This is a genomic window from Sphaerospermopsis torques-reginae ITEP-024 (assembly GCF_019598945.1).
Taxonomy (GTDB): Bacteria; Cyanobacteriota; Cyanobacteriia; order Cyanobacteriales; family Nostocaceae; genus Sphaerospermopsis.
Genome location: NZ_CP080598.1, coordinates 1441787 through 1499457, shown reverse-complemented (window position 1 = coordinate 1499457; position 57671 = coordinate 1441787). Strand labels below are relative to the sequence as shown.

The 57671-nt window shown below is 38.8% G+C and carries 54 protein-coding genes, 1 tRNA gene and 2 pseudogenes (2 of these 57 running past the window's edge); 30 read left to right on the top strand and 27 right to left on the bottom strand.

Annotated features, from left to right (window positions below):
• Positions 1–138, bottom strand: the beginning of a protein-coding gene (locus K2F26_RS06890; protein WP_220610878.1) for a dihydroorotase. Its footprint begins 1185 nt before the window's first position; 138 of the gene's 1323 nt are visible here — the first part of the coding sequence; it begins with the start codon at positions 136–138; the stop codon falls past the left edge of the window.
• A 223-nt stretch (positions 139–361) separates the two neighbouring features.
• Here K2F26_RS06890 and lepB point away from each other — a divergent pair, with 223 nt between their 5' ends.
• The 6 genes and pseudogenes from lepB (at position 362) to K2F26_RS06860 (ending at position 5585) form a co-directional block, all read left to right on the top strand.
• Positions 362–1015 (top strand): signal peptidase I, encoded by a 654-nt coding sequence (gene lepB, locus K2F26_RS06885; protein WP_220610877.1) that lies wholly within the window; start codon positions 362–364, stop codon positions 1013–1015.
• A 99-nt stretch (positions 1016–1114) separates the two neighbouring features.
• Positions 1115–1954 (top strand): MOSC domain-containing protein, encoded by an 840-nt coding sequence (locus K2F26_RS06880; RefSeq protein WP_194059667.1) that lies wholly within the window; start codon positions 1115–1117, stop codon positions 1952–1954.
• Positions 1955–2120: 166 nt separating this feature from the next.
• The gene (gene ldpA / locus K2F26_RS06875; RefSeq protein ID WP_220610876.1) at positions 2121–3269 is read left to right on the top strand and encodes a circadian clock protein LdpA; all 1149 of its coding nucleotides are present in this window, start codon (positions 2121–2123) and stop codon (positions 3267–3269) included.
• Between the two features lie 53 nt (positions 3270–3322).
• A complete protein-coding gene (locus K2F26_RS06870) occupies positions 3323–5059 on the top strand; it encodes a R3H domain-containing nucleic acid-binding protein (RefSeq protein WP_220610875.1) in 1737 nt (578 codons plus the stop codon).
• A gap of 215 nt (positions 5060–5274) precedes the next feature.
• Positions 5275–5373, top strand: a pseudogene (locus K2F26_RS24640) (type II toxin-antitoxin system RelE family toxin); the annotation flags it as partial.
• A gap of 14 nt (positions 5374–5387) precedes the next feature.
• On the top strand, positions 5388–5585 hold the full coding sequence (locus K2F26_RS06860) for a type II toxin-antitoxin system Phd/YefM family antitoxin (RefSeq protein ID WP_220610874.1): 198 nt from the start codon (positions 5388–5390) through the stop codon (positions 5583–5585).
• Positions 5586–5878: 293 nt separating this feature from the next.
• Here K2F26_RS06860 and K2F26_RS06855 read toward each other — a convergent pair whose 3' ends face one another.
• The 3 genes from K2F26_RS06855 to K2F26_RS06845 all read right to left on the bottom strand — a co-directional run bounded on the left by K2F26_RS06855 (position 5879) and on the right by K2F26_RS06845 (position 8831).
• The gene (locus K2F26_RS06855; protein ID WP_220610873.1) at positions 5879–6670 is read right to left on the bottom strand and encodes a cobalt-precorrin-6A reductase; all 792 of its coding nucleotides are present in this window, start codon (positions 6668–6670) and stop codon (positions 5879–5881) included.
• A 160-nt stretch (positions 6671–6830) separates the two neighbouring features.
• Positions 6831–7214, bottom strand: a complete 384-nt coding sequence (locus K2F26_RS06850; protein WP_220610872.1) for a DUF1636 domain-containing protein — start codon at positions 7212–7214, stop codon at positions 6831–6833.
• 177 nt (positions 7215–7391) lie between these two features.
• On the bottom strand, positions 7392–8831 hold the full coding sequence (locus K2F26_RS06845; protein ID WP_220610871.1) for a site-2 protease family protein: 1440 nt from the start codon (positions 8829–8831) through the stop codon (positions 7392–7394).
• 247 nt (positions 8832–9078) lie between these two features.
• Between K2F26_RS06845 and K2F26_RS06840 the strand changes: the two genes are divergently transcribed.
• Complete coding sequence (locus K2F26_RS06840; RefSeq protein WP_220610870.1) at positions 9079–9843, top strand: MBL fold metallo-hydrolase; 765 nt, start codon at positions 9079–9081, stop codon at positions 9841–9843.
• Positions 9844–9991: 148 nt separating this feature from the next.
• On the opposite strand, the gene ctpA is transcribed toward K2F26_RS06840, so the two are convergent.
• Positions 9992–11242, bottom strand: coding sequence for a carboxyl-terminal processing protease CtpA (gene ctpA / locus K2F26_RS06835; RefSeq protein WP_220611812.1), 1251 nt, complete (start codon positions 11240–11242; stop codon positions 9992–9994).
• Positions 11243–11593: 351 nt separating this feature from the next.
• Here ctpA and petB point away from each other — a divergent pair, with 351 nt between their 5' ends.
• From petB to K2F26_RS06820, 3 genes are all read left to right on the top strand, one after another.
• Complete coding sequence (petB, locus tag K2F26_RS06830) at positions 11594–12241, top strand: cytochrome b6 (protein WP_096568852.1); 648 nt, start codon at positions 11594–11596, stop codon at positions 12239–12241.
• Between the two features lie 258 nt (positions 12242–12499).
• The gene (petD, locus tag K2F26_RS06825) at positions 12500–12982 is read left to right on the top strand and encodes a cytochrome b6-f complex subunit IV (protein ID WP_096568849.1); all 483 of its coding nucleotides are present in this window, start codon (positions 12500–12502) and stop codon (positions 12980–12982) included.
• Positions 12983–13374: 392 nt separating this feature from the next.
• Complete coding sequence (locus tag K2F26_RS06820) at positions 13375–13818, top strand: ATP-binding protein (RefSeq protein ID WP_220610869.1); 444 nt, start codon at positions 13375–13377, stop codon at positions 13816–13818.
• 88 nt (positions 13819–13906) lie between these two features.
• Here K2F26_RS06820 and pyrE read toward each other — a convergent pair whose 3' ends face one another.
• Both pyrE and K2F26_RS06810 read right to left on the bottom strand, forming a co-directional pair.
• Positions 13907–14521 carry an orotate phosphoribosyltransferase gene (gene pyrE / locus K2F26_RS06815; protein ID WP_220610868.1) on the bottom strand — a complete coding sequence of 205 codons (615 nt, stop codon included), beginning with the start codon at positions 14519–14521 and terminating at the stop codon, positions 13907–13909.
• A gap of 553 nt (positions 14522–15074) precedes the next feature.
• Positions 15075–15566, bottom strand: a complete 492-nt coding sequence (locus tag K2F26_RS06810) for a GNAT family N-acetyltransferase (RefSeq protein WP_220611811.1) — start codon at positions 15564–15566, stop codon at positions 15075–15077.
• Between the two features lie 351 nt (positions 15567–15917).
• Here K2F26_RS06810 and blaOXA point away from each other — a divergent pair, with 351 nt between their 5' ends.
• The gene (gene blaOXA / locus K2F26_RS06805; RefSeq protein ID WP_220610867.1) at positions 15918–16715 is read left to right on the top strand and encodes a class D beta-lactamase; all 798 of its coding nucleotides are present in this window, start codon (positions 15918–15920) and stop codon (positions 16713–16715) included.
• Positions 16716–16762: 47 nt separating this feature from the next.
• Here blaOXA and K2F26_RS06800 read toward each other — a convergent pair whose 3' ends face one another.
• The 4 genes from K2F26_RS06800 to patD all read right to left on the bottom strand — a co-directional run bounded on the left by K2F26_RS06800 (position 16763) and on the right by patD (position 21026).
• On the bottom strand, positions 16763–17482 hold the full coding sequence (locus K2F26_RS06800; protein ID WP_220610866.1) for a class I SAM-dependent methyltransferase: 720 nt from the start codon (positions 17480–17482) through the stop codon (positions 16763–16765).
• Positions 17483–17533: 51 nt separating this feature from the next.
• On the bottom strand, positions 17534–19183 hold the full coding sequence (locus K2F26_RS06795; RefSeq protein WP_220610865.1) for a dipeptide ABC transporter ATP-binding protein: 1650 nt from the start codon (positions 19181–19183) through the stop codon (positions 17534–17536).
• A 169-nt stretch (positions 19184–19352) separates the two neighbouring features.
• Positions 19353–20579, bottom strand: coding sequence for a hypothetical protein (locus K2F26_RS06790; protein ID WP_220610864.1), 1227 nt, complete (start codon positions 20577–20579; stop codon positions 19353–19355).
• Between the two features lie 93 nt (positions 20580–20672).
• Positions 20673–21026, bottom strand: coding sequence for a heterocyst frequency control protein PatD (gene patD, locus K2F26_RS06785; RefSeq protein WP_194053180.1), 354 nt, complete (start codon positions 21024–21026; stop codon positions 20673–20675).
• 276 nt (positions 21027–21302) lie between these two features.
• Between patD and K2F26_RS06780 the strand changes: the two genes are divergently transcribed.
• On the top strand, positions 21303–23573 hold the full coding sequence (locus K2F26_RS06780) for a RelA/SpoT family protein (RefSeq protein WP_220610863.1): 2271 nt from the start codon (positions 21303–21305) through the stop codon (positions 23571–23573).
• A gap of 138 nt (positions 23574–23711) precedes the next feature.
• Here K2F26_RS06780 and glmU read toward each other — a convergent pair whose 3' ends face one another.
• Together glmU and K2F26_RS06770 are read right to left on the bottom strand one after the other, a co-directional pair.
• A complete protein-coding gene (gene glmU / locus K2F26_RS06775) occupies positions 23712–25067 on the bottom strand; it encodes a bifunctional UDP-N-acetylglucosamine diphosphorylase/glucosamine-1-phosphate N-acetyltransferase GlmU (protein ID WP_220610862.1) in 1356 nt (451 codons plus the stop codon).
• A 135-nt stretch (positions 25068–25202) separates the two neighbouring features.
• Positions 25203–26090: a tRNA (5-methylaminomethyl-2-thiouridine)(34)-methyltransferase MnmD gene (locus K2F26_RS06770; protein WP_220610861.1), complete on the bottom strand. Its 888-nt coding sequence runs from the start codon at positions 26088–26090 to the stop codon at positions 25203–25205.
• Between the two features lie 96 nt (positions 26091–26186).
• Here K2F26_RS06770 and K2F26_RS06765 point away from each other — a divergent pair, with 96 nt between their 5' ends.
• The 3 genes from K2F26_RS06765 to K2F26_RS06755 all read left to right on the top strand — a co-directional run bounded on the left by K2F26_RS06765 (position 26187) and on the right by K2F26_RS06755 (position 29253).
• On the top strand, positions 26187–27005 hold the full coding sequence (locus K2F26_RS06765) for a sulfurtransferase (protein WP_220610860.1): 819 nt from the start codon (positions 26187–26189) through the stop codon (positions 27003–27005).
• Between the two features lie 331 nt (positions 27006–27336).
• Positions 27337–27987 (top strand): YqiA/YcfP family alpha/beta fold hydrolase, encoded by a 651-nt coding sequence (locus K2F26_RS06760; RefSeq protein WP_220610859.1) that lies wholly within the window; start codon positions 27337–27339, stop codon positions 27985–27987.
• Positions 27988–28104: 117 nt separating this feature from the next.
• Positions 28105–29253 (top strand): histidinol-phosphate transaminase, encoded by a 1149-nt coding sequence (locus K2F26_RS06755; RefSeq protein ID WP_220611810.1) that lies wholly within the window; start codon positions 28105–28107, stop codon positions 29251–29253.
• A 119-nt stretch (positions 29254–29372) separates the two neighbouring features.
• On the opposite strand, the gene K2F26_RS06750 is transcribed toward K2F26_RS06755, so the two are convergent.
• Positions 29373–29567, bottom strand: coding sequence for a hypothetical protein (locus tag K2F26_RS06750; RefSeq protein ID WP_220610858.1), 195 nt, complete (start codon positions 29565–29567; stop codon positions 29373–29375).
• A 528-nt stretch (positions 29568–30095) separates the two neighbouring features.
• On the bottom strand, positions 30096–31445 hold the full coding sequence (locus K2F26_RS06745) for a helix-turn-helix domain-containing protein (RefSeq protein WP_220610857.1): 1350 nt from the start codon (positions 31443–31445) through the stop codon (positions 30096–30098).
• A 241-nt stretch (positions 31446–31686) separates the two neighbouring features.
• Between K2F26_RS06745 and K2F26_RS06740 the strand changes: the two genes are divergently transcribed.
• The 3 genes from K2F26_RS06740 (at position 31687) to K2F26_RS06730 (ending at position 33912) form a co-directional block, all read left to right on the top strand.
• Positions 31687–32736, top strand: coding sequence for a hypothetical protein (locus K2F26_RS06740; RefSeq protein WP_220610856.1), 1050 nt, complete (start codon positions 31687–31689; stop codon positions 32734–32736).
• A gap of 38 nt (positions 32737–32774) precedes the next feature.
• Positions 32775–33464, top strand: a complete 690-nt coding sequence (locus tag K2F26_RS06735) for a hypothetical protein (protein WP_220610855.1) — start codon at positions 32775–32777, stop codon at positions 33462–33464.
• Positions 33465–33630: 166 nt separating this feature from the next.
• Positions 33631–33912 carry an IS4/Tn5 family transposase DNA-binding protein gene (locus K2F26_RS06730; RefSeq protein WP_246605541.1) on the top strand — a complete coding sequence of 94 codons (282 nt, stop codon included), beginning with the start codon at positions 33631–33633 and terminating at the stop codon, positions 33910–33912.
• Between the two features lie 39 nt (positions 33913–33951).
• On the opposite strand, the gene K2F26_RS25410 is transcribed toward K2F26_RS06730, so the two are convergent.
• Positions 33952–35006, bottom strand: a protein-coding gene (locus tag K2F26_RS25410; protein WP_437441054.1) for an IS630 family transposase whose coding sequence is annotated in 2 segments (ribosomal slippage) — positions 33952–34611 and positions 34614–35006 — 1053 coding nt in all. Because the reading frame shifts where the segments join, the coding sequence is not laid out codon by codon here.
• A 289-nt stretch (positions 35007–35295) separates the two neighbouring features.
• On the bottom strand, positions 35296–35925 hold the full coding sequence (locus K2F26_RS06720; RefSeq protein WP_220610854.1) for a GNAT family N-acetyltransferase: 630 nt from the start codon (positions 35923–35925) through the stop codon (positions 35296–35298).
• 514 nt (positions 35926–36439) lie between these two features.
• Between K2F26_RS06720 and K2F26_RS06715 the strand changes: the two are divergent.
• From K2F26_RS06715 to K2F26_RS06705, 3 genes and pseudogenes are all read left to right on the top strand, one after another.
• Positions 36440–36900: pseudogene (locus tag K2F26_RS06715) on the top strand (adenylate/guanylate cyclase domain-containing protein); the annotation flags it as partial.
• Between the two features lie 26 nt (positions 36901–36926).
• Entirely contained in the window at positions 36927–38093 is a 1167-nt protein-coding gene (locus K2F26_RS06710) for a hypothetical protein (protein ID WP_220610853.1), read from the top strand.
• A gap of 50 nt (positions 38094–38143) precedes the next feature.
• Positions 38144–38214, top strand: a tRNA-Gly gene (locus tag K2F26_RS06705).
• Between the two features lie 225 nt (positions 38215–38439).
• Here the strand turns inward: K2F26_RS06705 and pstB are convergent.
• The 4 genes from pstB to pstS all read right to left on the bottom strand — a co-directional run bounded on the left by pstB (position 38440) and on the right by pstS (position 42693).
• Positions 38440–39246 carry a phosphate ABC transporter ATP-binding protein PstB gene (pstB, locus tag K2F26_RS06700; RefSeq protein ID WP_220611809.1) on the bottom strand — a complete coding sequence of 269 codons (807 nt, stop codon included), beginning with the start codon at positions 39244–39246 and terminating at the stop codon, positions 38440–38442.
• A 51-nt stretch (positions 39247–39297) separates the two neighbouring features.
• Positions 39298–40179, bottom strand: a complete 882-nt coding sequence (gene pstA / locus K2F26_RS06695) for a phosphate ABC transporter permease PstA (RefSeq protein ID WP_220610852.1) — start codon at positions 40177–40179, stop codon at positions 39298–39300.
• Positions 40180–40342: 163 nt separating this feature from the next.
• The gene (gene pstC, locus K2F26_RS06690) at positions 40343–41293 is read right to left on the bottom strand and encodes a phosphate ABC transporter permease subunit PstC (protein WP_220610851.1); all 951 of its coding nucleotides are present in this window, start codon (positions 41291–41293) and stop codon (positions 40343–40345) included.
• Between the two features lie 218 nt (positions 41294–41511).
• Entirely contained in the window at positions 41512–42693 is a 1182-nt protein-coding gene (gene pstS, locus K2F26_RS06685; RefSeq protein ID WP_220610850.1) for a phosphate ABC transporter substrate-binding protein PstS, read from the bottom strand.
• 381 nt (positions 42694–43074) lie between these two features.
• On the opposite strand from pstS, the gene K2F26_RS06680 reads away from it, so the two are divergent.
• Positions 43075–43662: a biotin transporter BioY gene (locus K2F26_RS06680; protein ID WP_220610849.1), complete on the top strand. Its 588-nt coding sequence runs from the start codon at positions 43075–43077 to the stop codon at positions 43660–43662.
• Positions 43663–43828: 166 nt separating this feature from the next.
• Complete coding sequence (lspA, locus tag K2F26_RS06675) at positions 43829–44305, top strand: signal peptidase II (protein ID WP_220610848.1); 477 nt, start codon at positions 43829–43831, stop codon at positions 44303–44305.
• A 219-nt stretch (positions 44306–44524) separates the two neighbouring features.
• Here the strand turns inward: lspA and K2F26_RS06670 are convergent, their stop codons facing one another.
• Positions 44525–44983 (bottom strand): hypothetical protein, encoded by a 459-nt coding sequence (locus tag K2F26_RS06670; protein WP_220610847.1) that lies wholly within the window; start codon positions 44981–44983, stop codon positions 44525–44527.
• A gap of 477 nt (positions 44984–45460) precedes the next feature.
• On the opposite strand from K2F26_RS06670, the gene K2F26_RS06665 reads away from it, so the two are divergent.
• A complete protein-coding gene (locus tag K2F26_RS06665; protein ID WP_220610846.1) occupies positions 45461–47731 on the top strand; it encodes a transglycosylase domain-containing protein in 2271 nt (756 codons plus the stop codon).
• 127 nt (positions 47732–47858) lie between these two features.
• On the opposite strand, the gene K2F26_RS06660 is transcribed toward K2F26_RS06665, so the two are convergent.
• Together K2F26_RS06660 and K2F26_RS06655 are read right to left on the bottom strand one after the other, a co-directional pair.
• Entirely contained in the window at positions 47859–49283 is a 1425-nt protein-coding gene (locus K2F26_RS06660; RefSeq protein ID WP_220610845.1) for a DUF4335 domain-containing protein, read from the bottom strand.
• Positions 49280–49906, bottom strand: a complete 627-nt coding sequence (locus K2F26_RS06655) for a DUF3038 domain-containing protein (protein ID WP_220610844.1) — start codon at positions 49904–49906, stop codon at positions 49280–49282. Before K2F26_RS06655 ends, K2F26_RS06660 begins: the two co-directional genes overlap by 4 nt.
• Before the next feature lie 430 nt (positions 49907–50336).
• On the opposite strand from K2F26_RS06655, the gene K2F26_RS06650 reads away from it, so the two are divergent.
• The 3 genes from K2F26_RS06650 (at position 50337) to K2F26_RS06640 (ending at position 52418) form a co-directional block, all read left to right on the top strand.
• On the top strand, positions 50337–50855 hold the full coding sequence (locus K2F26_RS06650; RefSeq protein WP_220610843.1) for an adenine phosphoribosyltransferase: 519 nt from the start codon (positions 50337–50339) through the stop codon (positions 50853–50855).
• A gap of 94 nt (positions 50856–50949) precedes the next feature.
• Positions 50950–51996 carry an ABC transporter permease gene (locus K2F26_RS06645; RefSeq protein WP_220610842.1) on the top strand — a complete coding sequence of 349 codons (1047 nt, stop codon included), beginning with the start codon at positions 50950–50952 and terminating at the stop codon, positions 51994–51996.
• A gap of 140 nt (positions 51997–52136) precedes the next feature.
• The gene (locus K2F26_RS06640) at positions 52137–52418 is read left to right on the top strand and encodes a tyrosyl-DNA phosphodiesterase 1 (RefSeq protein WP_220610841.1); all 282 of its coding nucleotides are present in this window, start codon (positions 52137–52139) and stop codon (positions 52416–52418) included.
• A 58-nt stretch (positions 52419–52476) separates the two neighbouring features.
• On the opposite strand, the gene K2F26_RS06635 is transcribed toward K2F26_RS06640, so the two are convergent.
• Positions 52477–53142, bottom strand: coding sequence for a nitroreductase family protein (locus K2F26_RS06635; protein WP_220610840.1), 666 nt, complete (start codon positions 53140–53142; stop codon positions 52477–52479).
• 399 nt (positions 53143–53541) lie between these two features.
• On the opposite strand from K2F26_RS06635, the gene K2F26_RS25295 reads away from it, so the two are divergent.
• The 3 genes from K2F26_RS25295 (at position 53542) to K2F26_RS06625 (ending at position 54770) form a co-directional block, all read left to right on the top strand.
• Positions 53542–53805 carry a 4-Cys prefix domain-containing protein gene (locus tag K2F26_RS25295; protein WP_367890326.1) on the top strand — a complete coding sequence of 88 codons (264 nt, stop codon included), beginning with the start codon at positions 53542–53544 and terminating at the stop codon, positions 53803–53805.
• Positions 53806–54045: 240 nt separating this feature from the next.
• Complete coding sequence (locus K2F26_RS06630) at positions 54046–54312, top strand: ribbon-helix-helix domain-containing protein (RefSeq protein WP_220610839.1); 267 nt, start codon at positions 54046–54048, stop codon at positions 54310–54312.
• Positions 54309–54770 carry a type II toxin-antitoxin system VapC family toxin gene (locus K2F26_RS06625; RefSeq protein ID WP_220610838.1) on the top strand — a complete coding sequence of 154 codons (462 nt, stop codon included), beginning with the start codon at positions 54309–54311 and terminating at the stop codon, positions 54768–54770. The genes K2F26_RS06630 and K2F26_RS06625 overlap by 4 nt, the downstream gene beginning before the upstream one ends.
• 421 nt (positions 54771–55191) lie before the next feature.
• On the opposite strand, the gene purF is transcribed toward K2F26_RS06625, so the two are convergent.
• Together purF and purL are read right to left on the bottom strand one after the other, a co-directional pair.
• On the bottom strand, positions 55192–56679 hold the full coding sequence (gene purF, locus K2F26_RS06620; protein WP_220610837.1) for an amidophosphoribosyltransferase: 1488 nt from the start codon (positions 56677–56679) through the stop codon (positions 55192–55194).
• A gap of 221 nt (positions 56680–56900) precedes the next feature.
• Positions 56901–57671: the 3' end of a phosphoribosylformylglycinamidine synthase subunit PurL gene (gene purL, locus K2F26_RS06615; RefSeq protein WP_220610836.1), read on the bottom strand. It continues 1635 nt past the right edge of the window; only the last 771 of its 2406 coding nucleotides appear in the window; the start codon falls outside the window, past its right edge — the gene reads right to left on this strand; the stop codon is at positions 56901–56903.

Here is a 57671-nt window from a genome sequence, read left to right as displayed (position 1 = left end):
AGTGGGTGTGGCATTAGAGATTTCTGACGCTACCTCGACTATTTTACCGCTTTGGGTCAGCACATCCCCGATCATAAACTCACCATTGGGTAAAATCACGCGTGCTTGGCGAATCAGTAAACTTTTAGCAGATGACATAAATTTAATCAGTTATCAGTTCATAGTTAACAGTTATCAGTTTTATCTTCTCCTATATGTTAAAAGAAAATTAATTTCCGCTCAGTCACAAACTTTTGCCTACCCATTTCAATATGTATTAGGAAAAATCACTTGTCTAGTTAAAATATTAAAATAACAATAACATCACAGTCTCTCTCATCAGTTCAGTGCTTGTCTATTACCCTCAAATTTAAGTAATTTCATGCAAAATCAAGTGTCTGATAAAAACTCTAGCCAACAACCTGATAATTCCTGGATCGTCGAGCTAGGCAAAACTGTTATATTGAGCGTCTTTCTGGCCTTGGGAATTCGTACCCTAGTCGCTGAAGCGCGTTGGATTCCTACAGGGTCAATGGAACCGACGCTACACGGTGTACAAGACCAATGGAAGGCTGACAAGATTATTGTCGATAAGGTGACTTATAAATTTGGCAACCCACAGCGGGGCGATATAGTTGTATTTTCACCCACGGACGAACTCAAGAGAGAACAATACCACGATGCCTTTATTAAACGCATTATAGGTTTACCAGGAGAAAAAATAGAACTTAAAGACGGCAAAGTATATATTAATAAAAAATATCTGCCAGAAGAACAATATTTATTTCCCTCATCCCGTACTGTTGTGGATGTTTGTGCATCAGGATCTCAACCTCCTTTCTTAGCGAAACCGCAAACCATACCAGCCGATTCATACCTAGTGTTAGGTGACAATCGTGGTAGTAGTTATGATGGACGCTGTTGGGGTTTAGTACCACGGAAAAATATTATTGGTCGTGCTGTTATTCGTTTTTGGCCTCTGAATAAAATTGGCGGTCTTGATAAGTCTCCTTTGTATCCACTGACAAACCCTTAAAAAATCCTACCGCTATAGTGGTTAGCCGTCAGCAGTCAGCAAATATGATTAAGGTAGAGGTAATTCATGAATTACCTCTTACATTTTTAATTTTTAAAGATGGCCTATTTATCAAAGATTTTGTTATATCCGATTAAGTCACTCGATGGTGTAGAAGTAGAAAAAGCTACAATTTTATCAAGTGGCGCATTTGAGTATGACCGAGAGTTTGCCATTGTTAACGCAGAGGGTAAATTTGTCAATGCTAAACGCCATGCCAAAATTCATTCCTTGCGTGCCAATTTTTCCCTTACAGAAAGAGTTGTTCATCTTCAATTTCCTAATAGCAATTCATACCAGGTTTTTCATCTTGAACAAGAACAGCAACAACTAGCAGCAAAGTTAAGCGAATTTTTTGGCTTTGCTGTTACATTAAGACAAAACACCAAGATGGGTTTTCCTGATGATACAGACTCACCAGGACCCACGGTGATTAGTACAGCAACTTTAGGGGAAGTGGCTGCTTGGTTTCCTGGGGTGAGTGTGGAGGAAATACGCCGACGACTGCGTGCAAATATTGAGATTGGTGATGTACCAGCGTTTTGGGAAGATAGGCTGTTTACGGACAGTGGAGAACCTGTATCATTTCAAGTGGGAGATGTGCAGTTTTTGGGAGTCAACCCCTGTCAACGTTGTATAGTCCCAACACGAGATTCTTACTTGGGTGAAACTTACCCCAACTTTCAAAAAATATTTGTACAAAAACGTCAGGCAACTCTGCCATCATGGGTAGCTGCGTCGAGGTTTAATCACTTCTATAAATTGAGTGTAAATACCAGATTAGCTGTTTCAGAAGCCGGGAAACTGATAAAAGTTGGCGATAATATCGAAACATTGCCAAAAAGTTTCTTAACGGCACAAAAGACGGCTGAGTTTTCCGCAGTTCGACAAGCTCACTGACCACCAAGCTCCAAAACTTAACCTCAAGGGTTTTCAGCCTATTTTCTTATAAATTACGCCAAACCTACAGCCTCTTGCCCACTGCCTAAAAACGACAGATAAAAAAATTGGATTTTTTCCTGATTAGGGGCTGCAATTTTGATGGCAAAAAAAGCATAATAGAAGAGTGACCAAACTCTTAGCCCCTTTACAATCCCTAAAACAAGGTAACTGGTTTAAGCTGATTTGTGGAGCCAGTTTCCAACATCTACCGGCGGTCAGAAGTTTAACTTTAGCCTACACCTTGGCGGGTGCTGACTGCATAGATGTTGCTGCTGATCCGGCTGTAATTAATGCGGCTCAGGAAGCTTTACTGGTTGCTAAAACTCTTGTTAAAGATGCTCAAGCGAGAGGCTTTAATTTTTCAGGCCATTTGCCCTTGTTAATGGTTAGCCTCAACGATGGAGAAGATCCCCATTTTAGAAAAGCCCAATTTAATCCTATTTATTGTTCACCAGATTGCCATAGACCCTGTGAAAAAATTTGTCCAGCACAAGCTATAGTTTTTAACAATCAAAAAGATAGCTGTTCAGGAATTATTGCCGAAAAATGTTATGGCTGTGGGCGTTGCATTCCTGCCTGTCCTTATGAGATAATTGATACAGCATCATATCTGTCAACGCCGGGAGCGATTGCACCATTGATCATGTCAACGGGAATAGATGCCATAGAGATTCATACAAAAGTAGGGCGTTTGGCGGAGTTCCAGCGTTTGTGGTCAAACATCGCTCCTTGGGCAGATCAATTAAAGTTATTAGCTATCAGTTGCAATGATGGTGATGGTTTAATTGATTACCTACAAGCAATTTATGATCTAATTTCACCCCGTCCCCAAACCTTGATTTGGCAAACAGACGGGCGCTCTATGAGTGGTGATATCGGTGATGGTACTACTATAGCAGCGATAAAATTAGGACAAAAAGTTTTGGCAGCAAATCTACCTGGATATGTGCAGTTAGCTGGGGGTACTAATAGCTACACAGTTCCTAAATTAAAGGCAATGGGACTACTTCAGGAGGCAGGAGGCAGAAGGCAGGAGGCAGGAGGTAATAAGTTGTCCTCTCCTTCTGAACTCAGCACCCAGAACTCCATTGCTGGTGTTGCCTATGGTAGCTATGCTCGTGTGTTGCTGTCATCAGTTATTGACAAGTTGGAAAATCAGGAGGTGAGTTCCACTGGTGTTAAGGCAAGTCTGCGCCTTGAGGATGAACCGGAATTACTTTGGCAAGCGGTAAAACTTGCTGATTCTCTCGTTTCTCAGATTAAGTCACAGTAAGAGCGTTAAATTGCTCATTCGTTATCTCTAAAAACGTCACCACCATAGAAAGCATGACGATTACAGAAGACCTGCAAAAGTTACTGGACATTTTACCCCAAGACCTACAACAGCAACTAGAGAACCATCCTAAAAGAGATCATTTAGTTGAAGTGGTTTTGGATCTAGGTCGTCGCCCAGAAGCTCGCTTTCCTCATGCTGCTGAGTATCTGAGCGAATCCCCTGTCACTCAAGCACAAATAGATGATTGTATTCAACGAGTCGGAACATTTGGTGGCGATAATCGGGCGGGTATTGAGCAAACTTTACATCGTATCAGTGCTATCCGCAATCGCAATGGTAAAATTATTGGCTTGACTTGTCGTGTGGGTCGGGCGGTATTTGGTACTATTGGCATGATCCGGGATTTGGTAGAAACTGGTAGATCCATTCTCATGCTAGGTCGGCCGGGTGTAGGTAAAACTACTGCTTTGCGGGAAATTGCCCGTGTGTTGGCAGATGAATTGAATAAACGAGTGGTGATTATTGACACCTCAAATGAAATTGCCGGAGATGGTGATGTTGCTCACCCAGCGATTGGTCGCGCTCGACGGATGCAGGTAGCAAAACCAGAATTACAGCATCAGGTGATGATTGAGGCGGTAGAAAACCATATGCCAGAAGTGATTGTCATTGATGAAATTGGTACAGAATTGGAAGCTTTAGCTGCACGTACAATTGCGGAGAGAGGTGTACAATTAGTGGGGACTGCCCACGGAAACCAAATTGAAAACTTGATCAAAAACCCCACTCTTTCTGATTTGGTGGGGGGTATTCAAGCGGTGACGCTAGGAGATGACGAAGCGAGAAGACGCGGTTCACAAAAAACGGTGTTGGAACGCAAAGCGCCTCCCACCTTTGAAATTGCTGTGGAAATGTTGGAGAGACAACGCTGGGTAGTACATGAAAGCGTGGCTGATACCGTTGATACTCTATTAAGAGGTCGTCAACCTAACCCACAAACGCGCACTGTGGACGAAAAGGGTAAGGTGTCTATTACTAGACAGTTATCTGTGGTTAATGGTCGCGGTGGTCATTTAGCTAGTGAGGATGAATCTTTTCCCGCGGTTAAGCAGGTTAATGGCTGGCGTGCTTCTGGTCAGATGGTAGCTTTACCGCCTTTGTCTGTGGAACGGGAACGGGTAACGGGACGCAGCGAGTTTGACCGCTTGTTAGATGAGTCTTTCAATTATGGGGAGAGTGTTGATTTTGCTAAGAGTAAATCAGCCGGTCCCAATGGGGAAGATTTGCCTTTGCACGTTTACCCCTATGGAGTGAGTCGTCACCAGTTGGAACAGGTGATTGGGGTGTTAAGTTTACCTGTGGTATTGACAAAAGACATAGATAGTGCTGATGCTATTTTGGCGTTGCGATCGCACGTCAAAAACCACGCAAAGTTAAGGCAAATGGCTAAGGCGCGTCATGTACCTATTCATGTGATTAAGTCTAGCACTATTCCTCAAATTACTCGCGGTTTGCGGCGGTTGTTGAACATTGACGAGCCGGAAATTACGGATGATCAGGAATTGCAATTGTTTTTGCACAGTGGTAGTGATGACGAAATGGACGCTTTGGAGGAAGCGAGACTTGCGGTTGAACAAATTGTTATTCCTAAAGGTCAACCAGTGGAGTTGTTACCTCGTTCTGCTCAGGTGCGGAAAATGCAGCATGAGTTGGTAGAGCATTATCGGCTTAAATCTCATAGTTTTGGTGAAGAACCAAATCGCAGGTTAAGGATTTATCCTGCTTAATTTCACCTTTAACCCCCTTTCCGATGTGGAGAGGGGTGTAATAATTATTGCAAAGGTTAAAATATGTGCAGTACCAAATAGAATTTAAACCCAAAGCTATTAAAGATTGAGAGCAGTTTCCTGTAAATATTAGAGAACGCATTATCAATAAAATTGAAGCAATGTAATATGATTTACAGGGGGATGTAAAACGCTTAACTAACTTTAATCCAGAATATCGTTTGAGAGTAGCTAATTATAGAGTTTTGTTTGAATTAGAAGAAGACACTATTATAATATATAGAGTGAAGCATCGTAGTAAAGCTTATGAATAAAAGGCGTGAAAAATATGATTGAATTACATCCTGAATTTTTAACAAAAAATGGTGAAAAACAATTTGCGGTTTTACCTTATGAAGAATTTTTAATAATTAAGGAATTCTTAGCAGATTTGGAAGATTTGCGTGATTTGCGAGATGCTAAGGAAGAAGAAAAAAATAGTGTTTCAGTATCTTTAGCTGATGTGAAAAAGATGTTACTAACTTAACGAAGTTTGTTATTGTCTAAATAATCATCAATCTTTACAGTAATTTATCACATATTCCCGAAAAACAGAAGATAATGAAAACATGATAAAATTTACCGTAATAGGGAGATTTTCAGCAAACCCTATTTACCGATCGCTCTTCTTTTAGTCTAAAGTCCAGTTACAAGAAACTTACTTGATTTTAAATTCCCGAAATCAAGTAAATTAAATAGTTTCAGTATCTACAACTCCTTGATTTTTTGGGGTCTATGAAGACTAGAATAAGTTTTGATTATCATAGCAACAGAAATTTCTCAACTTCCCACCTTCTCTAACAACCATTTTACCGCACTTTCCACATCTGCAACTAGTTCTCCTGGTGGTACAGGTGGACGTTTCACCATCACTACTTTTATTCCCATTTCTCGCGCTGCAATAATTTTCGGATAGGTGGCATTTCCACCACTATTTTTACTCACAATAGTATCTATATTATATTTAGTTAAAATTTCCCTTTCATCATCGAAAGTAAAGGGTCCCCTATCAAATAACATTAAACCAGGAGGTATCACCACATCAGCATTTGGTGGATCGATCATTCGCATTAAAAACCACATTTCTTGTAAATGAGAAAACGCAGATATTTCTTGTCTACCAATGGTTAAAAAAACCCGTTTTGTTTGATGTTTGAAAAGTTGATTTTCTAAAGCTTGATTTTCTAAAGCTTGATTTGCTAAAAGTTTTGCTGCTTCTGTATTATTTTCTACCTCAATCCAAATATCACCCGGTTGTTTTTCCCAAGGGGGACGATTTACTAATAATCTAGGAATACCCGCTTGTGTAGCTGCTGCGGTCGCATTCCAAGAGATATGATTAGCAAAGGGATGAGTAGCATCAATTAACACATCTATTTTTTGATGTTGTAAATATTCAGCTAAACCCGTCACCCCACCAAAACCGCCAATGCGAACATTACCAACAGGTGCAACAGGTTCACGGGTACGACCGGCTAAAGATGCGATCGCCTCTATCCCAGTAATATTATTTAGTCGTGCAGTTAATTCTGCTGCAACACCAGTACCACCCAGAATTAAAACGCGCAACATAGCAATTTTGGATTTTAGATTTTAGATTTTGGATTTTAGATTGATAACCGTAGACAAGGCCGCCAGAACATTAACCAAAACCACAACTTAGACAATGGAAAGCTTTTACCACTGTCACCAGTCACCAGTCACCAGTCACTAGTCACCAGTCACCAGTCACCTATAAACTGGGAATCCTTGCCAAAATCCCGTTTTTCAAAGGTTCAGGACGTTCTGACCAAGGTAAAACACCATTAGGGTGATTATAATATTTACTTGCACATTCCAACACTGCTTCCGCGCAACCATCAACTGGCAAATCACCGAATAAATAAGTTAACTTACCTTGACCGGCAAAAGCGACTACACAAGAACGACTACAAGCACTCATACATTCAACTTCTTTGATAGGGAACTCATCCCGTAAATGCCAATTTTGTGCGACTTGTTGAATTTCTTGTAACAGTTTTTGACCACCACTTTCACCGACACGCTTACCATCTTGCCAAACACTAGCGCAGGTTTTACACACAAATAAACTATGAGCAGTTACATCAGCAGTCATTCTTATCCTCGCAGATTCACACAATTTCTAATTATATTGCAATTAGTGGTAGCTTCAACAATTGACAATGAACAATGGAGAATAGAAAGTTACCTCTTCCTCAAAAGAGAGGTTTTAACCCAAATTAATTATCAATTGTCAATTATCAATTATCAATTGTCCATTGTTTACCTGTTTTTAAATTTGCAACACACGAGCCAAAGCTTCAGGAAGTGGCAGTATAATTAACAATAATAAAGCTATTGCCAGTAAACCTAAAACATCTCTTTTGTTGTCTAATTCTGTCACATCATTTAATGCGGGTTCGTCAACCAAGGGAATAAATAATAACAGAATTGCCCACAACAAAAATTCTTGACGGATAAAAGAAAGAATTAGTAAAAACAACCGAGAAATTTGACCAATTACCACAGCGGTACGTTGTCCAAACATAGCATGAACAATATGACCACCATCTAATTGTCCTACGGGCATTAAATTTAATGCTGTGACAATTAAACCTAAAAATCCAGCAACTGCTACAGGATGCAAATCTAAAGCAGATTTGGCTGTTAATTCACTACCCAAGGCCAATTTTGAAAGCAAAGCTAATAAAATTGAATATTTGGGATTTAAAGCATTGGGATTTAAAAGTCCTGTTTTGTCGCTGATGGGTACTACTTCTGAATTAGCTAAACCCCAAAGCAGTAAAGGTAAAGTAGCAACAAAACCGGCAATTGGTCCTGCGATACTCACATCAAATAAAGCTTTGCGGTTAGGAATTGGACTTCGCATTTGAATAAATGCACCAAAAGTTCCCAAGAAAAAAGGTACAGGAATAAAATAAGGCAAGGTTGAGCGAATTTTATGAAATCGCGCTGTAAAATAGTGACCAAGTTCGTGGATACCCAAAATAGTGATTAACCCTAAAGCATAGGGTAAACCATTGACAATGAGAGAAAAGTCAGTTTTGATTTTTGTTGGTTCAACTCCAGCAATTTGCGAACCTATGAAGGTGGTTGTAACTAAAGTCATTAACAACAATCCTAGTGCTGTTGCTGCTTGAGTAAAATTTTCTAAATTGCGGTTTTTGGTATTTTGTCTAGCAGCTTGAGTATTGGGAACTAGAACAAAGAAGGGTTTACCATCCATCCCTTCTTGAAATATCACCAGGAAGCGATCGCCAAATTGCCCTTCGATATTTGTTTTAATTTGCTGATAAGCTTGATGCGGTGCTGTTCGCAACTGACCACGACAAACCACCGCTTGGGGTCTATACTCAATATTTTGAATGTAGTATACAGACCAAGGGAAACAATTTCGCAGATTAGTTTCTTCTGTTGGTTCAATAGGACGCACTGGTAAAGGTTCGGCGGTAGGATTATTTTCTGGGACTCGATGCCCCGACACAAATAATATCCAGTATAACAGCAAACTGATAAGCAACGGCCAAATAATCAATTCTGGTGGGGGTGATTGTTGTGTACCATAGATTAGCGTCCAACCAGTGAGGATAATTGCTGGTGTCATTAATACTAGCCACAACAACCACACTGGGGTGCGGGTGATATGAGCAACGCTACGCTGCACTATCAGATAAGTAGCTAGTCCCAGTAAAAGTAAAAACCAAAATGCCATTTTATTTCAGGAGTTCAAGGAGTTCAAGAAGTTCAAGGAGTTCAAGGAGTTCAAGGAGTTCAAGGAGTCAGGAGTCAGGAGTGAGAATGTTTGATCAATCTGTAGATTATTGAATATAGAACAGTTCAAGGAGTTCAGGAGTCAGGACTGAGAATGTTTGATAAATCTGTAGATTATTAAATATAGAACTTAGGTAAAAACTCTATTTATTCGGTTATTTATCGGTTTTTTATCGGTTTTTTAATTTATGTTTCCCTCAACTCAACAACCAAGTCATAAAATTAAGCCCCCACAAATTATACTTTCTGGACAAATACCAGGAGGAGAAACTCTCTCCTCTTCGATGGAAACAGGATCAGTATCTCCCGACTTGGGTATAAACAAAATTCTTGCCTTGCCACCAAATCGGGACACATTGGGGGGAACTTCTTATCTTATTGTAAGAAATGAAGGTAATATTCTCATCGACTGCCCAGCCCTGGAGCAAATTAATCATGATTTTGGGGATGATTTTTGGGACAACCAGGGGGGTACTCCGTTTAAACAGGGTGGTGTGCGTTCGTTGTTTATTACTCATCGCGGTGCTATTGGTAAAGTCGCAGAAATTCAACAAGCCCTTGATTGTGAGATTATCATTCAAGAACAAGAAGCTTATTTGTTACCTGGTTTAACTGTTACTACCTTTTCTCAAGAATTGACTCTTGATGACACCACACAAATTATTTGGACACCCGGCCATTCTCCAGGCTCTTCATGTCTATATTATCGTGAATTTGGGGGAGTTTTATTTTCAGGACGGCATTTACTCCCTAACTTGCAAGGTGAACCTGTGCCATTTCGCATGGCAAAAACTTTTCACTGGCCTAGACAACTTAAAAGTGTTCAAGCATTGCGCGATCGCTTTTCACCAGAAACTCTACAATACATTTGCCCCGGCGCTAACATCGGCTTCCTCCGAGGTAAACACATCATTGACAAAGCTTATCAGAGATTAGGGAATAGGGACTGGTGACTGGGGACTGGTGACTGGGGACTGGTGACTGGGGACTGGTGACTGGGGAGGAAAATTTTAGATTTTAGATTTTAGATTTTAGATTGGAGATCACAAAAACAATCCAAAATCCAAAATCCAAAATCCAAAATTAATAACTCCTGACTCCTTACGAACCCGCTACTACCAAATTTTTGCTCAACAGTTCCATAGCAGCTTGATATTGTCCATCTGCTGCTGTGCCAATTTGCTCCCGTGAGATTGGTTCTTGGGGAATTACTATGTCCGGCTTAATACCTAATTTGTTAATATCCCGGTGGTTGGGTGTTTCATATTTAGCAATTGTCACTGCTAAACCAGAACCATCGGATAATTCAAATAACGACTGAATCAACCCTTTGCCAAAAGTAGTTTCACCTACTAACTGGGCGCGTCCATTGTCTTGTAAAGCACCAGCTAAAATTTCACTCGCGCTTGCAGTTCCTTGATTGACCAAAATAACTAAAGGAGCTTCTGTCAAAGCTTGACCATAAGCTTCAAAATCCCCTTGAATGCCTTGGCGATTGACAGTATAAACTATTGTGCCTTCATCTAACCACTGACGAGCAACTTCAATTCCCGCTTGTAATAATCCCCCTGGATTATTTCGCAAATCTAGAATATAGGCTGCTGCGCTTTTTTGTTTTAGAGTATGAATAGCGTGTGCTAATTCCATTGGTGCATTAGCATTAAATTGAGTGAGGCGGATATAGCCAATGGGTGTTCCTTGGGGGGATAAACGCAAATCGGCTACTACAGGATTCAGTTCAATGCGATCGCGCACCAGTATAATTTCTTTATCTGCTTCTCCCTCTCTACCAATTAAGAGAGTAACAACAGTACCAGCCTGTCCGCGCATCCGCGCCGCAGCTTCATCCAGAGTCAGATTTGCTGTGGATGTTCCTTCAATCTGCAAAATGCGATCGCGTGGTCTTAAACCTGCTTTTTCAGCCGGCGACCCCTCTATAGGTGTAATTACCTCTAAAATACCTGTCTGGGGATTGAGGGCAATTTGTAAACCCACACCTGTCAATTCTCCAGAAGTATTCACCTGTAAACTGCGGTACTGCTCTGGGTCTAGAAACCTGGTAAAAGGGTCATCCAAGCTTTTGAGCATATTTTGAATTACTTTGTATGCTTCTTGGTCATTTCCCAGCGGACTCTTAAAAGCTTTTTGTCGTACCTCTGTCCAATTTTGATGATTAAATGTTTCATCCAAATAAGATCGGTTAACAATTCGCCAAACTTCAGAAACTAACTTTTGCTGTTGAGTTAGAGCATTTGCTGGTGGAATTGAGCCAAAAGTCAAGCCAAAAGCCAATCCAAAAGCTAAAAGCAAGGAAAATCCGCACCGAAAAACCTGTTTATTCATGAAGCCCATCTTACCTTGTATCTTTACCCAAATCACTTATCAATCTCCATTTGGGACGTTGCTGATGAAATATATCTCTAAATTATGTTACTTTTTTTATAGAAGAGGTGCATTTTCTCATCAAGTTGTTAAGCAACTCTAGAGAAGCAAATTCACCTCAAAAACGATAAAATCTCTTTGTAACCAACATTTTTCACGTTGGCTTGCAAAGGGATCGCAATATATTCCATATTTACAGAATGTTAAGTTTCTGAAAAACTTAATAATTCTGTAACAAAGATTCTCTTTGTGAACATCCCAAACAAAATTAATCTTGGGATATTTATCAACCACAAGCAATTTGTAGGAACTTGAGATTGTATGGCCAGCGTTTATGATTGGTTTGAAGAACGTTTAGAACTTCAAGCTATTGCTGAAGATGTAACCAGCAAGTACGTACCTCCCCACGTTAATATCTTTTACTGCTTGGGTGGAATTACCCTAGTTTGCTTCCTGATTCAGTTTGCCACTGGGTTTGCGATGACATTCTACTACAAGCCCACAGTCGCAGAAGCATTTTCTTCAGTGCAGTACATCATGAATGAAGTCAACTTTGGTTGGCTAATTCGCTCCATTCACCGCTGGTCTGCCAGCATGATGGTATTAATGATGATTCTCCACGTTTTCCGAGTTTATTTGACTGGTGGTTTCAAAAAACCCCGCGAATTGACCTGGGTAAGTGGTGTCATCCTGGCAGTCATTACAGTCTCCTTTGGTGTAACTGGTTACTCCTTACCTTGGGACCAAGTTGGTTACTGGGCGGTGAAAATCGTTAGTGGTGTACCAGAAGCAATCCCCGTAGTTGGTGTTTTGATTTCTGACTTACTACGTGGTGGTTCTAGCGTTGGTCAAGCAACATTAACCCGCTACTATAGCGCCCACACATTCGTATTACCTTGGTTAATTGCGGTATTCATGCTTTTCCACTTCTTAATGATCCGCAAACAAGGTATTTCTGGACCATTGTAATCAAAATTTAGTCAGTAGTGATTCAGTGAATAGGTAAAACAGTTTCCAGATGCAAGTTGTTTGTTTTAAACTGAAGGCACATAGCCTCAGAATAAAAACAAGCACTATTCACTGAAACCGTAAGCTGTAAACACAATTAACACTTGCTTCAACTGGCAAAGCTGAATCCAGTGTCATAATAAATTTGTGGCTTGCCTAAATAGCTGATAGCTTACACGAATGCTTTAACTTCACTTAAGCAGGAGACCAGATCTAAAAATGTCCACACATAAACCACCAAATCTAAACGATCCAGCTTTAAGAGCTAAACTCGCCAAAGGTATGGGTCATAACTACTATGGCGAACCAGCTTGGCCTAACGACTTGCTGTATGTGTTTCCCATCGTGATCATGGGTTCATTCGCTTGTATTGTGGCTCTAGCTATCCTAGACCCTGCAATGGTGGGTGAACCAGCAAATCCTTTTGCTACACCTTTGGAAATTTTGCCAGAGTGGTATCTGTTCCCAGTGTTCCAGATTCTTCGCTCACTACCTAACAAACTGTTGGGAGTATTGGCAATGGCTTCCGTACCCTTGGGATTGATCCTCGTTCCCTTTATTGAGAGCGTTAACAAGTTCCAAAACCCCTTCCGTCGTCCAGTAGCGACAACAGTATTCTTGTTTGGTACTTTTGTCACCATCTGGTTAGGTATTGGTGCTGCATTACCCTTAGACAAATCTCTGACTTTGGGACTGTTCTAAATTAGTTGCCACTAATTTTTAGTTTCCATAAAGTGCTGTGACACCTGTGAGTTTCAAGAGCATATACCGAAGTTATGAGTCTAAAGACTGGCCGCAAGGAATATACAGCCCATTAGCTCTCATTCTTCTAGTGAATATGCTTTTGAAAACTCACAGGTGTCAATTTTCATAGGTCTATTTTGAAGACCGGATTTTTAGTTTTGGGTGTAAAATATAAAAATATAGCAGTTGCCAGAGTAACTAGGAATATTTTAAATTCTGGGATCTTGGTTCAAACAAGATTTTGAAACAGCTAACTGCTAACTGCCATAAAAGCTATTCCAAAATCTAAAACCACCAAAAAACAAACACAAGTTACGTTTTTTACTTACTTAATATTCTAGTCACGGTCAATGCTTACTACAGTGCAGCAAGACCATCTGACGGTGAAGAGCGATCTGAAGCTCCAAAACCAAGTGCAACAATGGTTTGAAAAATTTTCTCTGCAATATTTAGCTCAAAGAGGTTGGTCAGAAAGCCAACTCTATCGTCTCAATTTAGCATTAGCAGAAGGCTTTACTAATGCAGTTCGTCATGCTCATCGGACTTTACCGCCAGAAACAAATATAGAAATTGAATTGAGTCTGTGGGTAGACAGACTGGAAATAAGAATTTGGGATTACGGTAAACCTTTTAATCCTGATCAGATACCTGAACCAAAACCAGGTACTTTGCAAGATCATGGGTATGGATGGTTTCTGATTCGGCGTGTGGCAGATTATGTTGTTTATGAACGTAATTCTGATAACAGAAATTGTCTGTTAATTGTCAAATATCGTTTAGAAGAGCAACATTAATTTTTGAAATAACCCAGTCCGTTGATAAATATTCCGTACTGGGATAGATTTCTATTTAGACTAAGTTTGTCCTAATATCTACTATTTGCTACATTTGCTGATACCTTGCTTGTAAATCCTGAATAGAAAAGAGCGCATCAAACTGTAAACCAGCAGATTTATATAATTCTGCGCCTCCTTGAAGTCTGTCGATCAAAGAAATTACCCTATCAACGGTATAACCTGCTGCTTGTAAACGTTTAACTGCTTTCAGTGCAGATTGGCCAGTTGTCACTACATCTTCCAGGACTACAACTTTTGCACCTGTGGGTAAAGTAGGACCTTCAATGTAAGCCATTGTGCCATGACCCTTAGCTTCTTTGCGAATAATTAACGCTGGTATGGGGCGATTTTCATAGACAGAAACCACACTGACAGCGGAAACAATAGGGTCAGCACCCAGAGTTAAACCGGCGACAGCCTGTGTATCTACTGGTAGAATATGTAATATCAACCTACCTATAGCTAAAGCTCCTTGGGGGTGCAGTGTAACCTGTTTACCATTAATATAGTAAGAACTACGTTGTCCAGAGGAAAGAACAAAATCACCTTCTTGATAAGCAAGTTGGCAAAATAAATTTAGTAACTTCTGACGCAGGGTAGTTAAATCAGTAGTGGTTGCCCAAATATCCGATGGGTTGGATGTTTCAGTAGAATACGACATTACAAACCGTTAAAAGTTGTGCTACACCAAAGGTGGAACTAATGAAAGTTCTGAAATTAAGCATAAATTAAGAGTTGCCCAAGTTTACCTAAAAATTGAGGATTTGTAAACATGAGTATAAACTTGCCTAGACTGGGTATGTTTTTAATAAAAACCGCTTTAATAGTTTAACTTCTAGCTAAATATATAGAATTCAGGAGTGAGGAGTCAGAGGTTGTTTGAAAAGTCTAAATTCATACATCCCTTGGCGATTATAAATCGCGTCTACACAGATCAAACCCACCTTCGTGGGTTCAAAAGCCTTGATTTTTCATTAGTCCACTAGTGGACTTCGTTTGTATAGTAGCGTATCCCTAACGGGACCGGAAGCTCTATTATATTCGCCGATAGCGTAGCGTGGCGTTAGCCATAAACTTTTAAAACATCCTCTCAGGAGTCAGGAGTTATTAATTTTGGATTTTGGATTTTGGATTTTGGATTTTGGATTGTTTTTGTCAAATCCAATCTAAAATCTAAAATTTTCTTCCCCAATCACCTGTCACCTATTTCACTTTTACCCAACTCGTAAACCCAGAATAATTAAATCTCTTTCTACGCCGGCTAAATCGGCAATTTTGGGTAAATATCCCCAGTTTTGAAAACCAAATTTAGCAAATAGTTTTAAACTAGGTTGATTGTGAGCAAAAATAAAGCTGACTAAAGTTTTTAAACCTAAATTTGGACTTTCATTAATTGCTTTTTCTAACAGCAGCTTTCCTAAACCACGTTGTTGAAAGTTTGGGGAAATATAAATACTTATTTCAGCGGTGGAATGGTAAGCTGGTCTACCATAAAAGGATTGAAAACTCAGCCATCCGGCAATGATACCGTCTATTTCTACTACCCAGAGGGGACGTTGTGAAGGTACTCTTCCCTGAAACCAAGCCATGCGACTTTCTACGGTTACGGGTTCTAAATCGGCTGTGGCCATGCGTGTGGGAACAGCAGCGTTATAAATGGCTACAATTTCTGGTAAGTCTGTTTCTGTGGCATGGCGAATAATCATTGCGGCTTTTTGGGCAAAATTCAAATTATCGGTACAATCTTCACAAATCATACACTGTCACCGCAAAATTTATGAGCATTTTTAATCAAGATTTATTGTTTCATCATTAGATAGTTTATTTAACTACAAACTTACAGCACTTTCCATCTACATGAGGTACACTATGGGCGGGCAAGATGCCCACCCCACAAGAGTTTTATCATTAATATCTGTACCTCATAATAACGGAAACTGCTGTAATAATCAGGTATTTATTTTTAAGGAGAAACTATTTTGTTTGGTACTTGTTTGTCGCCTCTGGTGTTGCGCTCCGCGCAATCGCTCAGTTTTGTTTTCACATTCATAATTATCATGAGTTTGAGTCCAAGATATGTCCATGCTCAACCTACTGCCAATGCTTCTGAATCTTTAGTAAAAGGAAATACTAAAGTCCCAGATTTAGGGCGACATTTCCACAAGTTTGGTGTTGTAGGATCGATCATAATTTATGATGCGAAAAATAACCGAACTTATGAACATAATCCTCAACGCAATGTTACTGCTTTTACTCCAGCTTCAACTTTTAAAATTTTTAATGCTTTGACTGCTTTAGAAACTGGTGTGATTGCTGATGATGTAGCTGTTTTGACTTGGGATGGAATTAATCGAGATTTTGCAGGTTGGAATCAGGATACAAATTTGCGTCAAGGTTTTAAATATTCAGTTGTTTGGTTTTATCAAATTCTTGCCCGAAAAATTGGTTATGTGAGAATGCAGGGATGGATTAATAAAGTGGGTTATGGCAACCGTAACATAGGTACTGCTACAGATATTGATAGTTTTTGGTTGCAGGGTCCTTTGAAAATCACTCCTAAAGAACAAGTTAATTTTTTGCAAAGATTATATCAAGGTAATTTACCTTTTTCTCAAAGAACAATAGATATTGTCAAAGATATTATGATCCTGGAAAAAACTCCAGATTACACACTGCGAGCTAAAACGGGCTGGTTAACTAGGAGTAAACAACAAATAGGGTGGTTTGTTGGTTATTTGGAACAAAATGATAATGTCTATTTTTTTGCTACAAATATTGATGTTAATAAACGAGAAGATTTACCTGCACGAATTGAAATTACACGCAGTAGTTTGAAAGATTTAGGTTTATTGTAGTAATGTTAAAAAGCAAGAGGTTGAATCAGTGAAATTTTAATGAAATTTTAAAATCTGACTTTGTACAATTCAAATAATTCTCCTAATTGCTTTTTAACTATTTTCGCACCTGCATTTTTAATTGTTTTTTCCCAATCAGATACAGTCTCTAAAAACACTTCTGCACCTAAATAGGTTTCTAAAACTGCCCAATCTTCCGCTAATGGTTGTTCTGAGTTCAGAATATCAAATACAAAATATCCACCTGGTTTTAATACTCTTTTGACTTCTGATAAAACAGATTGCCAATATTCTAGGGGAAAATAACAACTAAATCCTGTAGCTATAACTAAATCAAATTGTGCTGCATCATAGTTTAATTGATGTGCTGCTCCTAATTCTACACCTTTAAAGAGTTTTGAGTTTAGTTGTGAACCACGAGAATTTAGTGTATCTCTGGCTATATTACTAATTTCTTGACCATAAAAATATGCTTGCCAATCTCTCCAAGGATAGATTAAAAAGCTGACTCCGCAACCAATGTCTAAACAACGTTGGTTTTTTTGCGGTTGGGCAATTTCCCAAAATGGGGAAGCAATTTTATAAGCTAAAATGCCATTTTTCCATTCTTTATAAATTGGCATTTCTTCTATTTCTGCGGGTACTTCAAAGGGTTCTTTTTGATATTCTTTATTGAAACGATAGGCGATTTGTGCTATTCTCTCTTGCCATTTATCTAAGGAATAGTTTTTATTTTTAAATGAATCTATCGGTTGATTTTTAGACATTATTTAATTCGGTAATGGGTAATTGGTAATGGGTAATGGATAATAATGATATTAAACTCTAGCTAATAATGGTGCAGCAGATAAAAGGGTTTTTGTGTAGGGATGTTGGGGATGAGCAAAGATTTCTTTTGTATTTCCTAATTCCACGATTTTACCACCATTCATAACGGCAATGCGATCGCACAAAAAGCGAGCTAACCATAAATCATGGGTAATAAATAAATAGGTTAACTCAAATTCGTCTTTTAATTGTAGCATTAAATCTAAAACTTGTGATTGCACACTGGCATCTAACATACTCACTGGTTCATCACATATTACCAGTTTAGGTTGGGTAATTAAAGCCCTAGCAATGGCTACTCTTTGTTGTTGTCCTCCCGATAAATCTGAAGGATAACGTTGATAATACATTTCTGCTGGTGTTAACCCCACTTTTTCTAACATCCATAAAACCTTTTCTTTGGCTTTTTTAGCATTAGCTAAGTTGTGAATTAATAGGGGATCTGCTATACTCTGTCCCACTGTCATGGCAGGATTTAAACAAGCATGAGGATCTTGAAATACCATTTGGATTTGTCTCCGGGAAGCGCGGATTTCTTTGCGAGATAATTTAGTTAAATCCTGTCCTAAAAATTCTACTTTTCCCGCAGTGGGAGGAATTAATTGTAAAATAGTCCGAGAAAGTGTACTTTTTCCACAACCAGATTCTCCCACTAATCCTAATATTTCCCCTGGATATAATTCTAAATTAATACCATCTACAGCTTTAATTTGTTGTCCTTCACCTTTAAATATTCTTTCAATAAAATTCGGTTCTATGCTATAATGTTTTTGCAGTTCTGTAAGTTTTAAAATTGGTGATTGGTGATTGGTGATTCGTGCTTGGGTAAAGTTTTCAACTTCATCAACGGTTTGAATATGTAATGCTGCTTTTAATAAAGATTGGGTGTATTCATGTTGAGGATTTTTAAAGACATTTTCTGTTTTCCCTGTTTCTACCATTTTACCTTGATACATGACCCCAATGCGATCGCAATATTCCCCTACCATTGCTAAATCATGGGAAATTAATAATAATCCCATATTTTCTTCTGCACACAATCGCGTTAGTTCTTGTAAAATCTGAGCAGAAACGGTAACATCTAAGCTAGTTGTAGGTTCATCAGCGACAATTAATTTAGGATTCAACAGTAAAGCTAACGCAATAGCAACTCTTTGACGCATCCCACCGCTAAATTCATGGGGGTACTGACTCCAACGACTTGCAGGAATTTTCACCTTTTCTAAAGTTGCTAAAGCTTTTTCTTTCGCTTGTTGTTTAGTTAATTCTGGTGAATGCGCTGCTAAGGTCTCTAAACAATGATTACCAATAGTCATTAAAGGATCTAATCTTGTCATGGGGTCTTGAAACACCAAAGCTACCGCTTCACCGCGAAACTTTCGCATTTGCAGAGGCGTTAAATCTAATACTGAATTTCCCCGAAAAATTACCTTACCTTCAACTTGACTAGAGGCAGGTAACAAACGCATAATTGCCCTGCCAATAGTAGATTTACCGCACCCAGACTCACCCACCAAGCCCATTTTTTCCCCTGGTAGTAGTTTAAAAGATACATCATTAACCGCCCAAATTACTGCTTCTTCGTCACGTTGGGGATAAGCTACGCGGAGATTTTCAATCTTAAATAAGGTTTCACTCATAGTTAATTATAGTTAATTATCGTCTATTTATTGTCTACTGATCCACCGTCTTTTATCTGACTAAGCTGTTGTGCATTTAATTTGTATAAATGATACAGGCAAGACTTGTACTGAGCGCAGTCGAAGTATGCCCGCACCACAAGACTTCACTATCTGAAAATTATACAATTTAGCTGCTTGACAGCTTAGAATTTTGCTCAGTTCCACAATGATAACAATAAGGTAACTTTTTGTAAGTTAAATTATGGCAATTGTGACACTCTATATATTGATAATAACCGCAATGAGGACAATAAGCATTATTAGATTTAAGAGTTTTTCCACAATTGATACATTGTGATTTTTGAACTCTTTTAGCAGCTTGAACTTTGCTATTAAATACTACTCCTTGAAAGAACTTGATAATTCCAAAACCTATGAGAGGAATTAGCAAGATATAAACATAACTAATTAAGAATAACAACCCACCCAATAGGTTACTAACAACCTTCAATAAAAATTGAAAGATTACACCAATTTGCAGAAATTGTAAGATTTTGAGAACCAGAGGAATCAAAAATATTACCAATAAGTGCCAGCTAATTAATGCAATAAGTCCATATCCTCGACTTTGACTTATTCTATGGACTAATAAAGCAATAATAATTAAAGGTAGTAGAAAGATAGATTGCAATGTAAACTGAATGCTAGGATACCAAAAGGAGGCTCTTTCATAATCTTGTTTAACTGCCGCGAATTTATTCTCATCTTTGATCAAAGATAGGAAAGTAAGACTTTCTGGTTTAGTAAGAAGTTGGTTTTTAAGATTATTAATTTCTTGTTTAATTTGTGCAATTTGTTGTTGATTTTTATCTAATTCTTGTTTAGCTTTTTCAGCCCTGACTTGATTGATGGAATTTCCGGATGACTGCCCGGCAATTTTTTCCAACAGCGTTGAATCATATTGATTGCGAATATTTGTATTCTCTCTTTCTAATTGATTGATTTTATCTTGTCTCTGATTTATGGTTGTAATATTTTTTTGATTTAGGTCATTATTCAAGTTATCTTTTAACTCACCATAATTTATACATATTTCTGAAACTTTCCCTAAATGTCCTTCTGCTTGAAACTTAGGTTGATTATTGTTCAATAGTACTGAGCTTATGATCATGTCATAATCTTTATTTTTATCACTTTGCTTTTGATAATTCTCCCATTCTAAATAACATGGATAAGCCTGGTAGGGGCTAAGATGCCATCTACTAATATCCTCTAAACCTGTAAAAACATTGATTAAAATGAAAATATCTACTATAATGATTACAATCAAACTCACTTTATTTAGTGGTTCGTTGTTGATTGTTCTGGAGTTGTTAAAAAATTGAGCTAAAATGTTACGTATTTTAGTAAACATATAGAATATTTTATACCAAAATGAGTGTGGTTGTCATGTAGTTGCAACCAACCTACCATGAAAACTATTGCCTTGATAGGAGATTCATATTAGTTAATATTCTCCCTTCTCATCTGGGTGTAAAATAGCCTCACAGTATCGAATTAAAATATTAATGCGCTCTGTAATTGTTTTTAATCGTGCCTGTATTGTAGTAGACTGTCTTGCGCCTTGTAAAAAAATTACATCTACTTCTAATAAACGAAGTTGCTTGCTAATTTCCGTTTGATAAGACTGCTGGCGGTAGTTCAAATCAGTAAATGGTGCGATTTCTTGTAAAAAAAAATGCTGTAAATCGGCTAGATGCGATCGCAAGGTAGGAATATCTAATTGAGTTTTGTTAACATTGGAGCGTAATTCCTCCAGTAATGTTGTCAATTCCTGATATTTTTGCAGATTTAAAGACATTTGGTGCTAGTTGAGATAGTATAAACTACAAGAAAATTTATTTCTAGAATAAACCTTTTTCCCAACTCATTCCTAAGAATAGCCTTAAAACCATCTGTGAGACTTGGTTGATCCTTATGGCTAGTCAGGCTGATCAGTCATGAGATCATCAGGTAATCAGAAAATCATTCTGACAAAATTTTTCCCACCCGTCTGTAGGGCAGCATCGTCAATAGAAGATGCTGTCATTTTCATCTATATCTCACCGATCCACGAAAAACTTATCATTTCTCTTGTATGAGCAGCTTACTTGTTGATTCCTCCGTTGATGTTAGTCTCCCGGAATGGCTTAAAAAATGTTTACGAGAAACATTAGCGAAAAGCAACACGGGAGAAGATGACCGAACGCACAATGATGCCACTTTGATTTGTAATGCCTTTAAATTTGCCTATCAACTGCATCAAGGACAGTATCGTAAATCTGGAGAAGCGTATATTGCCCATCCTGTAGCCGTAGCTGATTTACTACGCGATTTAGGTGGTAGTGCTGCTATGATAGCAGCTGGATTTCTTCATGATGTAGTTGAAGATACAGAAGTTACAATTGAACAAATAGAAGACAATTTTGGGGCAGAAGTGCGCCAGTTAGTAGAAGGTGTCACCAAGCTTTCTAAAATCAATTTCACCAGTAAAACCGAAAGTCAAGCGGAAAATTTCCGCCGAATGTTTTTGGCAATGGCGCAGGATATTCGGGTAATTGTGGTGAAATTGGCGGATCGTTTGCATAATATGCGAACCTTACAATATATGTCAGAAGCCAGCCGTCGTCGCAGCGCCCAGGAAACACGAGATATATTTGCACCTTTAGCCAATCGTTTGGGTATTTGGCATATTAAATGGGAATTAGAGGATTTAGCCTTTAAATATTTAGAACCTGATGCTTACCGAGAAATTCAACAGCACGTTGCGGAAAAACGGACAGCACGGGAAGAAAAATTGACTAAAGCTAAGGAAGTGTTGCGGGAGAGAATGCAACAAGCGGGTATTAAATGTTTGGAGGTTAGCGGTCGCCCCAAACATCTGTATAGCATTTATCAAAAAATGCAGCGACAGCAAAAAGAATTCCATGAAATTTATGATTTGGCTGCACTGAGAATCATTGTCCAAACTAATGAAGAATGTTATCGGGCTTTGGCGGTGGTTCATGATGCTTTTCGTCCTATTCCCGGCAGATTTAAAGATTACATTGGTTTACCCAAACCTAACCGTTACCAATCCTTGCATACAGGGGTGATAGGTTTGACCGGTCGCCCGTTGGAAGTGCAAATTCGCACAATGGAGATGCACCATGTTGCAGAGTATGGTATTGCTGCTCATTGGAAGTATAAAGAAACAGGCGGTTCTACCAGTCAGGTAACAGGAGCAGATGAAAAATTTACTTGGTTGCGGCAACTATTGGAATGGCAGAGTGATTTAAAAGACGCGCAAGAATATTTAGATAGTATCAAAGATAATTTATTTGAAGATGATGTTTATGTTTTCACTCCCAAGGGGGATGTTGTACCTCTAAGTCCCGGATCTACAAGTATAGATTTTGCTTATCGAATTCATACAGAGGTCGGAAACCATTGTGCAGGGGCGCGGGTAAATGGGCGCATTGTGCCGTTATCCACCCGATTACAAAATGGGGATATTGTTGATATTATTACGCAAAAAAATAGCCATCCGAGTTTGGATTGGTTGAATTTTGTCAGGACTTCGGCGGCGAAATATCGGATTAAACAATGGTACAAGCGATCGCGCAGGGAAGAAAATCTAGCGCGGGGAAGGGATTTATTAGAGAAGGAACTGGGTAAAACAGGTTTTGATCACTTGTTGAAATCAGACGCAATGCAAACTGTGGCAGAAAAGTGCAATTATCACAGTGTGGAAGATTTACTGGCAGGTTTAGGTTACGGGGAAATTACCTTAAACTTAGTGTTAAACCGCTGGCGAGAAGTGGTAAAAGCACAACAACCTGTAGCTGATGTGATTCCATTTATTCCCAAAGAATCAACATCAAAAACTACACGGGAAACTTCACCCACTACATCCCGTGCTAGTGATTCACCGATTATTGGCGTGGAAGGATTGGTTTATCATATAGCTGGATGCTGTACGCCGATTCCTGGTGAAGCGATTATTGGGGTGGTAACGCGGGGACGAGGTATATCCATTCATCGCCAAGGATGTCATAATATTGACAATGTGGAATGTGAGCGCCTAGTACCCGTAAGATGGAATACTGCTACAGAACATCATGGCCGTCCTCACACTTACCCCATAGAGATTCAAATTGAAACTTTGGATCGAGTGGGAATCTTAAAAGATATTTTATCGCGGTTGAGTGATCAAGGTATCAATGTGCGTCATGCTAACGTGAAAACAGCTTTGGGACAACCTGCGTTGATGGATTTGGGAATTGATATCCGCGATCGCAATCAATTAGAACATCTGTTTGTGCAGATTAGAAAAATGAGTGATATTCTTAACATTCGCAGAGTCGGTCAAATAGAAGAATCAAAGTAATTGATAATTGACAATTGAAAATTGACAATTGTTTCATTCAAGGTTTAAAACCTCCCCTTTCCAGGGGAAAAATCAAAAATCCGCTTTTTCAATCCTCTCCCTTCAAGGGAGAGGTAATTGTCAATTATTGAAATTTCCTCAACTTTCAGCTTTGATCTTCCAACCTGGTTTAACTACCTGACGACTCCGGGCAATGACTAAAGCTTCATTTTCCACATCTTCTGTCACCGTTGAACCTGCGGCAATATAAACATCATTACCGATGGTAATAGGTGCGACTAAAACACTATTAGAACCGGTTTTGGTGCGATCGCCTATTCTGGTTCTATGTTTTTTCACTCCATCATAATTAGCGGTAATTGTTCCTGCACCAATATTTACCTGAGTTCCCGCAGTTGTATCACCCAAATAAGAAAGGTGTGCAACATTAGAACCGTTCCCTAATTGAGTATTTTTCAACTCGACAAAATTACCAATTCTGCAATTTTCACCCACTTCCGCATGGCCACGCAAATGAGCATAAGGACCAATACGAGTTCCTGCTTCCACAAAACTATCTTTGACTACAGAATATTGAACAGTCACATTTTCACCTATTTGACTATTTTCAATTAAACTTCCAGGTCCTATGCGACTACCAGATTTAATCAATGTTTTACCCCGTAAATGAGTTTGCGGTTCAATAATTACATCTGGCTGTAATTCTACAGTTTCATCAATTGTCACACTAGCAGGATCAATAATTGTCACCCCTGCCAAAAGCCATTTTTCCTTGATGCGTCTTTGCAAAATATCGTAAGCTGTGGCTAATTGCAATCTATCATTAATTCCTAGAATTTCTTGCTCATCTTCCACATCTACAGCCATTACTTTACCTACTTGGGTAACAGCATCAGTGAGATAATATTCTTTTTGGGCATTATTATTTTGTAAATGTGGTAAAAAGTTTGCTAAATCAGTCCAACGGAAACAGTAAATACCAGCATTAACACGGTGATTTTTTCTTTGTTCAGGAGTGCAATCTTTATCCTCAACCATTTTCTGCACAATGCTGTTTTCATCACAAAAAACTCTTCCGTAACCTTGGGGATTTGATAAATGTGCTGTGAGAATAGTACAGGAATTTTGATTTTCTTGATGAATTTGTAACAGGTTTTTCAGAGTTTCAGTTCTCAACAAAGGTACATCACCATTCAAAATTAATAAATCCCCAGTGTAACCTTCTAGATGGGGAAGTAATTGTTGTATAGCGTGACCTGTACCTAATTGTACAGTTTGTTCCACAAATTCTAATTCAGAATTTCCACCTAAAGCTGTTTTCACTTCTTCAGACTGATACCCAACAATTACTAACCTGCGTTCAGGTGCAAGAGGTTCTACACTTTTAATCACCCGCTCAACTAAGGACTTTCCACCTAAAGAGTGTAAAACTTTAGGTAGGTTAGATTTCATTCTTGTGCCTTTTCCAGCGGCGAGAATTGCTACAACAACCATAATTAATTATCAGTAAATGACAATAAATGCTTTTTTGACTTGGAGATTCAAGGCTAAATCATATCAGTTAATTATCTAGGGTTTATAAAGTCTTTCCGTGTTCGTGCAGCGTGACGTAAACCCTAATTATTAATATCAAGCCTGTCCTAGCCATCGTTTGCGCCATTTGGAAGTAGGTTCTAAGGGACTGGTTTGTTGTTCTTGTTGCCTTATGCTTAATATTAACTCAGCCGTATAACTTAAAGCAGGATCTCGATAAGGAATAGCAGCGCGAGTTTGTAAATGTTCTTTTTCAGCCAGTGAAAGCGGATAAATCCCTGTAATGTCATTTACCCCATCGGGATATGCTGCAATAGTACCAGGAGTGCGTCTTCCTACAGGTGCGGTAGAACCTATTACCAACTTAGCCGCTAAAAGTGCAGTGCGTACAGCAGCAGCACAGGAATAAGTCGCTAATAACCCATCTCTGTGTAAACACTGCGTTAATTTTTGTATAAATTCTACAGTCCATAATTGGGGACAATGGGGTGGTGAAAAGGGATCAAGAAAAATAGCATCGGCTAAAAAACCAGATTTACCTACTTCTTGAATTAATTTTCTAGCATCACCTATGAGTAATTTGGCTTGTAAGCGATTTGTTTGACAATAGTGCTTAAATGCTAATTCAGTTAAAATTTTTCTATACTCATCATCCCAATCATTAAATATATCCTGGCTAATTGCTGCTTTGGGAACTTCGGGATTTATTTCTAAACCAATAACTTCTACTATACAAGTAGGATTTTCTTGCCAAATTACCTCCAAAGCAGCCGCTGTATTGTATCCTAGTCCATAACAAACATCTAAAATTTTGACTATTCCTTTCCTAGCTACTTTCTGTACTTGAGTTGGAACTGCAAATTTTAGATAACTCTCTTGTTTTGCTCCATAATTACTATGAAAAGCTTCATTAAATTCTGGAGAGAAAAAAGTAAAAGAACCATCTTTTGTAGATTGAAGTGTAAAATTATTTGTATCTGACATTTTTCTCGTTACCTCATTTCAATATTCATCATTCAGCAGTTAGGATACTGGGTGAGCGAGAATAACCTTCTTTCTGTCACCTGTCACCTGTCACCTATGATTAATCATCAATTTGTTGTTTCTCCCGCATGGCTATTTACCCATCTTAATGATTCCCAAGTAGTCATTATTGATTGTCGCTTTTCTTTGGCTGATCCACAATTAGGACAAAACCAATATCAAACAAGTCATATTCCAGGAGCTTACTATTTAGATTTAAATCAGGATTTATCTAGCCCTGTCGCTGAACATGGAGGAAGACATCCTTTACCTAACCCCAATAATTTAGCTGATAAATTAGCAAACATCGGGGTAACATCGCAAAAAACTTTAGTAGTCGCTTATGATGATTCACGTTTGGCTTTTGCATCTCGTTTGTGGTGGTTATTGCGTTATTTAGGACATGAACAAGTAGCTATTTTAGATGGTGGTTTTGCTGGTTGGCAAAAAGCTAGTTATCCTGTTACAGATGTAATTCCAGCACCTAAAATGGGAACTTTTACCCCTCAGTTAAATGAAGAAAAAGTTGTAGACTATACTTATGTTAAAAATTTCAAAGATAGTCCAGATGTAGTTTTAGTAGATTCAAGAGATGGCGATCGCTATCGTGGAGAACGAGAACCAACCGATAAAATAGCTGGTCATATTCCTGGTGCTGTAAACTATCCTTGGCAAGAAGTCACCGACACTTCCGGTTTCTTACTTCCCCAATCAGAACAACGTCAGCGATGGGAAAAAATAGCACCTACTACAGAAATTTTAGTTTATTGTGGTTCTGGTGTAACCGCCTGTGTCAATTTACTTTCTTTAGAACTAGCTGGAATTTCCACAGCTAAACTTTATGCAGGTAGTTGGAGTGATTGGATTAGTTATTAGAAATAGAGAATAGGGAATAGGTGATTGGGGACTGGACACTAAAGAACTAGCTAGAAAAATCAATCGCTCTAATAACAACGCCAATAATAACTCCAACAATCGCTCTAACAATAGAGAATCTAGGCGCGAACAAAGATTTATCAACCGTCCTACCAGAGATAATTTAGGAAGAGAATCAATCAGGAATAATCCTTTGGGATCAATAGATTCTTTTGTCAAAACAGGAGAAGTCATCCGCGAAAATAGACAGAATAACAACCCTGGAAATAATCCTAGAAATAATCCTGGTAACAATTAAGTTTTGAGTTAATAATGGATCGGGAGTTTTAATTTGACTTCATTCATCTATCTTCATGGCTTTGCTTCCAGTCCTAAATCAACCAAAGCACAGGATTTGAGCGATCGCTTTACCCAAATTCAGATCAAGTTAAAAATTCCCGATTTAAATGCTGGTGATTTTTCCCATCTCACCATTAGCCGTCAATTAAATCAGGTTAAATCTGAATTTCCTGATCCATCCATACCTGTAACGCTGATTGGTTCTAGTTTAGGTGGTTTAACATCTGCTCATTTGGCACAACAAAACCTACAAGTGCAACGCTTAGTGTTACTAGCACCAGCTTTTGGGTTTTTATCCCATTGGTTGCCCTCTTTAGGAGCAGAAAAAATCAAACGTTGGCAGCAGGAAGAATATCTCTTGGTATATCACTATGGCGAAGGAAGAGAATTACCTTTAAGTTATAATTTTGTCACCGATGCAGCCCAATACCAGGAAAACTTGTTACAACGTCCCATTCCTACCCTGATTTTGCATGGCAAACAAGATGAAGTTATTCCTATTCAAGCTAGTCGAGATTTTGCGCGATCGCGTCCTTGGGTAGAATTAATAGAATTGGATAGCGATCACGCCTTGGGTAATGTTACAGATGAAATTTGGCAAGCCATTCCCTCATTCTGCAAACTGGGGAATGGTGACTGGTGACTTGGCATTGGGCATTGGGCATTGGGCTATTCATCTTCCCCTACCTGCCCTGCGTCCCCTGCTTGCTGCCTTCTGCTTTCTGTTCCCTCTTAATAGTTCCCTAACAACTAACAAATGATGCTTCCATTTATTCGTTCTGATTTAAACCAATTTTCTGCTTACAAACCCCACCCCAGCAGCAATACAAGCGAACCGGTTGCAACGCAATTTGATCGGCTGGATACTAATGAAAGTCCCTATGATTTGCCATCAGAGATCAAAGAAAAATTAGCATGGACTTTTCAACAAGTCATTGAAAGCAATCGTTATCCTGATGGTGGACATGAGGCGCTCAAAGAAGCGATCGCCGAATATGTCAATGAGTCAGCTAACCTTTCATTCTCCACTTTCACCGCTGCTCATATTTCTGTAGGTAATGGTTCCGATGAACTGATTCGTTCTTTATTAATCGCCACCTGTTTGGGGGGAGAAGGTTCGATTTTAGTTGCTAATCCAACTTTTTCCATGTATGCCATTTTGGCGCAAACTCTGGGCATTCCTGTGGTGAGTGTGGGTAGAAATGCAAGCAATTTTGAAATAGATTTGACAGCGGCACAATCAGCCCTAGAAGAAACTCAAAATCCTCCAATTCGGGTGGTTTTCGTCGTTCATCCCAATTCCCCCACAGCTAATAGTTTGACTGCGGCAGAAGTAACATGGTTGAAAAGTTTACCAGAGGAAATTTTGGTAGTGATTGATGAAGCTTACTTTGAATTTAGCCAAACTACCTTAGTTGGGGAATTAGCACAGCATTCCAACTGGGTAGTGTTGCGGACTTTTTCCAAAGCTTTCCGGTTAGCAGCTATGCGAGTAGGCTATTGTGTAGGTCATCCCGATGCGATCGCTATTTTAGAAAAAGTCCGTCTTCCTTACAATCTACCCAGTTTTTCCCTTGCTTCCGCTTTAGTAGCTTTACAAAATCGCCAACTTTTGCTGAGTTCCATTCCCCAAACTCTGAGTGAACGCAGTAAACTGATCACGGCTTTATCCCCACACCCAGCATTAGAAGTTACAGCTAGTGATACTAACTTTATTTACCTGCGTCTGAAACCGAATACTTCTCAACCAGTCAATGAAGCTTTAAAAATGATCAATCAAACACTCACAAATGAAGGAACTTTAATCAGATTATTGCCTGGGGGATTGAGAATTACTCTAGGAACACCAGAAGAAAACTCTCGTACCTTGACGCGATTACAAACAGCTTTAGCCAAGCTGGAATATTAACTATATTAACTATTCTAGGACTTACGCATTGACAGGATCAACCAAATATGAGGTATGGGTTTCAGGCTTTTTAACGTGATTTTTTAATGATTTTTGAGCGATCGCTATTGAATCGGAAGTTAATCGTCAAAAGCCTGAAATGGCGGATTTTCGTTCATCCACATCATGGTGAATTTGTACAGTGCGTAAGTCCTATATTCATAATCAAAACATTCATCGTCTAAATCATTACCAAGACGAGGCACTATTGTCACTGTTTGCGGCAACACACCCACTAACATAGGAAAAGCAGCATCTGGCAGATCAGCAACCATTTCTGCCGGAAAATACTGTGCAAATTGTTTCAGAATTTTCTGTACTGTAATGTTTTCTCATTTATTCAGCAAACCCTAATTAAATACAATTTCTATAATATAGTTTTTTATTATTAAAATATATCATATCACATTCCCCAGCACAAGTCAATACTCTTAACTCTTAAAATGCGAAATTTTTTCTTTTTCATAAATAGGAATGATTAAAATCTTGTAGTCCGGGCATCTTGGCCGCCAAAGTTGCCAGCATTCTCACAAAAAAGAACAAAAGTAGGAGTAATTCATGAATTACCCTTGGTAAAAATAAGGTCTGTAAGCACATCTTACGTAAGTCCCAATCTACTTATTTAGGTTCTACCGTACTTGTTATGCTAAATTACCAGTCTGAAAGAGGGAACAGGGAACAGGGAACAGGGTAAAGAGGCAATTTTTGTAAAAATATCCAATATCTGTAGCTTATGTCTTATGTATATTAAGCCTTCCGCAGTTTTTTGAGATTGATTTTGCATACTATGTACTGAAGAACCCTTATTTAAGAAGTGATTTGACATATTCCCTAAAAATAGGAGACAAATGAAACAGAGTTTTATCTGCCTTGGTTTTGATGATGAGATAGCGTTGTTGTAGAGATTGTAGGGCATTAATAAATTCAATAGATGATAAATTCAGGGACTGTTTTAAACTTTCTCTAACCACGGTGTTTTCAATTTTGCTTAGTTCTAAAACGAGTTGCTTTTCCACAGATGACAATCGATCAAATAATTGTTTAAACTGCCTTTTCATCTGAATAGTAATGATTAACTTATTCTCCGCTAAAAATTCAGCAACGTTGGAGTCAAAACACTCTTTGATTAAAGTAGCAATATCTTTTAAGTATTGGGGATTACCTTCATATAATTTAATCAGATTCAGCCAATTATCTTCATCTTTTAAACCCATATTTTCGAGAATTTCTGTGTTATTGATTCCTAATAATTCTAGGCATTTAAAGGGGTACAATTCTTGTTCTAAGCATTGCATTTCTGGACATTTTTCCTGACTGATTAAAATGATCTGGCTTTGATGATAGGTTTCCCTGATTGCTTGGAAAAATGTTTGGTAGTTGCGATATTCCGGTCGGTATTCACCAGCCAATTCACCAGGTGTGAAAAGATTTTGCAAATCATCTAGAACGATTAAGCATTTTTGACGCTGGCAAAGATCCAAGAGGTGTTGAAATTGTTCATGTAATGTTTCCTGGAGTTGCTGTTTGCAGCATTTCAACAAATCACTGATCAGTAAATCAAGACTTTTAGGAAAGGTGAAGTTTCTCCAAATAATGATTTCAAAATGTTGATAATTCAGGTCAATGAATTTTTTTACTAGGGTGGTTTTACCAATACCAGGTAAGCCTAAAACTGAAATGACGCGGCTATTTTGCTTGAGTAGCCAACAGTAAAGGATTTCTAGTTCAGATTCTCGATTGTAAAACTCGAAGATTTGAGGCGCGGTGCTTAAATCGTGATAAGTTAGTTCTTGCTCATTTCCTTGGCATTTATGATTTGCCGCATAGGGATAGTTGCAAATATTAAAACTATTATTACTTTGATGATGATTTTGTATAATAACTGGTGATTCAGTGAGTCTATATCTTTCAATCGTAGAACAAAAATTAGATTTTTTTATATCCTCACTCAAGACAGATGATAAAATTTGCCAGAGTTCTGCCCCCACGTCACTTACATAATTCTTATTAAAATTGCGTTGCTGGGCAATATCATCATAGGTTTGTCTTTGCCATGTTCCCACCACCACAGCCCTTTGCACATCATCCAGATGTTTTCCCGTGTGTTCAATTACCAGCCGATCTACAAATTGTAAAATTTCGTTTACATTCATGAAAACTATACATACTAAGGGTTGTAAGTATTGTAGCAAAAGTTGACCCGATTTTTTCTAATTTTTTCCGTTTTTTTCTTCTAAAATTATTTCACAGAAGAGACGTTTAAATCCGTATTTTTCTGGGTTGTTAAAATCCACAATTAAAGTAAAAGTATAAAGTATCAAATAAAAATTCCCTATCTGCACTAAAACAACAATGAGTCACGTCAATTTTTACCTCCTGCAAAGGTTGGCAACTATGACCACCTTGTTTTGTTGCTTGATTCCGGGCTTGGCTTTAGCTCAGAGTTATCCTAGCGATGGGTATAATACTGAAGCCTTAGACCGAACCAAACAATCAGATCCAAAACTAACCCAGCCTGCAAATGTATCCATATCTGATGATACCTCAGTTTTACCTGTTTTCTCTAACATTGAGACACAAACAACAAAAAATGATTCAGTTCCCACGGTGTTGGCTCAGAAAAATGTTGTCAATGATGAAAATACGTTACCTGGCAAAACAACAACACCAGCAGTCCCCCCGACTCCAGGAGAACTAGATAAGCAAATTCAAGACTTACAGAAACGGCTACAGGTCTTAGAGAACAACATTCCTGAATTTATTTGGACTTCTTCCCCTGGTGATAGTTTTGAGGTACCGAGCGCCTATGGTGCTTCTTTTGGAAATATGGGCATTGGCGCTGGTTTTCAGAGTCGGACTCGTTTTACCCAGACTGCTGATGGTGGTATGGGGATAACTTTTGGTTTAGGTGATCCCGATCATACCATTGGTTTTGATGTCGGTATTAATATCAACGATTTAGGTATTAATGGCAATCAAACCTTTGGTGAGAGGGGTAGTTTTTCCTTTAAGTTGCATCGGGTTTTACCGGGGAATTTTAGGGCTGCTGTAGGGCTGGAAAATTCTTTAGTTTGGGGTGCTACTGATACCAATACTAGTCTTTATGGCGTTGTCAGCAAGGTTGTAAAACTCAAGCAGAGCAAGTTTGACCCCTTTAGTCGGCTGTATCTTAATGCTGGGCTTGGTAATGGAAGGTTTCGCACGGAGAGTCAAATTTTTAATAATACTGATTCCGTGGGTGTTTTTGGTAGTGCTGGTTTGAGGGTAATTGACCAGATGAATGTTTTTACTGAATGGACTGGTCAGGATTTAAATGTAGGGCTGTCTATCGCACCTTTTGCGAATACACCCATTGTAATTACTCCTGCGGCTATTGACATCACGGGTAGTGCGGGAGACGGTGTGAGACTTGGTATTAGCATAGGCTACGGATTTCAATTTTAAAATTGGCAACTTTTGTAATTCATAAAAAGGTGATGATCATGAAATTTTCTTTCCGGGAACAAAAAATTAATTTTGCAATGGTTTTATTTCTAAGTCCATTATTTGCTACTACTCTTTTGGGTAAGCCTGTACTAGCACAGCAAACGTCTCAATCGGATAAATTTGTAGCTACTATCAGCTACGAAGTGACAGATGAGAATGGGAATTGCTGGAGAATTTCATTGAACCATGAATCTTACTCATCCGACGCTAATATCCAATGGATTGAGGAAGAACTCGTTAAGTTCATTCAATTACAGAAAGCGCAAGTATTCGGTAAAGTTAGTAATTTTCGCCATCATACTAAAATTGTGCCAATAAAATCTTTAAAGCTGGTTGAAGGGAAGGATTATAAATTAGTAAAAAGTTCTCAACAAATAAGTGAAAATATTGATACTTTTACTAAAGATTTTGAACAGGTAGCAGATGTTTTATCTACTTTAATATCACCCAATAAGCAGGTAACTATAACTGAGATTAATAATCTGACGAAGGCGGTTAATAATTTAAGAAAATCTACATATATTGTAGGAGAGGATATGAAAAATATTTCTAAACAAGTTTCCTCTGAAGAAGACTTAATTGCTGTAAAAGATATGGTAAAATCTATTGAAACAGTAACGCTTTTATTAGAAAATCTCACTCCTCAACTTAACCAGATTCACTTGGCAATTTCCACAAGTGATTAGAGGTTGTTTGAAAACTTTTTCGTGTGGGATTTGACACCCGCAGATCCCCCTAAATCCCCCTTAAAAAGCTATCCATTACCCACATCTTTCTTAACATAAAATTTGACAAAATCCAGGGATTGTGTATTGAGTATGAAAATACCCAGAGTCAAACCAGAGTCAGTCAATGGAAGAGTGGATCACACAAGAACTGGAAAGAACCGAGTTAGGGCATAAAACAAGAACCAAAAGGTTAATCAAAATAGTGTCAAATCTGAGTGCATCACCAGAAGCCAGTGTACCGCAAGCAAGTGGAACATGGTCGCAAACCAAAGCTACTTATGACTTCTGGGATTCACCCTACATCAAACCATCCATGATTAGACAAGGACATCTTGATGCAACAGTAGAGAGAATTGCCAAGCATCAGGTAGTCTTGGCGATACAAGATACAACAGAAATAAACTAAGTAAGTCGGCGGGGAAATTTATAACTATGTAACGTAAATTTAACAATTAGTATTACTGTTAAATTTAATACGTACCGTACTATGTTTTCTTGTTTTTCCCCTAGCATTCACCCCATTTATAACGGCATAAGCAAGGTCTAACTCGTCCTCAAACATTTGTCCCGATAGCTCATCTTTTTTCAGATGCAGCCACTCTAATTCAATTGGGTTCATCTCGGAGCAATATTTAAGTAGAAAAAAGATGTATAAACCCTGACGTTCCCACTTTGACCACAACTGTTTTACTTCTTGGCATCGGTGTATGAGACCGTTATCCTGTACTATTACTATTATACGTCCCAATCTTTCCGCCTCTTGGGCTTCATGCTCCATCATTTGGATATAAGATTTGCGATTCACTCCGCCAATAACTAAGCCATAAACAAAGCTGATTAAAGGTTGAAGAAGCCCAATTATGCTTAATCTGCGTCCACGACGCTTTGTTTGCTCTAAATGTTTTTGCTCACCTCGTTGGTAATATGTATAACTTGGCTCACTCCACATACAACAACCTGATTCATCCAAATATTTCAGGTCTATTTCTCCCGTAGCGGCAGACAATTCCAACATATCTAAGTCTGCTTGCTTAATTTCTCTACTTTTCGGGTCTTGTTTTCCTTTGTGGCTCTTTCTGGCTCGTTTCCAAATGACCCCCTTTTTTTGAGTACCCGTCTTAACCTATCGGGACTCATTTCAATTTGGCGTTCACTCTTGAGTTTTTCAGCTAGTTGATGGCTGTTATATGTTCGGGGTTCTTGTTTCAAGCATTCTTCCAGATAAACTATGTCTTCTTCTGTGTACTTGGTTTTTCCACCTCTACCTGGTAATTCCCAAAGTCCTTCCAGCCCTAGTTTCTGCCATTTATGCAATACTTCGCTGATTGTTTGTGGAGTCCAATTAAAATGATTTGCTATTTTTTCCACGTACCAGCCATGTGCATTTAACCTCACTACCTCTGCTCGGTCTTTGACTTTCTGTGGCACATCCACAGTTCTCAGTTTTAACAGCATTTCGTCTTGCTTACGAGTTAAAAATACCCTCAAACGAGCGCCCATATCTCTATCACCTTGGTAGATGTCTTCTCCGTATTTACTTATCTTTACATAGTTCGGTTTTTTCACGCCGACTTACTTAGTAGCCAGAAAAAAGAAAGTCAAATCTTCCGAATTATCACGGCTTTTTTGGGGATTTTTATGTCAATTTTTCAGAATTACGTCTTTTTTCCCTTGGTTCATTAGTGAAATTGATGGTTTAGTGAGGGTTAGACAACAAAAACTTATCTTTATTTCTGCTTGACTACCCACTCAATTTTCCTCAAGGTTTTTTCGACTTTTTCAGCAAACCCTAACTATAGCAGGAGTCAGGTGTTCCAGGAGTCAGGCGTTTATGCAAGAAAATCTGTCGTGAGGGATAAAAGAAAAAGCTGTTCCAATTAGATTCAACTCCATACACGCGATATCCCAACTTGAAATACAACTGCCTGGCTTGATAATTATTTTCCAAGACATGAAGATATAAATCTTCAAATCCCCAGTCTTGGCACACTTGTTCACAACTAATCAGTAAACTGGAAGCCAAACCATACCGACGGTATTTTGGGTGAACAGCTAAATTAGACAAATAGGGATAACTCTTTTGAATATTTGTCCAACTATCATTGAAACGCACACCCAGTTCCACAGTTCCCAGTATTTGATGATTTCCTGTGGAACTGGTGTCAACAGCCACCAAACAGACGTGATGAGGTGTCATTGACGCTAGACGATACTTTAAGTCTTCATAAATACCCAAACGGAATAAAGGAAAAGCCCATCCCCATAAACCTTTTTGGGAGTGAAAACTTTCAGCAATGATTTGGGCAATCCCCGGTAAATCAGCAGATGTAGCTGCACGGATTTGGAACTGCCAAGAATTGAGGATACGTGTATCTGTAACTAACTGTTGGTGATGTGGGTGAAAAAACCAGGATTTCAAAGCTAGTTGAGGATTGAGGTTAATTTAAGGAAAGTTGGCTTGAGTATAGTTTTTGTAATTCGTCACTTGTCATTAGTCATGAGGTTATGCTGTAGTTGAGACTGTGGAAACTCACGGCGAAGCCTGTCACCGATCACGTTGTGATTGCTCAATAGACATCTCGTGGTAATTAAATGTGCATAATCCCCGAATCCCTGTAGAGACAATTCATGAATTGTCCCTACAATAATTTTCATCAGATGTCTAATTACCAAGAGGTACTTGTTTAATACTATACTTTATTTTGAAATATAGCTATTATATGTCATATTCATCACGCTACCATAACCCAGATCACAAAAAATCAGCTTTAAGTGTTAGTATCACGGATGGAATGGGAAAAATCAATATATATTTTATACTCTTTTCTCTGGATGACAGGGTCTGATGTAGCACCAGCAGGTTATAAAAGGAGGTGAGAAAAGAATTAGTCAGTTGAAATTTACACAGTGAATCAAAAATGACAATCCAATTAACTGTCCTGCGGAAGAGGGGAGATGCTATCTTAGCTTTGTACGGAGCGCCAGAAGACCTCACACCCAATGAGCAGATGCGTCGTGCTATCAATACTGCCAGAGGAATGCAACAAGCCCTGGTAAATTTAAATAAGCGTTGGCTAGAACAGGGTATATTTGAAACAGATGGGTGTAAAGGCGTACAGTTTCGCTGTGGCATCCACCAAGGTACAGTAGTCGTGGGGATGTTTGGTAGGAAGAACGTGCTGATTATACGGCTATAGGTCCTTCTGTGAATATTGCTGCTAGATTGCAAGCCGCGGCTATACCTGGTACTATCTTAGTTTCTGCTGCTGTTGCTGATTATTTGCAGGAAGAAGAAATTACTAAAGGTAGTCCCCTGGAACTGAAAGGAATAGATGAAACAGTTCTCACTTTTGTCGTGAGAACAGATTTAGATGCTTCTATAGCTAATGAGTAAAGTCAAGTTGTACTGGATATTCAAACATGAACAATGTCAAATCCAGTTTTAAACTGTATGATGAAACCATCAAATACAGACATACTGATCCACCTTGGTTTTGGACTGCTGTATTTACAAGTTCGATTTTCCTACATCTGTTAGTGTTTTGGTTATTGCGCTCCTATGGCCAATTTTCACCGTGGCTTCCTCGGTCAAATCAAGATTATATTGCTATTGATTTAATAGATATTCAACCTTCTGTAGAATCACAAGAATCACAACCTACAACCGTTAAACCAAAAGTTTCTTCTTCAAGTCAAAAGTCTGTTACAGCATCTTTACCAAAAACCACTCTCACCACTCCTGAAAACCCAGATGATCAGGTGATAAGTTCTGATCCCAATCTTTCACAACAGGGAGAAAGCGAAAATACTGAGGTTAATAATCAACCATTAGAACCCACACTTACACCTACACCCACACCTACATTTACACCCACACCTACATTTACACCTCAAGTACAATTTACTCCCAAACCTACTCCCACACAGACTATTCCATTCAATGATCTTCCCTGGAATCGTCGTCAAGAAATCAAGTTGGGAAAGGGAACTTTATTACCAAATGATATTCCTTCAGAGTCACCAACTCCAGAACCAGAACCAGAAACTGCATCAACTCCCACTCCAGAAACTACACCAACTCCCACTCCAGAAGAAACCACAACTCCCACATCAGAAACTACACCAACTCCCACTCCAGAAGAAACCACAACTCCCACATCAGAAGAAACCACAACTCCAAAAGCAGGGGGTTTACTAGCTAATATTGCGCCTATACTTAGAGATGAAATAGAACAATTAAGACAAGATGGAAAATTAAGAGTAGATGGTTTACCTGATGTACTGGCAGAATATCAAGGTTCTCCAAGCAAGGAATTAGAGCTTAATTTTCTTGCAAGTGACTCTGGATTAAAACCAGCAAATATACTAGCCAGTTTAATTATTGATAAAAACGGTAACTTTCAACAAGCAGTAATTATCAATCTCGAACCTGCGGCACTTCGCAGTGAAAAAAGTATTTATGAACAAGCATTAAATGATATTTTTCAACAAGAAATCTTTGTGGGTGCGTATAATCAGGATGGCTCAAAACCAGAGTTAAGCAATTTATATGTGCGTATTAAAATTGAGCCGATAAATTTTCAATAAGGGCTTGCAATTTCAGGAAGGTTCTGTTATCTTTAAATAGATGGAAATTCGCGGGCGTAGTTTAGTGGTAAAACTATAGCCTTCCAAGCTATTAATGCGGGTTCGATTCCCGCCGCCCGCTTAGTTGTAAAACCTTTAATGTATTTAGTTTTAAAGGTAGAGATGGCAGAAAGTTAAAAACTCTCTTGATCTAATTTCTAGCAATATTCTATCAATGTCGATTTTCAAAGTTTAGGATATAAACCATTAAGAATTAACAAATATAACAAGAGTCAGTAGGAGTTTAGCAATGTGCTTTACTCCTACAAGATTCAGGTATAAACAAACTGTGACACAACTACAATAGTTAACCAAATCTACCGCTAATATAAGCTTTTGTATCTTCTTGTTGCGGATTGTTGAAAATTAATTCTGTTGGGGCGTATTCTACTAAATAACCTGTACGTTCCCCTTTGTCTGCGGTTTTAACATTAAAGAAAGCTGTTCTATCAGAAACCCGCGCAGCTTGTTGCATATTGTGGGTAACAATCACAATCGTGTATTGTTCTTTAAGTTCGTGAATGAGTTCTTCAACCCGCAAAGTGGAAATAGGATCAAGAGCAGAACAAGGTTCATCCATGAGTATTACTTCTGGTTGCACTGCGATCGCTCTAGCGATACATAACCTTTGTTGTTGTCCACCAGAAAGAGACAAACCACTTTGGTTGAGTTTATCTTTCACTTCATCCCACAAAGCTGCTTGACGCAAACTCCGTTCTACCAATTCATCAATATTACCTCTGTAGCCGTTAATTCTCGCGCCAAAAGCAATATTTTCTTTAATTGATTTTGGAAAAGGGTTTGGTCGTTGAAACACCATCCCGATGCGACGACGCACTTCTACTGGATCAATGTCAGGTGCATACAAATTCTTATTGTCAAAATAAACTTTGCCTTCTGCACGAAATGAGTCAATTAAATCATTCAGACGATTATAGCAACGTAGTAATGTACTTTTACCACAACCAGAAGGACCAATAAAAGCGGTAACTTGATTTTTGGGAATATCTAACCAAATATTTTGTACAGCTAGGAAGTTACCGTAATAAATATTGAGGTTTTCTGTACGTAACACAACGTTAGCATCGTTGATTGTACTAGGGTTAGTAGTCATAGATATTTTAGAGTTAGGTTGTAAAGTAGGCATAATGTTTATGATCTTTTGTTAAGCTTTCTGTCTAGTTGCCCAGCGAGCGATAATACTTGTAATCAGAACCATCAAGACCAAAATTAAAGAAGCAGCCCAAGCTAGAGACTGCCAATTTTGGAAAGGTGAAATAGCGAAGTTGTAAACTAAAACAGCTAAAGAAGCGGTAGGTTTGAGTAAACCATCAGGCCAAAAAGAAGAAAAGAGAGCAGTAAACAATAATGGTGCTGTTTCTCCCGATGCTCTGGCGATCGCCAAAGTCGAACCAGTTACAATAGCTGGTAAAGCTGCTGGTACAACAACTTGTATAACTGTTTGAAAGTTAGTTGCGCCTAACCCCAAAGATGCTTGTCGTAAATCCTGGGGTACAAGCTGTAAAGCTTCATCAGTTGTACGGACAATAATTGGTAACATTAAAATTGCCAACGCAAACCCACCACCCAAAGCTGAGTAAGAGCCTAACTTCAGATTTGTCAATGTCAGAACTACAATCGAGTATGCAAACACACCTGCAATAATTGAGGGAACACCACTCAAAACATTAGTAGCAAAGCGTACCCATCGAGCAATTTTCCCATTACTAAATTCCGTTAAATAAATAGCTGCTAATACTCCAGTAGGAATACTGATGATAGCACCAATACCCACCATCAGCAAAGTTCCCAAAATGGCATTACCGAAACCACCCCCTTTTCTGAAAGGTGCTGGTGGTAGTTGGGTAAACACATCAAAGCTGAGACTGCTGAAGCCTTTAAACAATACATAAGAAAGTACAGCCAACAAAGGAAATAGCGCCAATGCTCCACAGATAAACGCTACTACTGTCATCACCATGTTAAATAAAGTGCGGGGAGAAGTAGGGGAGCGAGTCAGGCTATTTTGGGGAAATAGAGAAGTCATTCTATTTTAGATTTTGGATTTTAGATTTTGGATTGACTCTACAAAAAGTCATTTTTGCTTGTATATATAACTAGCAATCAGAAACCGAATTAGTATGAAAAAACGTGCATAATTTTAAATGTTCATCTGCATTTTTTCATAATCGTTCTGATTGCTGCTGCAACTAAAATTTTTTAACCCGAAGAACAATAAACTCTGCCAGAATATTAACTAACAACGTCAGTAAAAACAACACTAAAGCAGCGTACATCAAAGCCGAAACTTGCAGACCGCTGGCTTCAGAAAATTGATTTGCTAGTAGTGAAGAAATGGTATTAGAAGGAGCTAACAAAGAAATATTAATATTGTTAGAATTACCAATTAACATGGTGACAGCCATTGTTTCACCCATTGCTCGGCCAAGTGCTAACATCACAGCACTGACAATACCGGAAAATGCAGCAGGAATCAGGACTTGAAAAATAGTTTCCCAACGAGTTGCACCCAGTCCTAAAGCTGCTTGACGTAAACTAGGGGGAAGGGAAATTAAAGCATCACGGGAGATAGCAGTGATAATCGGCAAAGTCATAATTGCTAAAATCACTCCTGCGGGTAACATCCCCGGACCTGTAGGCGTAGAACTAAAAAAGGGTATCCAACCTAAAGAACTATGTAACCATTTACCCAGATCATTTAAAATCGGGATTAAAACAAAAATTCCCCATACTCCATAGACAACACTAGGAATAGCAGCTAGTAATTCTACTAAAAATACTAAAACCAGCCGCACCTGAGATGGGAGAAAATTCTCACTTAATAAAATCGCCGTACCCACGCCAATGGGTACTGCTAACAACAAGCCAATAAAAGAACTCATCAGAGTTCCATAAATTGCTGGTAAAACTCCATAGTTATCATTAACTGGGTTCCAACTGCTTTGAAGTAAAAAGCCCAATCCAAATTCTTGGATAGCAGGCCAAGCACTAGAAGCGACTTGCAACGCTATCCACAGGAGAATACCAGCGATCGCCAGAGCAAAAATCCTTGTCAACCAAATAAAGCCCCTATCTAGAGATTTATCAAGTTCCGAGCGTTGTTTAACAGCTAATGACAGATTCTGAAAATTTGTATTCATGAATACTGACTCTAGAAAGAAAATCGGAAAAAATGTGAGGGGAACCAAATAAAAGTCAAAAGTCACAAGTCAAATGCTTGCGGTGATAACCTTGGGGGTGGCTATAAATGAAATTATCATTTCGTTACCTTTTGGCATTTAATACTAAAGAATCAGGGATCCCAACTGATTTGATAATTCAATGATTGAATATCTTGAGCATAGACGGAAGAGTGAAATTACTTACTCGCATTGGTGGAGTCACCAACAGCAATTTTATAATCAGGACTTATGGCATCAGCAGCAGCAGCGACCTTAGTCACCACATTTGCTGGTAAAGGCACATAACCTAGTTCACCAGCCAGCTTTTGTCCATCAGTCAAAGCATACTCGATAGCCGCTTCCATTGCTTTCGCTTTAGCTGCATCAGGATACTTTTTATAAGCCAGAATCCAAGTATAAGTGACAATGGGGTAAGAATCTGCACCTTCTGGATCAGAAATAAAGGCGCGGAGATTTTCTGGTAAGGTTACAGCTTCTAAAGTTTTAGATGCTGATTCCTCGTTAGCAGTAATCAATTTACCACTTTTATTTTCCAGAGCCGCAGTTTTTAAATTACTTTGTTTAGCGTAGCCGTACTCTACGTAACCAATAGCACCTTGAGTTTGTTGGATCTGGGCAGTGACACCTTCATTACCCTTACCACCAACGCCCACTGGCCATTTTACACTTTTTCCTTCACCAACTTTTTCTTTCCACTCTGGACTAATAGCACTGAGATGTTTGGTAAATACACCTGTAGTTCCACTACCATCAGCACGATGGATGACAGTTATGGGTTGGTTTGGTAACTTAGCATCAGGATTAGCTTTGGCGATCGCTGGATCATTCCAGGTTTTGATTTTACCTAGTAGAATATCAGTATATACGGTTCGTGGTAGTTTCAGTTCAGGAACATCTGGCAGGTTATAAGCCAGGACAATGCTACCAGCAGTTACAGGCAGCATCATTACCCCTTTATCTGCTGGTATTTTGGCGATTTCCTCATCCTTCATGGCCACATCACTAGCACCAAAGTCTACAGTACCTTTGGTAAACTGTTCAACTCCAGCACCACTACCCACTGACTGATAGTTAACTTTTAAACTCGGATATTTTTTGTTCAATTCAGTAAACCAAGTTTGGTAAAGTGGAGCAGGAAAAGATGCACCAGCACCTGTCAATGTAACATCTCCACCTAAATCCAAATTTTTACCAGAGGTAGTGGCAGCAGTATTTTCAGTATTGCCTGAATTATCAGTATTAGCAGTGTTGTTTGGGCTAGAATCTGCCCCACAAGCCGCTACACCCAATGCTAGTGCTACTACGGAAATAGCGGTTTTGAGGCGATTATTTTTAACAGAAATTTTGCGTAATAGCATTGTTGTCTAAATTTTGTAAGTTGCCATAATCAGAGAAGCGCCTCTAACATACCTCTAAATATTTAATCTCAGGTAAACAAAAGGTTAACAAACCACAAATTTTCTGTTTTCCTGATCAATGTCCAAAATTTATCTGATAGTTGTTACTAATAGTGATACAAATTATACTGTAATTAAAGATAATTTCAGGAAAAATATTGAAAAACTTGCTCCTGTAAGTTACTTCTGCAAACAAATATTCTGACTCCTGATTCCTGACTACTGACTACTGACTCCTGACTACTGACTCCTGAATTCTTACTTGATTGGTTACATTTGCAATTTTTACATATACTGGTTGCTGTTAGTGTTACCTTTGGGCTATTCCCTATTGCCTGATCAATGTTTGCTGCTTCCAATCAATTACTATGGTCCATGATTGGCTTACTCCTAACAATGGGTGGCACGTTCCTAGAAGCCTATGGTACTACCTTACCTTGGAGTTGGAGTCAGCAAGGAATTAAAACTTTTTCTTTAGGTGTCAGCTATCAAGTTGGTGCAGTGCTGTTGGTAGGTTGTTTAGGAGGTAAAAATGCTGGTGCGCTTTCCCAGATTGCTTATTTAGTGATGGGATTAACATTATTGCCTGTATTTGCCGAAGGAGGCGGTATAGGATATGTTAAACTATCTCAGTTTGGCTATTTGCTCGGTTTTATTCCAGGAGCTTGGATTTGCGGCTATTTTGCCTTTAAAGCCAGACCTCGTTTAGAAACCCTGGCTTTTAGTTGCCTTTGCGGCTTGTTAACCGTCCACTTATGCGGTATTGCCTATTTAATGATCAGTTATCTTTTTCCCTGGAGAGGTGCAGAATATCTACCTTTAATGCAAGCTATCCTCAAATATTCTTGGTTTTCACTTCCAGGTCAACTAGCTGTAGTCTGCGCTGTCACCATCATAGCTTATGTACTACGACATATCATGTTTTATTAGTCAATTAAGAGTTACATAGAATAAGGGAACAGGGAGATGGGGAGATGGGGAGAAGAAATATTTACCTCCTGACTTTTGCCTTCTGCCTTTTGCCTTCTGCCTTTTGCCTTCTGACTTTTGCCTTCTGACTTTTGCCTTCTGCCTCCTGACTCCTGAAAAATTTACCATGCGTTTAAAAAATCGACTTTTTTGGATTGCTGCTTTCGTTGCTTTTGTGGTAGACCAATTAACAAAATTATGGGTAGTAAAAACCTTTGAGTTAGGAGAAACATTACCACTGCTACCAGGAATATTTCACTTTACATATCTCACCAACACTGGGGCTGCTTTTAGTATTTTAAGTGGAAAAGTAGAATGGTTGCGCTGGTTATCCTTGGGAGTGAGTTTAGTGTTGATAGCGATCGCATCCTGGGGACCAGTATTAAGTTTTTGGGAACAGTTAGGTTATGGTTTAATTTTAGGTGGAGCTATGGGTAATGGTATTGATAGATTTGCTTTAGGCTACGTCGTTGATTTTCTCGATTTTCGCCTCATCAACTTTGCAGTCTTTAATCTGGCTGATTCTTGTATTAGTATTGGTATTGTTTGTTTGTTAATTGCATCTTTCCAAAAAACACCAAATTCTCATCACAGAATACGATAACAATTGATAATTGATAATTGTCCATTGTCAATTGTCAATTGTTGAAATATCTCTATCGCCAATACCAGCGTTTTCTTGACATTGAAAAATCCGCTGTTTAGTGATAGAGACTATTTTTTGTTGATGCAAACTTGTACAAAATCCCCTGATCGAACAAATAAATAAATGTAGCGAAAGTTGTTCTTTAAGGAGTAGAAATTTGAGTTAAAAGATTCAGATTTAAGTACCAGAAGGGGCAGTTTGTGGTAGAATATTCACAGGAACTTGCTCTGGGCTAGAAAACTCTGTTACAGGAGAGCTTTCTGGAACAGGAGTCAATTGGTTGGAATTATCAGGATTTGGGCTAGTTGGTGTAACTGGTACTGTGGTAGTATTTAAGTCGGTATTGCTCTCAATAGAATTAGTTTCTGGATTAGTTTGTAGATTAGTTTCTGGATTAGTTTCTGGATTAGTTTGTAGATTAGTTTCTGGTGATGAAACAGGACTCAGAAAATTCCTATCAAGTGGTATCCCACCTGGACAACGTGAGTTAAGCGGGAAACGTTGGCAGAGAATTTCCATTCCTTCTGGTGACATCTTAATTTCCGCCGCTGTACCCATAGAGGAGTCACTTGATTCTACCAACAAAGATTCACTTGATTGAGCCATAGCAGCGTTACCAGTAAGCGCCAAAGTCATGGCGGTACCAATCAGGGTCAGAGATTTTCCCTTCATTCTGAAATTAACCTCAAGGTCAACGGAACACTGCGCTAATTAAATCAAACTCTTGATGGGACAAAATCAGTCGCAAGGAAGATGTAAAATTTCTTGAATAATGCTAAGAGCCTTTGACAAAAGTAAAATTTAAATATTTTGTCAATTGAATAGAAGTTTTAAGGAATACACAGAGAAAGATTGTATTTGAACTTGTACCGCTGGCTTTATTCGATAAAATCAGCATTTTATCTCCAAGCAACAAATTTGTGATGTAGAAAGCAGTGACAAAGATTACAAGTTAATTTTACTTGCCAATCCATCAAAAGGTTTACTTGAATACCTTTAAATTCAGTACAGCCAATTTATTTCTGGCTTTTGAGTAAAATGGTGTAAGACTAGCATTAAAATTGCGATCCGTGCGATTCTGTCTTCACCAACAGCCGTGATGTGATATAGCCGATGAGTTCCCCGCAACCGCCGCAAAAGCCGCAAACCTTACTTGGTCAACTGACGCAAGCAGTAAATACAATTCAAGCCAGGGTAGATTTTTCCAAACTGGCGCTCAAGCCAAATGCCAAAGTACCGGAAATCTGGGTGCAGGATGCGGGAGCGGACAAAGCGGAAATATATCCCCTATTGGGCGATCGCTATATACTTGGTCGCAGTTCCAAATCCTGCGATATCGTCGTCCGCAACCCAGTAGTCAGCCAGATTCACCTGTCCCTGTCGCGTGATTCCAGCCAAAGAACACCAGTTTTCACCATCAAAGATGAAAATTCCACCAATGGCATTTATATTGGCAAGCGCAGAGTTACATCCCTAGAACTGCGTCATGGTGACGTTTTCACCTTGGGTCCCCCAGAACTTGCTGCTTCAGTGCGTTTGCAATACTTCGATCCGCCTCCCTGGTATATCAAAGCAGGAACATGGGCATTTTATGGTGTTGGGAGTGTCAGCGCCTTATTTGCCCTAGCTATTGGCTTAGAATGGACAAAATTTTCCGTTAGACCCCTACCTACAGCCACCAGCGCCCCGGTAGTCATTTATGCCCGTGATGGTTCTACACCCCTACGAGAACCACGGAACATCGCTCACGTAGACTTAAAACAGTTATCAGAATTTGGTCCTTACCTACCTGCTGCGGTAGTCGCTTCTGAAGATAGTCGTTATTACTGGCACTTTGGAGTTGATCCTTTAGGGATTTTGCGAGCCGTATTAATCAATAGTCGTAGCGGTGACGTACAACAGGGAGCAAGTACAGTTACTCAACAACTTGCCCGCAGTTTATTCCGCGATTATGTAGGTAGACAAGATTCCTTGGGGCGGAAAGTGCGTGAAGCTATTGTCTCCCTGAAGTTAGAAACCTTTTACAGCAAAGATGAAATTTTACTGACTTACCTCAACAGAGTATTTTTAGGTGGTGATACTTCGGGCTTTGAAGATGCGGCTAAATATTACTTTGAAAAATCAGCCAAAGAATTAACATTAGCAGAAGCAGCGACCCTAGTAGCAATTTTACCCGCACCCAACGCCTTTAATTTTTGTGGAGATGGTCCAAGAAAACTGGACGCAGCAGATTACCGCAATCGTGTAATTAGGCGGATGCTGGACATGGGCAAAATTAGCGTCGAAGATGCCAACCGTGCCAGACGTTCTACAGTGCAAGTTAGTCCTAAAGTTTGCGAAAGACAAGCTCAGACTATTGCCCCTTACTTTTATAATTACGTCTTTCAAGAACTGGAATCAATATTAGGAGAGGGCGCAGCAAGAGAGGGTAACTATATCATCGAAACCCAGTTAGATCCGGCAATGCAAGCCCAGGCAGAAACAGCCCTGCGAAATTCTGTGAGTAACGTCGGGTCAAACCTGCGATTTTCCCAAGGTGCGCTTGTTACATTAGACGCGAAAACTGGCAGCATCTTAGCAATGGTAGGAGGGACTGATTACAAAAAAAGTCAATTTAATCGGGCGGTACAAGCTCAAAGACAACCGGGTTCTACCTTCAAAATTTTTGCTTACGCTGCGGCTTTAGAACAAGGAATACCAACATCAAGAACCTATTCTTGCTCCGCTGTACCTTGGGGTGGCTTTACCTACAGACCCTGCCGCTCTGGTGGTGGTAGTTTAGATGTAGCCACAAGTTTGGCACTTTCAGAAAACCCTATTGCTTTAAGAATTGCCAGAGAAGTAGGATTAAATAAAGTTGTAGAAATGGCGCAGCGTTTAGGAGTCAAATCCTCACTGGAAGCTGTTCCTGGTTTAGTCTTGGGTCAAAGTGTAGTCAACGTTTTAGAAATGACCGGTGCTTTTGGTGCTATTAGTAATCGTGGTGTGTGGAATCGCCCCCATGCTATTAGCAGGATTTTAGACAGTAGCGATTGTGAAGATCGCAATGATTTAAAGACCTGCCGTGTTATCTATTCCTACGATCAAGATCGAGAGAGTAATCAGCGAGTGCTAAAAACAAGTATCGCCAATACAATGACCGATATGATGCAGAGGGTAGTTTCCAGTGGTACTGGTCGTGGTGCATCTATTGGACTGGGAGAAGAAGCGGGTAAAACTGGAACAACAGATAAAAACGTTGACTTATGGTTTATTGGTTTTATTCCCAGTCGGCAACTTGTAACAGGTATTTGGCTAGGAAATGATAATAATTCCCCCACATCTGGTAGCAGTGGTCAAGCAGCTCAGTTATGGGGGAATTATATGCGGAAAATCGCCAAATAAATTGGTAATGGGTAATTGGTAATTGGTAATGGGTAATTGGTAATTGGTAATTGGCAATTAGGTTATTCATCCTCCCAGTCACCAGTCACCAGTCACCAGTCACCAGTCACCAGTCACCAGTCACCAGTTACCTATATCCATCCCAAGGAGTGACTTCCAGAGTACCGTTAGATTTGAAGACTACTTGGAAGTGGGCAAGAGGTTCTTTATTGTTGGGAGCAGCTTGATTTGACCCGTAGACAGATTGAAACATTTGTGGTAAGGGTGTTTCCCGAAAATAGTCAAAGGCGACTTGATTAAGTGGTTCATAGTCAGCGATGACACCTATTTTGTTGACCGCTACCCGATATCTCAATTCTCTGTTAAAGGTAGGTGTGACGCTCCAATTTTGGCGAATTGTATTATAAAGCTTTTGATTTAAGTCTTTGACTGTACTAGAATCAGTGATTTTTTCACCGATGACATCTGGTGTTCTGGTATATCCCAACCAAGGACTAACTTCTAAGACACCTTGTCTAGTAAAAACTACTCGAAATTGAGCAATGGGTTCGTTGGTGACATTGCCGTTAGCAGGATTGTAGAGTAATTTTGGCAGTGGAGTTTTTTCTATTGCATCATTGGCATTTTTGTTAACAGCTTTATAACCAATAATACTGCCATCACCAGCCACACCTAAACGATAGACTAAATCTTCTGTAATTTCCGAACGATTCTCCCAGACAGGATGAATTTGGTTATACACTTGGCGATTCAATGCTCGTAGCTGGGAGGGGTCAGTAATTTCTGGAACTGTATTTAGAAGTGCTTCTAAATCTTTAATAATCGGTGTAGGTGAGTCCGTAGGTGATGCTGTTTGTGTGGGTGAGTCTGTGGGTGATGCTTCACCTGTAGGTGTGGCAGTGGGTGTTGCAGTGCTGGTTTGTTCTTCTTGTTTCGGTTCGGGTGGACGTACCTGGGGGGGAGGAATTAAGCTAAAGGCTATCGCTGCTACTGCTAAACTCGATACTCCTACAGTTGCTGGTACTGCTTGTTTTAATACAGCTTGACTAGTACCCCCATAGCGTCTTGTGACTGGTTGTAGTTCTAGTGTTAACTCTGGTAAGGTTTGGGTATCAGCAAAAAACTGGTCTACAGCCTCGACTAAATCAAATAATTGCACTGTATTCAAATCAATTTGAATAGATGGCTGAGGCAGTTCGTTTGATTGAGATTGCAAACTATCACCAGTAATTTCTGAATGTACAATTAACTTGTGTCTGTTGCTATCAATTTTTTGTAACTCGACTAACTCTGAGTCACCGTTGTGTGCTTGGGGATTGGGTACATTACTTAAAAATTCTTGGGCATAGGCGCTTACTGCCCTGACTAAGCTTTCAAAAAATTCCCGGCCTCCGGCTATAGGTTGACTATGACCAGATAAATAGCATTCTGCATTCACCAATATAGATAATTCTGGACGCAGTTCTTGAAATTGGGTTGTGGGGGCGACATCACTTAACCCTTCTAAGAGCAGTGTGCAATTAGGTAAACTGTACTTACGTTGAATATTCATTCTACTTCACCATCAAAAAGAGAAATCCAAAAACGCTGCATTCCAGCTGTACCTGTGCAGAATAGTAATTTTGCTAATAAGTCTATAGCCAGTTCATCTAATTTTTCGTCTGAGTTTAATGTTAGTAAAACAGAACGTCTGGCATTCATGCGGCTTTTAAAATGCGCTCTAAACCGTTCTAGATAATTAGCTAGTCTTAAATTTTGCTCTAGTGGAATCTGCTTTTCTGATAATTGCTGATATATCATGAGCAACTGCCGGATGACAACTGTTAACCGCCGCGCTATGTAGCAAGCAATTACTACTAAAGCTTTTGCTTCCATGACTGTCAGGGGACGACGGGTGTGCGCTCTTCGTAGAGGGTTAGAAGCACGCATTCGCCAGAGGTTTACTCGGTTTTTGACAATTCCTGTCAGGTCTAGTTCTTGGGCAAAAGCGAGGATGGCTTCAGAACCACCCAATTCTAAAGCTTCAATTGCCAGTAACATCAGGTCTATTTCTACTGTGGTTCTGCGGGGGCAGCCCTTGGGTCCTATGGCTGGATCTGGTAATGTGTCCAGTATCATCGGCATGGACTCAGGAGTTGGATCATTCAATGACTTTACGCTTGCGGAGACATTCATGCTCTAAAATACCTTGTGTTATGCCAACAGACTGAGTGAGATGAGTAAAACAACATTAAACACTATTTAAGATAGATAGCTAAACCAGAACTCAGGTTTTGTGCTTATGGATAAGCATCTTAATATATACAATACTTACTCTTGTTATACCAAGATTACCGTATATTCTAATGAAACTTTTAAAGCATCAGTTTACTAACCTACCTAGTTTAACGGTACAAATACATCTCTAGCTTGGGTTAAATTCTTAGTTATTGTCAATGATTGACGAAACATACAGCAATAACCTTCAGGAGATGACATAATAGTGTACGATTTTTCAGGGAATTGGTGACTGGTGACTGGTGATTGGTGACTGGTGACTGGTGACTGGGTAAAAACTAAATTCTTACTATTCCCTATTTTCTATTCCCTGTTACTACTGAATACTATGGATTTAAAATCTCTGATTCGTGACATACCAGATTTTCCTAAGCCTGGAATTGTATTTCGGGATATTACCACTCTACTGCGTAATCCAGAAGGTTTGCGCTACACTATTGACTTTTTAGCACAAAAATGTATTGAACTTGAAATCCCAGTTGATTGCATTGTGGGTATGGAATCAAGGGGTTTCATTTTTGGCGCACCTCTGGCTTATAAATTGGGATCTGGTTTTATTCCGGTTCGCAAAAAAGGCAAGTTACCCGCAGCAGTTCACAGAATTGATTATGAACTAGAGTATGGTACAGATTGCTTGGAGGTACATCAGGATGCTTTACATCCAGGTAGTAGGGTGTTGATTGTAGATGATTTAATTGCTACAGGTGGAACTGCAAGTGCAACAGCTACGTTGGTACAGAAGATTGGCTGTGAACTTGTGGGTTTTGGGTTTATCATCGAGCTACGGGATTTGCAAGGACGCAAGTATTTACCGGATGTACCAATTATTTCTTTGGTGGAATATTAGGTGATTGGTGATTGGTGATTAGGAGGATAAATAAAATAATGACTAATGACTAATAACTAATAACTAATGACTAACAACTAACAACTAACAACTAATGACTAATACAAAAATTGCTTTAGAAACTGGTCGAGATTGGCTGATTAAGCTAATCACAGATGAAACTTTTATTTATGTCATAAAACGACTGCTACAGGCTTTGTTAACTATTTTTCTAGCTTCTGCGTTGTCGTTTTTTGTGATGAAATTGTCACCAGGTACTTTTTTACTTACATTGATACACAATTCTAAGATTTCACCAGAACGGATTGAAGAAATTAAACAACAGTTTGGTTTGGATAAGTCTTGGTCTGAGCAATTTTGGCTATGGTTGAGACAAATTGTTACTCAGGGTGATTTTGGGACAAGTTTTGTTTATCAGCGTTCTGTGTCGTCTTTGTTGTGGGAGAGAGTACCAGCGACTTTGTTGTTAGCGATCGCTTCTTTATTTACAACTTGGGCGATCGCTATTCCTCTGGGTATCCTCGCTGCGGTTAAACAAAATCGCCCCACGGACAAAATTTTACAGGTTTTAAGTTACGCTGGACAGGGTGTTCCTAGTTTTATCACTGCTTTATTTTTATTATTCTTTGCTCAAGTCACTACCCCATTGTTTCCTGTGGGTAACATGACTAGCATTGATCATGGTGAACTGACATGGTTCGGAAAAATCTTAGATATCGGTTGGCACATGATTTTACCTTTGATTGCGTTAAGTATTACCAGTTTTGCTGGTTTACAAAGAATCATGCGTGGTCAATTATTGGATGTTTTGCGGCAAGATTATATTCAAACTGCTCGTGCTAAAGGATTACCAGAAAACCGTGTTATTTATGTTCATGCTTTGCGGAATGCTATTAACCCTTTAATTACTTTGTTAGGATTTGAATTAGCAAGTTTATTAAGTGGTGCATTTATTACAGAAAACTTCTTTAACTGGCCTGGTTTGGGTAAATTAACTTTACAAGCTGTTTTGGCAAAAGATGAATATTTAGTCATGGCTAGTTTAGTGATGAGTGCGGTTTTATTAATTCTAGGAAATTTAATTGCTGATTTAATGTTAAAAGCTGCTGATCCAAGAATTAAATTAGAGGATTTGAATTAGTCAGGAGTCAGGAGTCGTAGGGGCGAAACATTCGGAAAATAGGCTTTTCATAAAATTGATAATTGATCGCCCGAATGCTTCGCCCGTACAGAAGTCAGGAGTCATTAGTTAATTCTACCCAATCACCAATCACCAATATTATGCTTTCTCAGGTTTATTATATTATTCGGTCAAAAACAGATGGTAAATATCTCACTGCAAAAGTTGATGATGATAGATCAGGATATTTATTATTATTCAAAGAAGATTTTGAAGCACTCAGTTATTTAAATGCTCATGCTGCTGATTTAGCAAATCGTTTAGCTGTAGAGTCTATTCCTGGTACACAAATAGGAAGTTTATTAAAACGTTGGGGTTTTGCTGGTGTGGGAGTAGTTAATGATCCTTTATTGCCTAAGATTGAGTTTTTACAACATAATTGAGTAAGGACAATTCATGAATTGTCCCTACTTTTTGAAATGTCTAATTAGAGATGTCTAATTAACCTTGATATGGGTTGTCTATTTTATCCACAAATACATTAGCAGATAACGGTAGACGACCAGGATTTAAACGGGGTTCGGCTGCATAACCCACAGGTACAACCACTGCAATACCTATATCTGGGTTATTCTCTGCACCAATCACGGCTTTAACTTTATCTTCAATCCAACCATTCATAAAACAGGTAGATAAACCCAAACTTTCTGCTGCTAATACTAAATTTGTAGCAGCTATCATGGCATCTTTAATAGCATATTCCCGACGCTTATCTCCTAAAGCTTCTTGAAATTGGGGAATAGCATTTCTAAAATAATTAACTGTTCCCTCATTCCAAGCACCGGTTTTTAATCCCTGTTCTAAAATGGGTGTTAAATCTTGTTCTCCAGCAGTTGCATCAGCAGCAAATACAAAGGTTACAGGTGCTTGAATGATTTGTTTTTGATTCCAAGATGCTTCACATAATGCAGCTTTTTGGGTTTCATCTTTAACTAAAACTATTCTCCAAGATTGGGTGTTAAAACTACTGGGTGCAGCTACAGTTAGTTCTACCAGTTGTTTAAGCATTTCTGGGGAAATGGGATCTGGTTTAAAGGTTTTGATAGAACGACGTTGTAATATAGCTGTAGGTACGTCTAATGCTTGGATTTGAGTTGTAGAAGTCATTTGATTTTTGATTTTTGATTTTGGGTTTTTGATTTTGGAATTATGTCCTGTGCTTAGGGTAACGCTTTTTTGTACGGAGTTCAAATAGTAGGTGACAGGTGAGAGTAATAAGAAAGACTTTGATTGTCTAAATTGCAGATCAGATAAAATGTAGTTATAATTACTGCTATAATTAGGGTTTGCTGAATAAATCTGAAAACTTTACAGGTAAAGGGTTTTAGGTATTTTGACTTTCAAAAAGTGCAAGCTTTTATGAGGTGGCAACTGAAAAACCTTGCACTTAATTCCTACTTAAAGAAAAAATCGTTCCTATCCAACTCTTGAAACTGTCACCTGTCACCTGTCACTGGTCCTTCACAGATAACTTTTTCAGCAAACCCTAATTACCCACCTGCATCTATGAGTCAGTGTCTCAACTCCGACTGTCTACAGCAAAACCCATCAGGGACTATTTTCTGTCAACGTTGTGGCAGTAAAATGATTTTGGGTGACAGATATTGCGCTGTACTTTTTATTAAGGATTTTCAGGATTTAATTTTCAGTAAAAACCTGAGAAGGGATGAAACAAAAAACATCCTCCTTTTCTTCTTAGCGTCTTTGCTTCTTAGCGACTTTGCGCGAAATAAAATCTTATTTGTCAGAATCAGGATATCCAGGATTTAAGGATTTTCAGGATGTGATTGAAAGTTTGATTTTGAGGATGTGAGGATTTTTTAGATGTTCTATAAATAATGATGTAGATAATTTTTAAAAGATGTAATTTTTCCATGATTTTTAAATAATCTGATAAATTATCAAATAAAAATCCTGTTAATCTTCAAATCCTGAAAATCCTGATTCTGACAATTTATGTTATGATCATAATAATTGAAATCTCTATAAAAGTCTTTGAGAGTTTCACCCATGAATAATCTTAATGTTATCACTCTACCTGATAATTTATACAAAGAACTGCAAAAATTAGCTGAATCTGAAAACGATTCCGTAGAATCTCAAGTTGTGGCACTATTACAGAACGCTTTACAGATAAAAAAACAACAAATAGAAGCTCAACGCCGTGAAAATGTGCTAAAAGTCATAGAGGAAAGTCGCAATCGTCGGCGCTTAAACCCTGCGGATTTTGGACTACCAGATAGTACAGAAATGATTAGAGAAGATAGAGACAGATGACTACTACTTTGAAATGTGTATTAGATACCAGTGTGTGCATTAAATATTTTATTGCAGATTCACTCAGTCCTAAAGTTATTGAACTGTTTACTCACCTTGCTTATCCAGAAACAGAAATTTTTGTTCCAGACTTATTTTACATAGAATGTACAAATGTTTTCTTGAAATATGTACGTGCAAATATGTATACTTCTGCTGAGGTACAGGCAGATTTAGCTACTCTGAAAAATTTACAATTACAAGTTGTTTCGACAGCAAACTTGATGGATGATGCAGTTAATATCGCCTTAAATTACAATATTTCTGCTTACGATGCTTCTTATGTTGCACTTTCAAAACATAAGAATGCTACTTTGTTAACGCTAGATAAGAAGTTAGTTAAGGCTTTAGCAACTTCATCCTATAATATTTTTTTGTTTAACGAGTTTCAAATTCCACCTTTACCACATAATGGATAAGTTGAAAAGACGTTATATATGGGCGACACGGATTTCCATTATATTAATATATGTCAAGTGCGGTGATTTTGTCAAGTGTTTTTTGTCTGATTCAGGCAAAATGATAGAAATGCGATATTATTATATAAAAATATTTCCCAAAATTGAGGAATAATAAAAAAATGGCTGCAACAGAAATAAAATTTACCCTCACCTTACCCGAAGTTCCAGAAATTCATCGTTTAGAAGCTGAGAAAAAAGCCAAAGAATTTTAATTTACAAATAATTTTAAATATTAATTTTCAATATTAATTTTAAATATAATCCTGTAAATCCTCTCATCCTGGTTATCCTGATTCAGACAAAATCGAAATTCTGTAAATGTATTTATATCCCCGACTTCTAAAATTAACTGATCTATAAAAGTCGGGGGTCTGATATTCTAAACTGTTGCTTTTTCCAAAATCAATTTAGAACGCTTCACCTGTTCAGGAATAGCTACAGGATAATCTCCTGTAAAACAAGCAGAACAAAAACTATTTGTATCTTCCCTGGTTGTTTCTAACATTCCTTCCCAGCTTAAATAAGCAAGGGTATCAACTTCTAATTTCTTGGCTATGTCTGCTACTGACATTTTAGCGGCAATTAGTTGATCTTGGGTATCTGTATCAATCCCATAAAAGCAAGGATGGGTGACAGGTGGGGAAGATATTCTCATGTGTACTTCCGATGCACCTGCTTCACGCAATGCTTTAACGAGTTTGCGGCTAGTAGTTCCCCGGACGATAGAATCATCAATTATTACCACTCGCTTACCATATAATACATCTTTCAGTGGGTTCAATTTCATCTTAATCCCTGATTCGCGCATACTTTGGGTAGGTTGAATAAATGTTCTACCGACGTAGCGATTTTTAATCAAACCTTCACCATAAGCTACCCCTGATGCTTGGGAAAAACCAATGGCCGCAGGTATACCAGAATCAGGTACACCAAATACTATATCTGCTTCTATGGGTGATTCTTCCGCTAATCTCCGTCCTAATCGCATCCGATAGCTATATAATGTTTCATGGTGCATGACGCTATCAGGACGAGCAAAGTAGATCATTTCAAAGATACACAACTTGCGCTGGGGTTGTTGATTCCATCGGTGTGATGTTAAACCTTTTTCTGTGATCCAAACTAACTCTCCTGGTTCGACATCGCGCAGATATTCAGCACCGATAATATCTAAACCGCAGGTTTCGGAAGCGAGAACGTAACGCACGGGATCACTATCTAAAGTCCCAATGACTAGGGGACGAATACCGTTAGGATCTCTCGCTGCCATGATACCATCGGGTGTACCAATGACTAAACTAAATGCACCTTGACAACGGTGAAGCGCACGAATTGCACCTTCTAACCAGTCTGTACCAGCATTGACTTCTTCAGCGATCGCATAAGCAATCATTTCTGAATCGGTGGTTGTCAGCAAATGAACATTACTCTTGAGTAATTCTTCCCGCAATTGTATGGTATTGACTAAATTACCATTGTGTGCTAAAGCCAAATGACCTAAACGGGTTGAGATAACTGCGGGTTGAGCGTTAACTTTGCGACTAGAACCAGTAGTAGAATAACGGTTATGGCCAACTGCAATATTACCGACTAATTCTTCTAAAATAGTTTCATTAAATACTTGAGAAACCAGCCCCATATCTTTATGCTGGTGTACATAATGTCCATTAAAGGTAGCAATACCAGCAGATTCTTGACCCCGATGTTGCAGGGCATATAATCCAAAGTATGCCATTTTTGCTACATCTTGTTCTGGTGCATAGATACCAAAAACACCACACGCTTCTTCTGGTTTATCACAAGCGTTTTCACTAATTTCACTAATATTTATGGATTGATCAGAAGTGATAGAATGTTGGGGAATCATGCCGGTTTTTGCTCCTGGTAACTGGTGATTGGTAATTGGTAATGGGTAATTGGTGATTGGTAATTGGTAAACTTCCTACTGTCACCTGTCACCTGTCACCTGTCACCTTCTTACTGCCTCTTAATAAATCTTTAACCATCCATTAAAACAGTACCGTAAATTGGTCAAGGATGGGGGATGAATTGTAAATTTTCATGGCTTATCCTTGACATTGATGCGGTTTATGTATTGGCATAGAGAGCGAGACGTTGGGCGATCGCCTGATCGTAAACGTTGCTCATATCCTCAATGCTAACTTTAATAACTTCTTGGTTATCAGCAGTAGTCACTGTTAACCCTGTTTCCAAGTTAGCAACAATACCTAATTTTTGCCAATTTTCTCCTAAATGTTCCTGTAAATAGGATTCCCAAATTTCCTGATTTTCCACACTCACAGAGACTAAAATTCTCGCACCACCTTCACCAAACAACACTTCATCAAAGCGAAAATCAGAGTTTACAGAAATACCTAAATTTAATTCTGCTCCCAACTTTCCACTTAAACAACATTCCGCCAGAGCTACAATTAAACCACCTTCAGCAGTATCATGGGCAGAATTTACCCATCCAGAACGGATACCATAACGACACACGCTTTGTACTTTCCGTTCTAAATCAAAATTAACCCTTGGCGGTTTACCAGCTATTGTATTATGAATCGTTGCTAAATATTCAGAAGCTCCTAATTCGATTTTAGATTTTAGATTTTGGACTTCGACTTCGCTCAGTCGAACGATTTTGGATTGAATTGGTAAACCTAAAAGGTAAATTACATCACCTGGATTTTTCCAACCCTGTCCGCAAATTTTATCCAAATCCTCAATTAAACCAACCATTCCCACTACAGGAGTCGGATAAATAGGCTGGGTATTTCCCTGAGAGTCAAAAGTTTCATTATACAAAGAAACATTGCCACCCGTAACAGGTGTTCCCAACTCCTGACATCCTTCACT

Coding starts and splice junctions, on each gene's coding strand:
- lepB (WP_220610877.1), top strand. CDS start 362: ATGCAAAATCAAGTGTCTGATAAAAACTCTAGCCAACAACCTGATAAT.
- K2F26_RS06880 (WP_194059667.1), top strand. CDS start 1,115: ATGGCCTATTTATCAAAGATTTTGTTATATCCGATTAAGTCACTCGAT.
- K2F26_RS06870 (WP_220610875.1), top strand. CDS start 3,323: ATGACGATTACAGAAGACCTGCAAAAGTTACTGGACATTTTACCCCAA.
- K2F26_RS06860 (WP_220610874.1), top strand. CDS start 5,388: ATGATTGAATTACATCCTGAATTTTTAACAAAAAATGGTGAAAAACAA.
- K2F26_RS06855 (WP_220610873.1), bottom strand. CDS start 6,670: ATGTTGCGCGTTTTAATTCTGGGTGGTACTGGTGTTGCAGCAGAATTA.
- K2F26_RS06850 (WP_220610872.1), bottom strand. CDS start 7,214: ATGACTGCTGATGTAACTGCTCATAGTTTATTTGTGTGTAAAACCTGC.
- K2F26_RS06845 (WP_220610871.1), bottom strand. CDS start 8,831: ATGGCATTTTGGTTTTTACTTTTACTGGGACTAGCTACTTATCTGATA.
- K2F26_RS06840 (WP_220610870.1), top strand. CDS start 9,079: ATGTTTCCCTCAACTCAACAACCAAGTCATAAAATTAAGCCCCCACAA.
- ctpA (WP_220611812.1), bottom strand. CDS start 11,242: ATGGGCTTCATGAATAAACAGGTTTTTCGGTGCGGATTTTCCTTGCTT.
- petB (WP_096568852.1), top strand. CDS start 11,594: ATGGCCAGCGTTTATGATTGGTTTGAAGAACGTTTAGAACTTCAAGCT.
- petD (WP_096568849.1), top strand. CDS start 12,500: ATGTCCACACATAAACCACCAAATCTAAACGATCCAGCTTTAAGAGCT.
- K2F26_RS06820 (WP_220610869.1), top strand. CDS start 13,375: ATGCTTACTACAGTGCAGCAAGACCATCTGACGGTGAAGAGCGATCTG.
- pyrE (WP_220610868.1), bottom strand. CDS start 14,521: ATGTCGTATTCTACTGAAACATCCAACCCATCGGATATTTGGGCAACC.
- K2F26_RS06810 (WP_220611811.1), bottom strand. CDS start 15,566: ATGATTATTCGCCATGCCACAGAAACAGACTTACCAGAAATTGTAGCC.
- blaOXA (WP_220610867.1), top strand. CDS start 15,918: ATGAGTTTGAGTCCAAGATATGTCCATGCTCAACCTACTGCCAATGCT.
- K2F26_RS06800 (WP_220610866.1), bottom strand. CDS start 17,482: ATGTCTAAAAATCAACCGATAGATTCATTTAAAAATAAAAACTATTCC.
- K2F26_RS06795 (WP_220610865.1), bottom strand. CDS start 19,183: ATGAGTGAAACCTTATTTAAGATTGAAAATCTCCGCGTAGCTTATCCC.
- K2F26_RS06790 (WP_220610864.1), bottom strand. CDS start 20,579: ATGTTTACTAAAATACGTAACATTTTAGCTCAATTTTTTAACAACTCC.
- patD (WP_194053180.1), bottom strand. CDS start 21,026: ATGTCTTTAAATCTGCAAAAATATCAGGAATTGACAACATTACTGGAG.
- K2F26_RS06780 (WP_220610863.1), top strand. CDS start 21,303: ATGAGCAGCTTACTTGTTGATTCCTCCGTTGATGTTAGTCTCCCGGAA.
- glmU (WP_220610862.1), bottom strand. CDS start 25,067: ATGGTTGTTGTAGCAATTCTCGCCGCTGGAAAAGGCACAAGAATGAAA.
- K2F26_RS06770 (WP_220610861.1), bottom strand. CDS start 26,090: ATGTCAGATACAAATAATTTTACACTTCAATCTACAAAAGATGGTTCT.
- K2F26_RS06765 (WP_220610860.1), top strand. CDS start 26,187: ATGATTAATCATCAATTTGTTGTTTCTCCCGCATGGCTATTTACCCAT.
- K2F26_RS06755 (WP_220611810.1), top strand. CDS start 28,105: ATGCTTCCATTTATTCGTTCTGATTTAAACCAATTTTCTGCTTACAAA.
- K2F26_RS06750 (WP_220610858.1), bottom strand. CDS start 29,567: ATGGTTGCTGATCTGCCAGATGCTGCTTTTCCTATGTTAGTGGGTGTG.
- K2F26_RS06745 (WP_220610857.1), bottom strand. CDS start 31,445: ATGAATGTAAACGAAATTTTACAATTTGTAGATCGGCTGGTAATTGAA.
- K2F26_RS06740 (WP_220610856.1), top strand. CDS start 31,687: ATGACCACCTTGTTTTGTTGCTTGATTCCGGGCTTGGCTTTAGCTCAG.
- K2F26_RS06735 (WP_220610855.1), top strand. CDS start 32,775: ATGAAATTTTCTTTCCGGGAACAAAAAATTAATTTTGCAATGGTTTTA.
- K2F26_RS06730 (WP_246605541.1), top strand. CDS start 33,631: ATGGAAGAGTGGATCACACAAGAACTGGAAAGAACCGAGTTAGGGCAT.
- K2F26_RS06710 (WP_220610853.1), top strand. CDS start 36,927: ATGAACAATGTCAAATCCAGTTTTAAACTGTATGATGAAACCATCAAA.
- pstB (WP_220611809.1), bottom strand. CDS start 39,246: ATGACTACTAACCCTAGTACAATCAACGATGCTAACGTTGTGTTACGT.
- pstA (WP_220610852.1), bottom strand. CDS start 40,179: ATGACTTCTCTATTTCCCCAAAATAGCCTGACTCGCTCCCCTACTTCT.
- pstC (WP_220610851.1), bottom strand. CDS start 41,293: ATGAATACAAATTTTCAGAATCTGTCATTAGCTGTTAAACAACGCTCG.
- pstS (WP_220610850.1), bottom strand. CDS start 42,693: ATGCTATTACGCAAAATTTCTGTTAAAAATAATCGCCTCAAAACCGCT.
- K2F26_RS06680 (WP_220610849.1), top strand. CDS start 43,075: ATGTTTGCTGCTTCCAATCAATTACTATGGTCCATGATTGGCTTACTC.
- lspA (WP_220610848.1), top strand. CDS start 43,829: ATGCGTTTAAAAAATCGACTTTTTTGGATTGCTGCTTTCGTTGCTTTT.
- K2F26_RS06670 (WP_220610847.1), bottom strand. CDS start 44,983: ATGACTTTGGCGCTTACTGGTAACGCTGCTATGGCTCAATCAAGTGAA.
- K2F26_RS06665 (WP_220610846.1), top strand. CDS start 45,461: ATGAGTTCCCCGCAACCGCCGCAAAAGCCGCAAACCTTACTTGGTCAA.
- K2F26_RS06660 (WP_220610845.1), bottom strand. CDS start 49,283: ATGAATATTCAACGTAAGTACAGTTTACCTAATTGCACACTGCTCTTA.
- K2F26_RS06655 (WP_220610844.1), bottom strand. CDS start 49,906: ATGAATGTCTCCGCAAGCGTAAAGTCATTGAATGATCCAACTCCTGAG.
- K2F26_RS06650 (WP_220610843.1), top strand. CDS start 50,337: ATGGATTTAAAATCTCTGATTCGTGACATACCAGATTTTCCTAAGCCT.
- K2F26_RS06645 (WP_220610842.1), top strand. CDS start 50,950: ATGACTAATACAAAAATTGCTTTAGAAACTGGTCGAGATTGGCTGATT.
- K2F26_RS06640 (WP_220610841.1), top strand. CDS start 52,137: ATGCTTTCTCAGGTTTATTATATTATTCGGTCAAAAACAGATGGTAAA.
- K2F26_RS06635 (WP_220610840.1), bottom strand. CDS start 53,142: ATGACTTCTACAACTCAAATCCAAGCATTAGACGTACCTACAGCTATA.
- K2F26_RS25295 (WP_367890326.1), top strand. CDS start 53,542: ATGAGTCAGTGTCTCAACTCCGACTGTCTACAGCAAAACCCATCAGGG.
- K2F26_RS06630 (WP_220610839.1), top strand. CDS start 54,046: ATGAATAATCTTAATGTTATCACTCTACCTGATAATTTATACAAAGAA.
- K2F26_RS06625 (WP_220610838.1), top strand. CDS start 54,309: ATGACTACTACTTTGAAATGTGTATTAGATACCAGTGTGTGCATTAAA.
- purF (WP_220610837.1), bottom strand. CDS start 56,679: ATGATTCCCCAACATTCTATCACTTCTGATCAATCCATAAATATTAGT.